The 55234-nt window shown below is 60.0% G+C and carries 55 protein-coding genes and 11 pseudogenes (1 of these 66 only partly in view); 23 read left to right on the top strand and 43 right to left on the bottom strand.

The genetic code is table 11. The annotated features are described in order from the left end of the window. Positions 1-606: 606 nt before the first annotated feature. Together RBRH_RS00670 and RBRH_RS00675 are read right to left on the bottom strand one after the other, a co-directional pair. Positions 607-825 (bottom strand): hypothetical protein, encoded by a 219-nt coding sequence (locus RBRH_RS00670; protein WP_041752948.1) that lies wholly within the window; start codon positions 823-825, stop codon positions 607-609. 74 nt (positions 826-899) lie between these two features. Then, positions 900-1154: an Ogr/Delta-like zinc finger protein gene (locus RBRH_RS00675; RefSeq protein WP_013433939.1), complete on the bottom strand. Its 255-nt coding sequence runs from the start codon at positions 1152-1154 to the stop codon at positions 900-902. Positions 1155-1546: 392 nt separating this feature from the next. Between RBRH_RS00675 and RBRH_RS00680 the strand changes: the two genes are divergently transcribed. Further along, on the top strand, positions 1547-2050 hold the full coding sequence (locus RBRH_RS00680) for a helix-turn-helix domain-containing protein (RefSeq protein WP_157864305.1): 504 nt from the start codon (positions 1547-1549) through the stop codon (positions 2048-2050). Between the two features lie 937 nt (positions 2051-2987). Here RBRH_RS00680 and RBRH_RS00690 read toward each other — a convergent pair. From RBRH_RS00690 to RBRH_RS00755, 13 genes are all read right to left on the bottom strand, one after another. Beyond that, on the bottom strand, positions 2988-4013 hold the full coding sequence (locus tag RBRH_RS00690) for a phage late control D family protein (RefSeq protein ID WP_013433945.1): 1026 nt from the start codon (positions 4011-4013) through the stop codon (positions 2988-2990). Beyond that, positions 4010-4447: a phage tail protein gene (locus RBRH_RS00695; RefSeq protein WP_013433946.1), complete on the bottom strand. Its 438-nt coding sequence runs from the start codon at positions 4445-4447 to the stop codon at positions 4010-4012. Before RBRH_RS00695 ends, RBRH_RS00690 begins: the two co-directional genes overlap by 4 nt. Positions 4448-4465: 18 nt before the next feature. After that, positions 4466-7441: a phage tail tape measure protein gene (locus tag RBRH_RS00700; RefSeq protein ID WP_013433947.1), complete on the bottom strand. Its 2976-nt coding sequence runs from the start codon at positions 7439-7441 to the stop codon at positions 4466-4468. Positions 7442-7443: 2 nt separating this feature from the next. Beyond that, positions 7444-7557, bottom strand: coding sequence for a GpE family phage tail protein (locus RBRH_RS16885; RefSeq protein WP_013433948.1), 114 nt, complete (start codon positions 7555-7557; stop codon positions 7444-7446). 8 nt (positions 7558-7565) lie between these two features. Further along, positions 7566-7889: a phage tail assembly protein gene (locus tag RBRH_RS00710; RefSeq protein WP_049786432.1), complete on the bottom strand. Its 324-nt coding sequence runs from the start codon at positions 7887-7889 to the stop codon at positions 7566-7568. A gap of 113 nt (positions 7890-8002) precedes the next feature. Then, positions 8003-8512: a phage major tail tube protein gene (locus RBRH_RS00715; RefSeq protein ID WP_013433950.1), complete on the bottom strand. Its 510-nt coding sequence runs from the start codon at positions 8510-8512 to the stop codon at positions 8003-8005. Between the two features lie 15 nt (positions 8513-8527). Then, a complete protein-coding gene (locus tag RBRH_RS00720) occupies positions 8528-9700 on the bottom strand; it encodes a phage tail sheath protein (RefSeq protein WP_013433951.1) in 1173 nt (390 codons plus the stop codon). Between the two features lie 57 nt (positions 9701-9757). Further along, a complete protein-coding gene (locus tag RBRH_RS00725) occupies positions 9758-10519 on the bottom strand; it encodes a tail fiber assembly protein (protein ID WP_013433952.1) in 762 nt (253 codons plus the stop codon). 21 nt (positions 10520-10540) lie between these two features. Continuing rightward, positions 10541-12457, bottom strand: coding sequence for a hypothetical protein (locus RBRH_RS16105; RefSeq protein ID WP_013433953.1), 1917 nt, complete (start codon positions 12455-12457; stop codon positions 10541-10543). A gap of 2 nt (positions 12458-12459) precedes the next feature. Beyond that, a complete protein-coding gene (locus RBRH_RS00740; RefSeq protein WP_041752949.1) occupies positions 12460-13002 on the bottom strand; it encodes a phage tail protein I in 543 nt (180 codons plus the stop codon). Beyond that, the gene (locus RBRH_RS00745; protein WP_013433955.1) at positions 12995-13900 is read right to left on the bottom strand and encodes a baseplate J/gp47 family protein; all 906 of its coding nucleotides are present in this window, start codon (positions 13898-13900) and stop codon (positions 12995-12997) included. Before RBRH_RS00745 ends, RBRH_RS00740 begins: the two co-directional genes overlap by 8 nt. Then, positions 13897-14268, bottom strand: coding sequence for a GPW/gp25 family protein (locus RBRH_RS00750; RefSeq protein WP_013433956.1), 372 nt, complete (start codon positions 14266-14268; stop codon positions 13897-13899). The genes RBRH_RS00745 and RBRH_RS00750 overlap by 4 nt, the downstream gene beginning before the upstream one ends. Then, positions 14265-14966, bottom strand: coding sequence for a phage baseplate assembly protein V (locus tag RBRH_RS00755; RefSeq protein WP_041753972.1), 702 nt, complete (start codon positions 14964-14966; stop codon positions 14265-14267). Before RBRH_RS00755 ends, RBRH_RS00750 begins: the two co-directional genes overlap by 4 nt. A gap of 255 nt (positions 14967-15221) precedes the next feature. Here RBRH_RS00755 and RBRH_RS00760 point away from each other — a divergent pair. After that, positions 15222-15881, top strand: a pseudogene (locus tag RBRH_RS00760) (DNA-methyltransferase). A gap of 70 nt (positions 15882-15951) precedes the next feature. Here the strand turns inward: RBRH_RS00760 and RBRH_RS20000 are convergent. From RBRH_RS20000 to RBRH_RS00830, 13 genes and pseudogenes are all read right to left on the bottom strand, one after another. Beyond that, positions 15952-16614, bottom strand: coding sequence for a hypothetical protein (locus RBRH_RS20000; RefSeq protein ID WP_232509313.1), 663 nt, complete (start codon positions 16612-16614; stop codon positions 15952-15954). Positions 16615-17236: 622 nt separating this feature from the next. Continuing rightward, positions 17237-18378, bottom strand: a protein-coding gene (locus RBRH_RS00770) for an IS3 family transposase (RefSeq protein ID WP_157864307.1) whose coding sequence is annotated in 2 segments (ribosomal slippage) — positions 17237-18126 and positions 18126-18378 — 1143 coding nt in all. Because the reading frame shifts where the segments join, the coding sequence is not laid out codon by codon here. 29 nt (positions 18379-18407) lie between these two features. Beyond that, a complete protein-coding gene (locus RBRH_RS00780; protein ID WP_041752954.1) occupies positions 18408-19637 on the bottom strand; it encodes a hypothetical protein in 1230 nt (409 codons plus the stop codon). A gap of 220 nt (positions 19638-19857) precedes the next feature. Next, positions 19858-20326: pseudogene (locus tag RBRH_RS00785) on the bottom strand (phage virion morphogenesis protein). After that, positions 20323-20685 (bottom strand): annotated as a pseudogene (locus tag RBRH_RS00790) (phage tail protein). Before RBRH_RS00790 ends, RBRH_RS00785 begins: the two co-directional pseudogenes overlap by 4 nt. A gap of 72 nt (positions 20686-20757) precedes the next feature. Continuing rightward, positions 20758-21021, bottom strand: a complete 264-nt coding sequence (gene lysC / locus RBRH_RS20005; RefSeq protein WP_232509314.1) for an Rz1-like lysis system protein LysC — start codon at positions 21019-21021, stop codon at positions 20758-20760. Next, positions 20942-21298 (bottom strand): annotated as a pseudogene (locus RBRH_RS00800) (Rz-like lysis system protein LysB); the annotation flags it as partial. The pseudogene RBRH_RS00800 and the gene lysC, both read right to left, overlap by 80 nt. 24 nt (positions 21299-21322) lie before the next feature. Beyond that, the gene (locus RBRH_RS00805) at positions 21323-22129 is read right to left on the bottom strand and encodes an N-acetylmuramidase domain-containing protein (RefSeq protein ID WP_013433967.1); all 807 of its coding nucleotides are present in this window, start codon (positions 22127-22129) and stop codon (positions 21323-21325) included. Next, on the bottom strand, positions 22126-22404 hold the full coding sequence (locus RBRH_RS00810; protein WP_041752956.1) for a phage holin family protein: 279 nt from the start codon (positions 22402-22404) through the stop codon (positions 22126-22128). Before RBRH_RS00810 ends, RBRH_RS00805 begins: the two co-directional genes overlap by 4 nt. A gap of 1 nt (position 22405) precedes the next feature. Next, positions 22406-22750: a putative holin gene (locus RBRH_RS00815; protein ID WP_041752958.1), complete on the bottom strand. Its 345-nt coding sequence runs from the start codon at positions 22748-22750 to the stop codon at positions 22406-22408. A 17-nt stretch (positions 22751-22767) separates the two neighbouring features. Further along, positions 22768-22974, bottom strand: a complete 207-nt coding sequence (locus RBRH_RS00820) for a tail protein X (protein ID WP_041753974.1) — start codon at positions 22972-22974, stop codon at positions 22768-22770. An 844-nt stretch (positions 22975-23818) separates the two neighbouring features. Further along, positions 23819-24227 (bottom strand): annotated as a pseudogene (locus RBRH_RS16110) (tyrosine-type recombinase/integrase); the annotation flags it as partial. 131 nt (positions 24228-24358) lie between these two features. Then, complete coding sequence (locus tag RBRH_RS00830; RefSeq protein ID WP_013433972.1) at positions 24359-24712, bottom strand: hypothetical protein; 354 nt, start codon at positions 24710-24712, stop codon at positions 24359-24361. Between the two features lie 483 nt (positions 24713-25195). Between RBRH_RS00830 and RBRH_RS18510 the strand changes: the two genes are divergently transcribed. Both RBRH_RS18510 and RBRH_RS16115 read left to right on the top strand, forming a co-directional pair. After that, positions 25196-25369, top strand: coding sequence for a hypothetical protein (locus RBRH_RS18510; protein WP_157864308.1), 174 nt, complete (start codon positions 25196-25198; stop codon positions 25367-25369). Continuing rightward, positions 25366-25701: a transposase gene (locus RBRH_RS16115; RefSeq protein WP_049786324.1), complete on the top strand. Its 336-nt coding sequence runs from the start codon at positions 25366-25368 to the stop codon at positions 25699-25701. Before RBRH_RS18510 ends, RBRH_RS16115 begins: the two co-directional genes overlap by 4 nt. Before the next feature lie 400 nt (positions 25702-26101). On the opposite strand, the gene RBRH_RS00840 is transcribed toward RBRH_RS16115, so the two are convergent. Next, positions 26102-26437 carry a type II toxin-antitoxin system HicB family antitoxin gene (locus RBRH_RS00840; protein ID WP_041753975.1) on the bottom strand — a complete coding sequence of 112 codons (336 nt, stop codon included), beginning with the start codon at positions 26435-26437 and terminating at the stop codon, positions 26102-26104. Positions 26438-26485: 48 nt separating this feature from the next. Then, positions 26486-26689: pseudogene (locus RBRH_RS19900) on the bottom strand (type II toxin-antitoxin system HicA family toxin); the annotation flags it as partial. 1669 nt (positions 26690-28358) lie between these two features. Here RBRH_RS19900 and RBRH_RS18515 point away from each other — a divergent pair. Continuing rightward, positions 28359-29108: a hypothetical protein gene (locus RBRH_RS18515; protein WP_013433979.1), complete on the top strand. Its 750-nt coding sequence runs from the start codon at positions 28359-28361 to the stop codon at positions 29106-29108. Positions 29109-29184: 76 nt separating this feature from the next. Here RBRH_RS18515 and RBRH_RS00845 read toward each other — a convergent pair whose 3' ends face one another. The 4 genes and pseudogenes from RBRH_RS00845 to RBRH_RS00865 form a co-directional block, all read right to left on the bottom strand. Then, positions 29185-29625, bottom strand: coding sequence for a DUF29 domain-containing protein (locus tag RBRH_RS00845; RefSeq protein WP_013433980.1), 441 nt, complete (start codon positions 29623-29625; stop codon positions 29185-29187). 208 nt (positions 29626-29833) lie between these two features. Continuing rightward, positions 29834-30330 (bottom strand): annotated as a pseudogene (locus RBRH_RS16665) (transposase); the annotation flags it as partial. 307 nt (positions 30331-30637) lie between these two features. Further along, positions 30638-30901: a DUF378 domain-containing protein gene (locus RBRH_RS00860; RefSeq protein WP_049786325.1), complete on the bottom strand. Its 264-nt coding sequence runs from the start codon at positions 30899-30901 to the stop codon at positions 30638-30640. 1175 nt (positions 30902-32076) lie between these two features. Further along, entirely contained in the window at positions 32077-33456 is a 1380-nt protein-coding gene (locus RBRH_RS00865; protein ID WP_157864309.1) for an F-box domain-containing protein, read from the bottom strand. A gap of 558 nt (positions 33457-34014) precedes the next feature. Here RBRH_RS00865 and RBRH_RS00870 point away from each other — a divergent pair. Further along, complete coding sequence (locus RBRH_RS00870) at positions 34015-35436, top strand: NAD(P)H-dependent flavin oxidoreductase (protein WP_013433990.1); 1422 nt, start codon at positions 34015-34017, stop codon at positions 35434-35436. Here RBRH_RS00870 and nrdD read toward each other — a convergent pair. Further along, positions 35379-35510, bottom strand: a pseudogene (gene nrdD, locus RBRH_RS20010) (anaerobic ribonucleoside-triphosphate reductase); the annotation flags it as partial. The gene RBRH_RS00870 and the pseudogene nrdD overlap by 58 nt on opposite strands. A gap of 97 nt (positions 35511-35607) precedes the next feature. Between nrdD and RBRH_RS16120 the strand changes: the two are divergent. After that, positions 35608-35805 carry a metallophosphoesterase family protein gene (locus RBRH_RS16120; protein ID WP_049786326.1) on the top strand — a complete coding sequence of 66 codons (198 nt, stop codon included), beginning with the start codon at positions 35608-35610 and terminating at the stop codon, positions 35803-35805. 204 nt (positions 35806-36009) lie between these two features. On the opposite strand, the gene RBRH_RS00880 is transcribed toward RBRH_RS16120, so the two are convergent. Continuing rightward, positions 36010-36540, bottom strand: coding sequence for a cytochrome b (locus RBRH_RS00880; protein WP_013433992.1), 531 nt, complete (start codon positions 36538-36540; stop codon positions 36010-36012). A 364-nt stretch (positions 36541-36904) separates the two neighbouring features. On the opposite strand from RBRH_RS00880, the gene RBRH_RS00885 reads away from it, so the two are divergent. The 11 genes and pseudogenes from RBRH_RS00885 to RBRH_RS20015 all read left to right on the top strand — a co-directional run. Continuing rightward, positions 36905-37618, top strand: a complete 714-nt coding sequence (locus RBRH_RS00885; RefSeq protein WP_013433993.1) for a fumarylacetoacetate hydrolase family protein — start codon at positions 36905-36907, stop codon at positions 37616-37618. After that, positions 37615-38382, top strand: coding sequence for a fumarylacetoacetate hydrolase family protein (locus tag RBRH_RS00890; RefSeq protein ID WP_013433994.1), 768 nt, complete (start codon positions 37615-37617; stop codon positions 38380-38382). The genes RBRH_RS00885 and RBRH_RS00890 overlap by 4 nt, the downstream gene beginning before the upstream one ends. 81 nt (positions 38383-38463) lie before the next feature. Beyond that, positions 38464-39927: a 5-carboxymethyl-2-hydroxymuconate semialdehyde dehydrogenase gene (hpaE, locus tag RBRH_RS00895; RefSeq protein ID WP_041753979.1), complete on the top strand. Its 1464-nt coding sequence runs from the start codon at positions 38464-38466 to the stop codon at positions 39925-39927. Position 39928: 1 nt separating this feature from the next. After that, entirely contained in the window at positions 39929-40780 is an 852-nt protein-coding gene (gene hpaD, locus RBRH_RS00900; RefSeq protein WP_013433996.1) for a 3,4-dihydroxyphenylacetate 2,3-dioxygenase, read from the top strand. Between the two features lie 28 nt (positions 40781-40808). Beyond that, positions 40809-41198 carry a 5-carboxymethyl-2-hydroxymuconate Delta-isomerase gene (locus tag RBRH_RS00905; RefSeq protein ID WP_013433997.1) on the top strand — a complete coding sequence of 130 codons (390 nt, stop codon included), beginning with the start codon at positions 40809-40811 and terminating at the stop codon, positions 41196-41198. A gap of 31 nt (positions 41199-41229) precedes the next feature. Next, positions 41230-42030 carry a 2-oxo-hept-4-ene-1,7-dioate hydratase gene (gene hpaH / locus RBRH_RS00910; protein WP_041753980.1) on the top strand — a complete coding sequence of 267 codons (801 nt, stop codon included), beginning with the start codon at positions 41230-41232 and terminating at the stop codon, positions 42028-42030. Between the two features lie 163 nt (positions 42031-42193). Continuing rightward, the gene (locus tag RBRH_RS00915) at positions 42194-42919 is read left to right on the top strand and encodes a hypothetical protein (RefSeq protein WP_013433999.1); all 726 of its coding nucleotides are present in this window, start codon (positions 42194-42196) and stop codon (positions 42917-42919) included. A gap of 414 nt (positions 42920-43333) precedes the next feature. After that, positions 43334-43546 carry a 30S ribosomal protein S21 gene (gene rpsU / locus RBRH_RS00920; RefSeq protein WP_041752963.1) on the top strand — a complete coding sequence of 71 codons (213 nt, stop codon included), beginning with the start codon at positions 43334-43336 and terminating at the stop codon, positions 43544-43546. Between the two features lie 49 nt (positions 43547-43595). Beyond that, positions 43596-43796 (top strand): hypothetical protein, encoded by a 201-nt coding sequence (locus RBRH_RS00925; protein ID WP_013434001.1) that lies wholly within the window; start codon positions 43596-43598, stop codon positions 43794-43796. 108 nt (positions 43797-43904) lie between these two features. Then, positions 43905-44702: pseudogene (locus tag RBRH_RS00930) on the top strand (Cof-type HAD-IIB family hydrolase); the annotation flags it as partial. 30 nt (positions 44703-44732) lie between these two features. Continuing rightward, positions 44733-44810: pseudogene (locus RBRH_RS20015) on the top strand (H-NS family nucleoid-associated regulatory protein); the annotation flags it as partial. Between the two features lie 19 nt (positions 44811-44829). On the opposite strand, the gene RBRH_RS00935 reads toward RBRH_RS20015, so the two are convergent. From RBRH_RS00935 to RBRH_RS00945, 3 genes are all read right to left on the bottom strand, one after another. Continuing rightward, entirely contained in the window at positions 44830-45894 is a 1065-nt protein-coding gene (locus RBRH_RS00935) for a glycosyltransferase family 4 protein (RefSeq protein WP_013434003.1), read from the bottom strand. A gap of 657 nt (positions 45895-46551) precedes the next feature. Further along, entirely contained in the window at positions 46552-47322 is a 771-nt protein-coding gene (locus RBRH_RS00940) for a ferredoxin--NADP reductase (RefSeq protein ID WP_013434004.1), read from the bottom strand. A 191-nt stretch (positions 47323-47513) separates the two neighbouring features. Further along, positions 47514-48041, bottom strand: coding sequence for a phospholipase D family nuclease (locus tag RBRH_RS00945; protein WP_041753982.1), 528 nt, complete (start codon positions 48039-48041; stop codon positions 47514-47516). Positions 48042-48278: 237 nt separating this feature from the next. On the opposite strand from RBRH_RS00945, the gene RBRH_RS00950 reads away from it, so the two are divergent. Further along, the gene (locus RBRH_RS00950; protein ID WP_232509315.1) at positions 48279-49280 is read left to right on the top strand and encodes an AAC(3) family N-acetyltransferase; all 1002 of its coding nucleotides are present in this window, start codon (positions 48279-48281) and stop codon (positions 49278-49280) included. A gap of 70 nt (positions 49281-49350) precedes the next feature. Here the strand turns inward: RBRH_RS00950 and RBRH_RS00955 are convergent, their stop codons facing one another. Further along, on the bottom strand, positions 49351-50172 hold the full coding sequence (locus RBRH_RS00955; protein ID WP_041753984.1) for an endonuclease/exonuclease/phosphatase family protein: 822 nt from the start codon (positions 50170-50172) through the stop codon (positions 49351-49353). A gap of 34 nt (positions 50173-50206) precedes the next feature. After that, a complete protein-coding gene (locus RBRH_RS00960; protein ID WP_041752964.1) occupies positions 50207-50710 on the bottom strand; it encodes a hypothetical protein in 504 nt (167 codons plus the stop codon). A gap of 218 nt (positions 50711-50928) precedes the next feature. On the opposite strand from RBRH_RS00960, the pseudogene RBRH_RS00965 reads away from it, so the two are divergent. Beyond that, a pseudogene (locus RBRH_RS00965) lies at positions 50929-51907 on the top strand (AAA family ATPase). Between the two features lie 29 nt (positions 51908-51936). Here the strand turns inward: RBRH_RS00965 and RBRH_RS00970 are convergent. Both RBRH_RS00970 and RBRH_RS00975 read right to left on the bottom strand, forming a co-directional pair. After that, positions 51937-52131 carry a DUF2905 domain-containing protein gene (locus tag RBRH_RS00970; protein WP_041752965.1) on the bottom strand — a complete coding sequence of 65 codons (195 nt, stop codon included), beginning with the start codon at positions 52129-52131 and terminating at the stop codon, positions 51937-51939. A gap of 20 nt (positions 52132-52151) precedes the next feature. Next, on the bottom strand, positions 52152-53342 hold the full coding sequence (locus RBRH_RS00975; protein ID WP_013434011.1) for a class I SAM-dependent methyltransferase: 1191 nt from the start codon (positions 53340-53342) through the stop codon (positions 52152-52154). A 13-nt stretch (positions 53343-53355) separates the two neighbouring features. Here RBRH_RS00975 and RBRH_RS00980 point away from each other — a divergent pair, with 13 nt between their 5' ends. The 3 genes from RBRH_RS00980 to ttcA all read left to right on the top strand — a co-directional run. Continuing rightward, positions 53356-54189 carry an SDR family oxidoreductase gene (locus RBRH_RS00980; RefSeq protein ID WP_013434012.1) on the top strand — a complete coding sequence of 278 codons (834 nt, stop codon included), beginning with the start codon at positions 53356-53358 and terminating at the stop codon, positions 54187-54189. A 76-nt stretch (positions 54190-54265) separates the two neighbouring features. Continuing rightward, on the top strand, positions 54266-54661 hold the full coding sequence (locus RBRH_RS00985) for a dihydroneopterin aldolase (protein ID WP_041752966.1): 396 nt from the start codon (positions 54266-54268) through the stop codon (positions 54659-54661). 1 nt (position 54662) lies between these two features. Next, positions 54663-55234, top strand: the 5' portion of a protein-coding gene (gene ttcA / locus RBRH_RS00990; protein WP_013434014.1) for a tRNA 2-thiocytidine(32) synthetase TtcA. Its footprint extends 352 nt past the window's final position; 572 of the gene's 924 nt are visible here — the first part of the coding sequence; it begins with the start codon at positions 54663-54665; its stop codon lies beyond the right edge, outside the window.

Below are 55234 nucleotides of genomic sequence, written 5' to 3' on the forward strand. Positions count from 1 at the left end.
TCAGGTTCAGGCAAAGGGGTATCGCGCGCATGGCCAATCGTTGGCGCGCAAAATGACAGCGCTTAGCGCGCAGCTGGCTGGCGATACGCGTGTTGGTCAATGGCCTGGCACGGTGACATATCTCACAAGCGTGCGTTAGCGTGCCAAACTGACCTGATCGCAATCGACGCCAACGGTGCTAGCCGCTACAGCGATCGCGGTGTGCCGTTCGTCCTTTGTCATCCCTTCATGTCGGAGTCTTCCCAAAGTTGTTCTTCACTCAATGGCAGCCGTTGCACGTCCCGCTCCACCGTGACGCGGCCCTTATTGCGTCATTGAATCCGTGACAAGCGTGCATGTGTTGGTGCTCAATGTTCACAGCCGTGCTTGTGATGGCGGTGTTATGTCTTAGGTCGCTCGCCGTGGCACAGCGACGGTGAGCCGGATGACGATGCGTTCCTGTCATCGTGCGCAGGCCTGTTAGTCGTTGACAATTTCGCGAGGCTCAGCAACGCCATTTGAGATGGTTAGCATTACCTTGAAACATCATGGCTGGACAATACTTTTACAATGTTTAGTACTTCTTCATAAATTAGAAGAAAAAAAGCAAATCAGCCATTGACCTCTTTAGTGGAGGATCCTGAGGTCAGGCGCGAGTAACGGCATATCGGCTGTGATATCCCAGTGACAGCACAGCCCGTAGCCGAGCCGGCGGGCAATGCCGACGAACACAAATGGATCGACATCGGCGCTCCAAAGCTTGTGTAGATATTCACAGCGCTTTTCCATTGGCAACGATGCGGGATCAAATGGCATCACAAGTGGGGTAGCAGCCAGGGTCGCCATGCAAACTCCTTTTTTGGGCAAAGAAAGCCCCTCGCACCCTATAGGGGCGATACGAGGGGAACTGGAGACAGTGTTTAAATCGAGACGGGTAGCTTAAGTTGCTGCGCCAGGCGCTCGCGCACGTGTGATGACAGCGGCAAGCTCAGCGACAAGTCCGGCATCGCGGAGGGCGACAAAGTGCGCGCAAACTCCATATTGACGATATACGTGTGGCCGCAATCGGGGTTATCGCACTGGTAGGTCACTTCGCGAAACGTCAGCGACATTTCACGGCTGCTGCGCGCTTTGGCGCGTGTACGGCAATGTGGACAACGGTTCAGTGTTCGCATTTCGTCTCACTCGATACGAGATACAGGGTGCGCTCGTGCCCATGGCTAAAAACATGTTTTAGCTTGGCAGACATGCGTGCGACTCGACTCATGGGCCAGTGTTAGGAACGGAAGACCCAGGGTCGTCTTGAACGTGACGCTTGCCAATGCAAATCAATTCGCGCGCCATGCTGGAGATTGAACGGTGACGTGCTGCTGCGATCTGCTCAAGCTCCGCGCGCTCAAGAGGCGTGAGCCCTACGTACACGGATGTACCCGACAATGCGCCGCGCGGGGAGCGGCGCGGGCCTTTAACGGTAGTCATGATCGGTATACTTTGATGCCTAGTCTTGCATTACGGTTAACCTAGTGTAATGCGACCAAAAAGGCTCGTCAATATATTATGGGTGCAAATGAACACAATAGGCGCGCGTCTCCGGGAAGAGCGTTTACGGCTTGGGCTCAGCCAGGAGGAATTTGCGGCGATCGGGGGAGTCCTGCGGCGTGCTCAATCCCACTATGAATCGGACGAAAGGTCGCCCGATGCCAAGTATTTGAGCGCGGTGGCGGAACTCGGCGTTGACCTGCTCTATGTATTGAGGGGCACAAGACAGGCTTCTGACGAAGCGGGTGAAGCAGCGACAAGCAGCGAATTCGACACCGAAGAACAGGAGTTGATTGAAAACTACAGAGCACTCAATGAAGCAGGCAAGGCAGCATTACACGCGTTTTTGTCCACTTGCTTCAATTCGAGTGCGATGCTTGTGTCTGCCGTTCCGCGTCGCGCGAAACGTCTAGCCGAGCATCGGCGCGCAGCGTTCGATCAGCGCACTGCCGAGAACATCGAGCGGGCCATCGCGCACATCAAGCGATTGCGCGCCGAGCGTGCCGCAAGAGCAAAAAAATCGAATAAGTGATATCGCGCGCGCGACGCGGCCATGCGTTGTCGCTTGGGTTCAGGGCTGGTCACTGCCCTCAGTCGCAAACAGTATTTTCGCTTCCGTATCTATCTGTCGCCTCTAGCCGTTCACCGTGATGAGACTGAATAAGGAGCGTCTACAGTTCCGCTCCGCTGTGCCTGATTCAGCGAGTCGAGGGGCGTCTATTTCGAGGCGTTGCTTCGTGCAAGGCGGCCCTATTTGTAAGCGCTAAATAGGAGTTTGGAAGAATGTATAGAAATCCAAAGCGCAGTCATGGCGCGGATGCAACCGCTACGAATGCTGAGCGCCATGCGGGCGCTTGCGCTCCGATGCTGTCAACGCGATTTTACTTGGATGAGCGCGACGATGTGTGCCGCGACGCTCGCGCCGAAATTGATAACGCGATGAAGTCAGTCGGACTCGTCCTGGAGACCGCGCTCGAAGCGATGGAAAATCTACGTAATGTGCGCGATGCATTGACGCCGCACGACAATGCGCCGGGTGCGACTTGCGTGGGCGGCTGCACGCGACCCGACGCCAGCGGTCAGCTTAAACATCGGCGATGCGCTGGGCTACTGCGATATGCGAAGCGGCTCGCTTTCTCGTGGTGGCATATAGGCCGATAGTCATAAGCCGATAGTGATATAAGCCGATAGTCGTATAGGTCTATAGTCATATAGGCTGATAGTCATATAGACCAATAGTCATATAGACCGATAGGCTAATACCCAAACGATTGATTGCGTCGCCTCGCGGTATCAAGGTGCCCGCACATCACCATCACACATCGCACATCCCATACCGCGGCGTGGCGACGGCGACCGTATCGCATGGATCGTTAGGTGAGTTGGGGGTGGGCCGCTGCAGTCCATTGACGCGGCGCCCATCTTCGTTGCCACGGTTACGGCCGGTCTTTGCGCGCGTGCGCACGAGGCTACGCGGTCGCTGGACCACTGCGCACCTCCAGCTCAAGTGCTGACGTGAATCCCGTCTCACCGATCGTATGCGTCACTTGCTTGATCAGCCACGGCGTCGCGTCGATCTCTGGCTTAAACCCAGCAAGCGTGATGGGCACTTCCACAAAAAGCTCAGCACGACCATGCGCGAGCGTGTAGCTCAGCGTCGCCTGTGAGCGCTGCGCGCGCGCGTGCTCGGCTTGGGCTGCGGCACGGGCCTCGGCTTCACTTGGGTAGTCTTCAGGCAGCACTTTGATGCTGCGACTATTGTCATCGCCGACGAGGACCGACCGGCGCTTGGCCTGACCGTTTGAATGCCAATATGCGCGCACCGCCGTGTACGATTCACGTTGCACGATGCAATATCGGTGTTGATCGCCGCTTGCACGCGTGAGCACAATGTCGCGCAGTGGCTTGCCGCTTGCCGTCGTGCCGCTACCAATGGGCATCAAAAGCAGATGCTGATCCTTGATGTTCATCACCGCGTCGTAGCGCTTGGCCAAGCGCGTGAGAAACGACATGTCTGACTCGTGTGTCTGATCGATGTGTGCGATTGTGATGGGCGCGAGCGCATCGGCGATGGTGGGCTTTAACGCATGGCGCGCTGCGATCGTGTGGACGATCGAGCCCAGCGTCTGGTGATGCCAGCTATGCTCGCGCCGCTCGCGCAGTGCGTTCGTCATCGAGGCCGAACGTGCACGGATCGTGAGCAGGTCCGGTGCGCCGCTATGCTCGATTTCGTCCACCGTGAACGAGTGCTTATCCACCAGCGGCTCACCCGTCCATCCGATCGCGACGTGAATCAGCGCGCCGCGCTTCGGGACCGCAAAGGTATTACAAGAGTCGTCCAGCACGAGTTCAACCGTATCGGCTTCATCGGCGCGCGACTCCGACAGTGTCAGGTTCACCAAATGGGGGGCGATGACGCGCGACAGGTCGCGTCCGTCCAGCGTGATGCGATAGTCCGGCTGCGGTTGCATACGCGTGCCTCGGGGTCCGCTCATTGCTCATTTGTCACGCGTTGGCTCGAGATCGCGTCATGCACGCTCGCCAGTTGCCGCTCGTCCACGCGCTTGATGGTCAGGCTAAATTCGATGCGTCGCGCGATACCAGCCCGGGTGTGATAGCTTGCCGTCTCTCTTAGGCTGTCGATGACGAATGCGCCATACACGTGGCCGATGCCATCGACTAGCACGTACGCGTGGCCGGCGTCGGCCATGCGCACCAGTTGCGCCAACGAGGCGGTGGTACCGATGCCGTTATCCGGCGCAAGCAGACCGTTCAACGTAATCGTATCTTCGCCGATACCGGTGTACTGACTGCCGTCGCGTGCGCCTACGCGCGAGGTCGTGCGATGTTTCCAACTACGCTGGCGCTGTAATTCACGATACGGTACGGTTTTCAGTCCAAACACGAACTGATCGAGCGACATCATCATCGGTGGTGGCTCCTTACCCTAGTCGGACAGCCGCGAGCCAGCGCGTGACAACTTCGCTCGTTGCGCGCGCTCGAATTCCGCACGCACCATGCGCGCGATGTCGGCCGTATCCGCGCCGGCCGGCGGATGAACATGAATGACGATCGATGACGCAATGGGATCAGCGCTGGCCGCGGCAGAGGCGCGTGTGACAGACGCACGGGCATCGATCGGCACGCTGGCGCGCACGAACGGTACGGTCGACTGATTGACAACCGCTGCACCGAAAGCTGACGCGGCAAATGCGCTTGCCCCCACGGCCGGCGCGGCAAACGCGCTGGCGGCCACGCTCGCCAGCGCCAGCGCCGCACGGGCGACGCGCGATTGCTCGCCTTCGATGCCGCGCGCCGCGCCCTGACCGATGAAGCCGCCAAGCTCGCCGAAGATGCGGCTTGGACTATGCATGCCAAGCCGTTCTTTGAACCACATGACGGTACTGTTGGCCACCTCGGTGATCGCGTCTTTCACGGCCCCCAGTTGACTCTTGATACCGCTGGCCAACCCCAACATCACATTCACACCAAATTGAGAAAATTTCTTCGGTAAATCGATGCCGAACCATTGCAGCACGGCCGCGAACGCCCGATAAAACAAGCCAATGGGCGACCCGTCGATGAACCACGTGCCGATTTCCATAAGGCCGCCGTTGCATGCCCAACGCAGGAGAGCGCCAAGCTCGCGAAGCTTGTCCTGGAACCATTCGACCGTCCTGTTGGCGACCTCGGTGATCGTCTCCTTAACGGCGGCAAGTTGGCTTCGGATACCGGTCACCCACTGCGACATCAGCTTTGCGCCGAACTCCCAGAATGTTGCTGGCAGGTCGGAATCGAACCATTGCAGTACCGCTGTGAATGCCTGTTTAAACAGGGATAGCGGCGAGCACTGACCGATCCGTGCGGTGAGGTTAGATAGGGCACCGTCGAATGTTTGCTGAACCCGCTTCCACAAGCCGCTAAAAAAGCCTTGAATGGGTCCCCAATACCGATAAATTTGGAAGGCAGCGAACGCAATGGCAGTGATTGCCAAGCCGATTGGATTCGCCAGCAGCACGCGACCGACGAGCATGATGCCGTGTCCCAGGAGCCGCCACGCTTTGAGCAACGTGCCGAGTAGGCGTGACAGGGTGCCGCCTTGTAGACCGAGCGTCGCGAGGCTGTATTTGATGATGGCTAACGGCGCAAGTATGCCGGCGAGCGCGACGCTCAACGTGCTGATGGCGGCCAGTATCGCGGCGACGCCGGCAAGCGCTTGAACGACCACCTTGCTTTGCGCTGGGTGCTCGCGCATGAAGGTTAGCCACTTCTCAGTCAACGCAGTGGTGTACGCCAGTGCCTCGTTGTACATCGGTAAAATGTGCTGCCCGGTTTCATGCATCAGATCGCGCAACTGGGCGAGCGCGGCCACCTCGCGGCCTCTTGTAATCTGTAGTGCGTTGGTATGCAGCGCGTCGATCCCGTCTATGCCCACGCCTAACTGCGCATTGTGGTGGATTGCCGTACGCAGTCTGTACAGGTTCGAGAAGAATTCTGCGGCGGCACGATCGGGCAGAATCGTCGGAATGACGTTCTTGATCTTGTCATGGTCTGTGATACCGTGGGCCCGCAGCTTCGGTAACAGCACTTGTTCAAGCCATTCAAACGGCGACGCTTTAAGAATCTCACTGCCGGCCAGCGCATCGGGCTGGAACGCTTTGATCGCGCCAAGCTTCGTGTACTCGATCTTCTTTGGGTTAAGTAGGCCCAGCGCAATCATCTGCTTGGCGGCCGCCAGCGTGGTCTTACCCTCGTAGAGATGGTTGTATGCGGCCGTCAGTCCGGCGCCGGCCGCGTGGCCATGCATGGCGTCAATCAGCGGCTCCATTTGAAAGAAGAATGCGTCGTCGCGCAACTGCTTGGCCGCGGCACCGCCGGCTTGTATAAACGCGCGCCACTGGTCAACGCCAACCCGTGCTTGGGTTGCGGTGAGCATCTGCCGCATCGTGCTCGCCTCACGCTCAAAGGTCGCGATGTGCCGCATGCTGCCGCGCTGCTGAATGATCGGCAGCATGGTCATGAAAGTTTGTGTGTTCGCGCGCGCGTCGTCGGCGTCAAACATGACTTCGTTCAAAAACTTCACTTTTGCCAGGGCCGGCAGAGCCATTTGGGCATCGTGCTCGTTGCCAAGAATCGGCAGCGCTTTGCGCATCATCGTCAAGCGTTCGCTGATCGAAACGCCCACCGTCTTCATTTCACGGGCAAATGTCATCGCGTTTGCGCTGACAGGCTGGCCTGCGCCGAGGACATCAATGCGCATGGCCTCGCGCTCAGCGTGTATCGCTTCGCGGAGCCAATGACGGGCACGACCCAACTTGAGGCGCAGATAATCGATGGGGTCCTCGTCCGCGCGCCAACGGGCAGATCCATCAAGCATCCTGCCTGTGTCATGCCGATGCCGGCGGACTTCGGCGAGGCGCTTCTTGCGTGTATTGAGCGCATCAAGCTTGCTGAGCTGCTGGTTCATTGACGCGGTGGTTGACGCAATACTCGCGCGCAACGTGCGTTCGTGGTGCACGAGCTGGCGGGTGTTCACGCCTGCGTGCGCCAGCTGGCTGCGCAACGCCTGCACGCGCGCGACTTGTGCGTCATGCACGGTCGCCAGCTGCGCGGCGCTGCGCTTGGCTTGATGAAACTCGGCCAGCATCTGGCGCGACGGCGGTCCGCCCGCGCGCAGCGCAGCGGCGAGCGCCGTGACGCGCGCGCGGGTGACATCAAGCTGCGACGCGGTAGCGGCCAACGCGCCACGCAACGCGCGAAACTGGGCAATGCACTGCTGCGTTTTGCCCATCTCGGCCAACGCGCGCCGCGTGTCGTTGAGCGAGCGCGCCACGCCGCGGCGACCGGTGAGCGCAGCTTTGAGCGGCCGGGTAAGCTTCTCAACCATGTCGGCCATCACACGCAGGTTTTGGGTAGGGTCCATCGCTATTCGCTCGTGCTGCGTTGGCGCGCTCGCTCACGCCAGTCCATCAATTCCGTGATGCTAAAGTCCTGCATCGTCGTCGGCGTCCAGCCAAACACCGTGGCAATGTCGGCCATCGGGTCTTCTACGCGCTCGGGGAGTCCAGTTTCGATTTGACGGCCTTCGGCATCAAAAAACTCGCAAAAATGCCTCCTAGCATGATGAGGTCCGCTGGATCGAGGTTGGCCACATCGTGCTCGGTGAGCGTCGGTGAGCTAATACGGGGGAGCACCTTTTGCAGCGCGGCCACGTCCAGATTGATTAGGTCGGACAGGGATGCGCCGCGCAATTCGCCGACGGTCGGTTTGCGCAACGTGATCGCGTCAAGGGTTTGTTTGCCGCGTACCAGTGGCGTATCTAACGTATGCGTGTTCGATTGGGTGGAATCGTTGCGCAGTGTGTCCTGAATGGGGGCTGCGCTGCGTTCGTTATCCGATGTGGGGGCGTGTTTCACGTGGGACTCCGTGTGCTGCGTCAAGAGGGAATATGGCCCGCTTTCGATCCACGCGCGGGCCACGCGTGTTACAGGCCCACTGCCATGCGCAGCGGCGCGAGCAGATTACTGCCGTTGATGTTTTCCATCATGTTGATGAGGTCGATTTCGATGATGTCTTCACCATTGATCGACAATTTGTAATAGCTCGCGACGGTGGTGACCTTGAACGCGGTGTCTTCCTTCGCCTTCGCCGTGCCGGGATCGATTTCCGAATGGCGGCCCCGGATCACGATCTCGATCGCATCGACGCTTGGCGCGTCTTCGGCTTGATAGCCGCCGGCAAAGCGTAGCAACACGCCGTCGTGTTGCATGATGCCGTATTGAGCGAGGACGTCACGCATCAAGCCGCCGCAGGTCCATTCGATCTGAATGGGTTCTTGCCCAAAGTCGATCTTGATCGGCCCGCTCATGCCGCCGCCCTGGTAGTCCTCCATTTTGCGGGTGAGCTTGGGTAGCGTGACTTCCGCGACTTGGCCGGCGAAATTCGTGCCGTTGTGAAATAAGTTAAATCCTTTCAGTTTGCGAGGCATGCTCATGATGGGGGACTCCTTTTAGGCGACCACGCGCGACGCGAAGTCGGCAAGATAACGATCGGTGATACGTTGGCGCAGTGTCAGGTTTTCGATGGGCGGAACCGGCGTGTAGTCGTAATCGATGGCCAGCTTGCCCGCCTTCATCGTTTCTGGCGTGTTCACGGTTTCGTCGTACCAAGCCGAGCCGCCAAGCAGATAGCCGTGCGCAATCAGTTCACGAAATTTCGCGTTGATGCCCTCAATCACGTCACGCACGAGCGAAGGATGCAGCGGCTTGTCGACGTACAGCAGATGCGCATCGGCCATCGTATCGGCCAGCACCTGCGACGTGCGCGTGTAGTGTTCGAACGCGAACAGCGGATCATCGGAACAGGTGCGAGAACCCCAGAATCGGTAGCCGGTCTGGTTGATCAACGTGGTCACTTGTTGCTCGTTTAAGTAACCGGCGTCCGTGGCGGGGTCCTGCAGATCCCAGAACACATCGCGGCTAATGCCTGTCACGCCGTTGATGCCGACGTTGGACAGGGTTTTATGCCAGCCGACGGATTCGTCGATTTTGGCGCGTAGCCCAAGCGCCACGGCACTCGCCGCGAGCGTGTCCGGCGCATTCGTGGTCGAGTCCCACGCGAGAAAATCCGGCCAAAGCACCATCATTTCACGCTGGCTGAACCGCCTGCGGTACGCGGTGGCGTCTTCTTTGGTTTGCGCGCCGTGGGTGCCGACGTACGCGAATCCGCGCAGCTTTTGCGCCAGGGTGCCCAGTGCGGTGGCGACTGCTTGGGTATCCAAGCCCGGTGCGCCGAGAATGCGCGGCTTGACGCCGAATTTCGCTTGCGCGGCAAGCAGCGCCTGCATGCCAGTGTACTGGCCGGCTGCGTTGACGCCGCCAATCACATGGGTTTGCGTTTCGTCTTCGTCTTTGCCTTCGGCAACGCGTACGACAACCGTGACCGGTTGGCTTTGCGCGGCGATCGCCTCGAGCGTGCGCGCGAGTGTGCCTTGCGTACCGGCTTGGCCGGCGGCTTGTTGTACGTTGGTCACGAGCACGGGGGTGTCGAGTGGAAACGCGTTCGGGTCGGCATCCGGTGCGGTGGCCACTAGGCCGACAACAGCGGTGGATACGGTGCGAATGGGGCGGGTGCCTGCGTTGATTTCAAGCACGCGTACGCCGTGGTGGTAGTCCTGCGGCATGTCAAATACTCCTGGGGCAAGTTATGGGTTAAGGGAGCCTAGGGGGCAAGTTCTGGATTAATATTCGCGGTCGGAGACATCGGGCGTGGAGGCGTTGTCCGTATCGAGCCCAGGCACCAGCTCGTCGTTGAGCGACGCGTCATCGGCGTGTTGCACGGCGGCATGTTGCGCGGCGTAGTGTGACGCGCGATGTGCTTTTTGTTCGTGCACCTGCGAGAGCACGCGCTCCGATAGCGCTTTGGTGACAATGGCCTGTTCATCCGGGGGCGACGGCCATTGGACGTGGGTCGGAAAGTCGGCGGCATTGACCACGCGGACGAGTTCCATCTGGTACTGGCTCCACGCCTTAAAAAGCGCCACCTGCTCGTCGGATAGCAAGCCCGCTGCATACGCATCGGCTTTGCCCGCGTTGGCCGCCTGCGCTTCGCTCATGCGCCGGTCAAATTCGCGCATTGCCGCGTCGCGCTCGCGCTGCGCGATGATGCGCGGATCGATCTGCCAGCCGTCGTCTGTCCACACGTATTCGTCACCGGGGCGCGGGATGGGCGTGAGTCCCGCGTCGTCGGCGGTGATGCCGGGAGCAAGGATTTCTGCCGCTGCGCCATTGACTTTGCGGAACAAACGCTGGCCGCGAAAGTCGGGCAGCAGCACCCATGCGCCGTTGCGGAAAAATGGCCATTGATTGCGCTGACGCTCGGGCAGGGGCACGTCGGTGCAGCAAGACGGGATGAGCCAACGCGTTGGATTGATCGGGTCCGGGTCAGCCAAGCGGCTGCTGACGTATTGGCCGGTTTGGTGGTCGTATTGGTGGATCAGCATAGGGGGTGACCTTTATCGCAATTAGTAGGCGCGGATCATGGCAAGCAACGCAATGTTGCGCGGGCGCGCTTCTGTGCCACCGTCGTCATTTACTGTGATCGTGTGAGAGTGGTTCCCTGCGTTGCCAATGCCAACGTTGTGGATGTGGTTGCCGTCACCATGGATTGAGATGCCTGTAAGGGTGTGATGCGTGTTGTAGTAACCCTCGATTCCATAAGGGCCGACTACTGACCGGACAGGTGAGTGGCCGCCGCCGTATGGCACTTCTGTTGCGTGATTGTGGCCTGGGTCGTGGACAGCGTGGATGTGCCAGCCTCGCTCATCCATCCAGGCGCCGTGCACATGGTCACCTTCGACCGATGCCGTCGCGGCGTGCGCATGCGCGCGGTTCTGGCTGTCCTGCCACGTGCCGATGCCACGGCCCGAATCAACGCCGCGCCCGTCATCCCAAAAGCGCAGGTGCTCGCCGCGCACCTCGGGGATCCGAAACGTCGTCTTACCGTCGCCGGTCGAAAAGCATCCCGGGTTATCGGGCCATTCGTCTTCGGACACGAGCGCGCCACAGCTCTGCGCGTAGGTCCACAATTGCGGATAGTCGTCCCGCTGGATCAACACGCCCGCCAGTTTCAGGCAGCCTGCCCGTACGCTCGTGCGCGCTTCGATGATGATTTGACCGATGGTCGCCTCGCTGATCGCGTTGGCGACAAACTGCGTCGTGGCGAGTTTGTGCGACACGTCGCCTGTCGGCGGCGTGGCCGCTGTGGCGGTACCGGCCACCTGTAGCGCGCTCGCCCCATCGTCGGTGGCGCCTTCGCCGATCAGCACGCGCCCGCCGTCTGTGGCCAGTCCCACCGTCGAGATGTCGAGGCCGGCGCGGGTGACGATCAGCCAGCGGTTCACGTCGGTCCATCCGTCGTTTACTGCCCGGCATTCGAAAGCGTTCGCGCTAGTTTTAATGTCCCACAGCTTGTGATGGGTCGGTGCCTCGGTGTATTTGAAGACGAGATCGCCCCCCACGTTCGCGCCAAGCACCACGCCGGTGGCCGCTGCGCGTAACGACGTAGCCCCTAAGGCGCCGCAGAATGCACCGATGCCACTTACCACGACGTCCGAGCCATCATCCAGCACTCGGCGCCAAGGGCTCCATGTCCGGTCGTAGCGCACACGCGTATAGCTGATGCCACTGTTGAAGACCGTGTAGGTCTGGTAGACCGTCCAGTAGAGCGCATAGACTTGTAGTTTGCCGGCGAACGCAACTGGATAGTTCAACTCGACGCTCGCACCCCTGGTGTAGGGCTGCAGGTAGATACCCGTTGACGTGACGGTGTTCAGATCGACGTTCTGCTCCAGCGCGTCACGCAGCGGCAACGCATGGCGGAGCACCCATTCACGCGGGGCATACCGCGCGTTCGCCGTGCGCGGCGTCACGGCGCGCGTGTCGTCTTCGCCCGCATCGACTTCGGCTTGCGTCGCGATCTCGATCACGCCTTGGTGCTCGGTGCTGGCCGGTGGGTTCACAAACGACGCGGACTCGAACCCGAGCGTGCCGGCGTCGATCGTCGTGAACTGGATATCGGTCGAAAGCAGCAGCGTCGCAGCCGGCGACTTCTCCATGATCGGCCCGTCGCCCGCCGGCTGGCTGTAGTACGCGGCGAGCGTGCCGTCTTCCAGATACAACCCGAACCCGTACAGCGCGTACTGGTCGGGCGAGTTGTCTTGTATCGTGATGTGGATTGTGGCTGCGTCAACGTGCTGGCCGCCAAACGTGTCGATGCGTTTGAGTTCGTGCGGCAGTTGCTTAAGCGCGGCGCCGGAGGCGTCGAACGCGGCGGTGCACAGACCGATGTGCGTGACCGTGTGTGCGACGGTGCCCTGATGGTTGCCGCTCACGAGCGCGGCCCGGAAAGCCTCAGATACGGTAATCGGGGTGCCTGCCATCGTTAGTTATCGCAAAGAGAAAGACGCCGGTACAGTCCAAGGTGGGTGGCTGCGCGCAGACCGACTGAGCCTGTGCGCACCATGTGCTGCGTAATGGTGTAGTGCGCGCTGCCGCGCTTGACACAATCCACTTCAGCGATGATGTCGGCTACGTACTGTGCCGTGCAGGGGAGGTCGCCACGCTCGCCCACGGTCATGACAATCTCGAACGTGCCGGGCTTGCCCCGCGGTGTCTGCTCGAACCATTCACGCATCGCGACATGGGCGCCAAACGACGCGCATACTTGCCGCACGGCTTCGGCCGTGCCCTTGTGGCGAGCGATGTGAATCGCAGCGCGCACGCGCGCGCGTTTGACCGATTCGGGCCAGTAGTCCTTCCACGTGTCAACGCCCAAGTGCCAAGCCAGCCAGGGCAGCAGCGTGAGCGGCACCGTATCGGCGTTCATCAGCGTGCCCAGCGGTACCGCGATGTCTGACAGGCGCGCATTCATTGTCGCAAGACGCCGCTCAAGTCGCGTCGCGTTCGGTGGCAGCAGCTCACTCATTGGCCACCCCACCGTCGATGAGCTCGATACCGGTGCAATAGGCCGCTTCATCGCGGGCCACGGCTACGCCGTCAGCGGGGGTGTCGAGCAACACCTTTTGGACGCCGGCCACACGCATCGACGCATACAACCCGTCTTTCGTCACCTCTCGGCCGATGCGATGCATTTCACGCGCGAATTGCGTGGTGCACCGATTCGCTTCAGCCAGCGCCACCGCGCGGTCCGGTCCGCTGAAAAACTTCAGCGTGGCACGAATCGTGTAGGGGACAATCTTGGCGCTGCGCACGATTACTTCGTCCGTTTGCGGGCGCTTTTTCTCGAGCGCTTCGCGCACGACGGTAAGTAGCTCATCGCTGGCCGTACCGTCGCCTTCGCGGGATAGGATCGTGACAACCATCACGCACGGCGATGGGCTGTATGCATCGGCTGACAGCACGCGGCCATCGGCCGAGCGCGCGTGGAAAACATACGCATCAAGCGGGCCGGCGACCGAGAAGCCGCGCGGCGCGAGCTGGATACGCTCGCGGTAATCGTCGCAGTCCTCATACACTGGATCGCGTCTAGTTTCCGGGTCACCAGCGCAAATGAGCAGCCGCTTGACATCGAACAGTGCGCCTAGGTGGTCCAACGTGGCACCGCTCGCATACGCGAGCAGCAGCGCGCGCGCCGCATCGTTCACGCGCTGGCGCAGCACCAGTTCGCGGTACGCGCTTTCCTGCAAAAGCTTGACCATCGGCTCGGACTCGAGTGCGAGCGTTGCAGCAATGTCGGCCTGCTCTTCAAGGGGGTACAGTGCGATCAGCTGCGCCTTGCGTTGCGCAAACAGCGTTTCGTAATCGAGTGGCTCGATCACATCGGGCGCGGGCAGCTGCGACAGGTCGATCGGGGTGGTGCTCATGCGCGGCTTCCCGAACCCGAAACGGACATCGGCACACGCACACTGAACGCTTCGTCGGTCTCGGCCGTGATGCCCTCGATGTCGACCGTTTGCATGCCGGCTCGCCTCTCGGCGGGCTCGCTGCTCAGCTGCACGCGCGTGAGGATCAGTCGAGGCTCCCAACGCATCAGCGCGGTGGCGATGGCCGCATACAGCCGCGTGCGCGTCGTGCCGTTGTTGGGCGCGTCAACGTGTTCTAGCATGTCGGAGCCGAACGTACGGCGCTGAATGCACGTGCCCAGCGGCGTGGTGATGATGCGCGCAATCGATTGGTGCAGGTGGGCCAAGCCGGTGACGGTGCGGCCCGTGGTCGCGTGCATGCCTTTCATTGCGGTGCGCTCACCAGTTGCCCGTCGCCCTGATCGCGGTGCGTGTGGCGTGGCAGGCTCACACCTTGTGACGTAACGTCGCCGGTGAAGTGGGCCTGTCCATCAATGGTCATCGTTGCGCCGGCTCCGCTGTCTTGGCCGCTACGTCCAGTCATACCCGATTCGAACGCAAATGGGCCTTGGACGAGCAGGGCGCCTGTGCAGGTGGTTTGCTCGGCGTCGAGCGTGATGCGGTTGGCGACGATCGCGGCCTCGTCGGTGCACACGGTGACGGAAGCGGGCGACACGATTTGCACGCAGGCGCTGTCAGGCAACGTGGCGCTCAGTGTGTGGCTCGCATGGTCGTACGTGAGCTGCGCGCCATCCGGATACACGCGCGTGTGTACGGCCGGATCGCGTGACGGCGTGTCGGCGCAGTCAGAAAACAGCCCGCGCAGCGCGACGCCTTGCGCCGGGTCGCCCATCGGGCACAGCAGTAGCACTTGCTCGCCCTTCGTGGGCGGCAGCCACTCGCGCGTGGTGCCAGCCGCGAGCGTCATCCACGGGATCCAGTTGGTCTGCAAGCCTGCGTCCTGCGCATCGGTCGCGTCACCGACCGCGACACGGCAGGTCGGCGGGCAACTCGCGCAATTGACGTCCAGCACCACGCCCTTGCGGATCAGGTTGACGATTAGGCGACACAGTTCGTTGGCATCCATATCGCCCATGTTGCCGGGCACGAGAGCGCGGTGCACGCATTGGCCTATGTCGTGGCGGCCCACACAGCCAACGCATCGTGCCGCGGCACGTCGCGGCACGTAAACCGATCAGACAATGCGGCCTTGCCGCGTTATCGCTTGATCTGCATAAGTTCTACCTCTATCCCAGTCTGTTCCAATGTGCTGTCCGAGATCGTGAATCAACTGCATTCGAACGATGCACTGCACTTTGCGTGCGAATTGCACGATTAGTCGATCGATAGGGTTCTCACTGAGCCGCCGTACTCATCAGGTGGTCTGCATGCGGGCACGCGTGCACAGTCCCCGATGCAAAAATACATCGGCAGTGACACCAAGACGGTGTATGAGGATTTTGAGTGCGACAACATGAACCCGCGCGCGTGGGCGTTTTGGTGTCGTGCATGGTTGACTGAAAGCCGGCGGGCACTGAAGCCCGGTGGGCTGCTCGTCTGCTTTATCGACTGGCGACAATTGCCCCGGCTCACGGACGTGATGCGGGCCACCGGGTGGGTGCAACGCGGCATCGCCGTATGCGACAAGACGCCATCGCGCGCATGTCCCAGGCGCGGTGGCTTCAAGCAACAAACCGAACTTATCGTGTGGGCGAGCAAAGGGGTGATCCGTCAGCGCGATGTATATACGCCGGGTGTGCGTCCCTGTGCGCTCGGCCTGCCGAAGCGGCACCTGACCGAAAAGCCGCTTGAACTCGCGCGCCAAATTGTGCGGTTGGCCCCTGCGGATGGCGTCGTGTGTGACCTATTCGCCGGCAGTGGCACATTTCTGGTGGCGGCGAAGGAAGCGGGATTAAACTAAATGGGCTGCGGAACCCATGCCCGGTACCGAGACGTGGCGATGCAACGGCTGACGGAGTCAAGCGCAGACGCGCTTCAGTGACGCCTTATTGAAGCGCGCGTTGTCTTAGCAGCTAGGGCGCTTCGTATGCGCGCGGCTGCCGCGGGCCAAATTACTGTATCTGTATCGGATAATCGCGGAACAAATCATAATTCTGAGCGTTCAGCATCGCATTGCGCGTAGCCTCGTCAAACCGGTTACGCTCGAAAAAGGCCTTGATTTCGGTTCTCGCATCCTCCCATTGCTGCTGATTTGATCTCAGCCCAATGATGTGTATACGGTGGATTACTTTCACGATGTCGGGTCCATTGCTGCCATCGAGCAAGCGCATTGCGCGCTGCCAGACCTGTTTTGACAGTGCGTCGTTCAACTGCGGTGTTTCTTCAAGCAGCCCGAGTGTCGCTAATGCGCGCTGCGCAGGCGGCACGCGCTGCAGGGCGGGTTCGAGCAGCGAAAGCTCATACGCATGCTGATTGGGTGGTATCACCCGTACTAAAGCGCCCGGCAGGTAGCGTAACGCGCTGCCTAGTTGATGATCCGGCAGGGACAGCGTCAAATGCCGCAAATGAGCGAAGTACACTGGCCTTTGTGCCTCTGGCAGCATCGATACTCGATTGGCTAGTGCGCCGATCGGCGCGCCCCGATGCGACGCTGGCAGGCGTTGCATCCATTGGAACAGTGTTTCGTACAATTCAAGGATCGTCGCGTTCGCAAGATCATAACGATAAGAAAAATAGTCGAATGACGAGCCAGATAATGAGAATGCGGCTAGCACTTTGGCTAATACCGTTATCAGTTCCGCCTGTTCAGACGTGTTTAACGCAGGGAGCCGGCTTAGAAAAGCCCGATATCTGCTTTCAATCTGTGATGCATCAAGCCACACTGGTGGTATACGACCGTAGAATGGTAGCATCGATGCGATGGCGCCCCAGGTGCTACCTTGTTCGGGGGAGCGTCGTTCGGCGTCTGCATACACGAACTTATACAGAGTGTGTTGGTACTGGAGTGGAGTCCCAAGTATGCTCTGAATCATGTCTTTTTGTACCTGCAAGCCTTGCTTTGGCAAGCGGCCCGCGGCTTGAAAAATCGCTTTGAATACCTCGGGCTTCACTTCGTACTGAATTTTTGCCCGTTGCCATAGCGTCTGAAGCAGCTCAGCGCGCACGGGTTCGGCGCGAATACGCTCAATTTCGGTCAACAACTGTTGTACCGCCGCTCGATTGTGTATCTCCGTCCCCGTGCGATCCAACGGGGCGATATGGGAAATGCGTTTGTGACAAAGCCAGCCTAGTCGCCTTTCTTGCAGTGCGTGATAGGTCTGGCTGTTCACCTGAGGCTACCCCCAAATCAGTGCCGTTCTAAAGTGGAAATTTCCGGCTCTTGAGGCTACCCCCAAATCAGTGCCGTTCTAAAGTGGAAATTTCCGGCTCTTCGGGGTGGGCCGAATCGGCCCGGGGCCTGCACTGGCAGGCGAACTCGGCAGGCGTCATCCACTGCAGTGCAGAGTGGGGACGCGCCTCATTATAGTACTGGCGCCAGGCCTCGATTTTGCGCTTGGCATCCTCGAGCGACAAGAACCAATGCTCGTTTAGGCATTCCTCACGCAAGCGCCCGTTAAACGACTCGTTCTTGGCGTTATCGGTTGGCTTGCCAGGACGAGAGAAGTCAATCTCAACGCCCCTCTCATACGCCCACTTGTCGAGCACCTTGGAGATGAATTCGCTGCCATTGTCTGCCTTGATGAAGCGCGGTAACGGCCGGCTCACAGCAATGCGATCTAGCGCCGCCACAACGTCCTCACCACGTAGCGTGGCGCCTACCTCGATGGCCAAGCATTCGCGCGTATAATTGTCCACAATTGTCAGCGTGCGCAAACGCCGACCATCAAACAGTGCGTCAGCAACAAAGTCCATACTCCAAATCTCGTTGATCGCGGTCACGAGCTGCTTGGGCTGCCGCAGCCGCGCCGCCTTGTTTCGCCGCGGCCTCTTATGCCGCAATGACAGCCCCTGCTCACGATAGAGCCGGTAAACTCTTTTATGATTGTCGCGCCAGCCTTCCCGACGCAGCATCACATGCACCCGGCGATAGCCGTAGTGCACGCGTGTTTGCGTGATCTGCTTGATGCGCAGGGCGATCGCGTTCGAATCTCGTGCGATTGACTGATAGCTGTACACCGAACGCGACAACTTCAGTACCCTGCAGGCCTGGCGCTGGCTCACGCCAAAGCGTTGCATCAAATCCGTCGTGAGTTCACGCAGCCGGGAAGGCTTCAAAGCTTTTTTGATAGCACATCCTGCAACATGGATTTGTCCAGCGACAGCTCCGCCACCAGCCGCTTGAGCTTCGTGTTCTCCTCTTCGAGCTGCTTCAGGCGACGCAGCTCCGACGGGCCCAGGCCCCCATACTTCTGGCGCCAGTTATAGAACGTCGCATCGCTGATGCCCATCTTGCGGCACACCTCAGCTGCCGGCGTGCCCAGCTCTGCCTGTTTCAACGCAAATGTAATCTGTTCTTCAGTGTATCTGCTCTTCTTCACGACATGACCTTCTGCTTGTTAAGGTTGCATCATGCCGGATTTTTTCTACTTTTGAATGGCCCAGTTTTTTGGGGTAGCCTCAATAATGCCGCCTCCCCCCGGCCATTGAACAAACTCAACACTTGTAGCCACACTCGCTGTGACTGCGCCTTATCCAGGTCACGGGTGCTTGACAGCAGTCCGTGCGCCACCCTCGCACGCTGCGCCTCCGGCACACGCGCCAAATGGCGCTCGAATAAGGCCAACTCTTGTATACGTTGCTCGGGCGGCAACATGTTGAGGCCTGCAGGCAGATGGCGCAATGCGAGGCCCCACTGATCGTCCGGTAGCGATAAGGCCAGGTCGCGCATTTGCACGTAACGGATAAGCCGCTCCGCTTCGGGCAAGACCTTTGCGTCGACCGCCAGCGTGCCGACTGCCTCGCCTTGATAAGACGGAGGAAGGCGCAAGGCCTGGTCGCGCAAGAGCGCATGCAGCGCGGACAGACTCGGGTTTGTTCTATCAAAACGCCGCAGTAGACCGGACAAGCTTGGGATCAGCTCTGCTTGCTCGGCTACGCTCAACGACGGCAGCCGCGCCAGAAGTACCTGATAACGCTCGATAAACGCCGGCGAGCTGGATGGGAGAGACCACAGCGCAATCGCCAATTCCCTCCAGACGTTGTCTTGCCCGGGGCCGCGCTGTTCGGCCAACGCGTGAGCGAAGTCGAATGCTTCAGCACGCTGGAGTCCAAGCCATTCATCAAGCGTGCATAACATTGCCTTTTGTATTCGCACGCCGTCCTTCGGAATGCGCTGCGCGGCCATGTACACGCGCTTGAAGGCTTCGCTTTGCTCGTCCCACGGCAGCTCTTTCAACCGCTGGCGCAGCGCCTCAAGCGCTTCGACGTGCTGCGCCGGATCTTTCAGCGCACCGTCCATCTCTTCCAGAATGCGGTTGATCGACTCAAGGCTCTCGACCTGATTGGCTCGTTGCCAGTAACGGTAGACTAGGCGCCGACTTTGTGTCGCATGATACGTACGACGATCGACTGCTGAAAAATTGCCCACCTCTTGCACGGGCACGTAGTCACCGATTCGCTCAATCAGTTCGGGCGGCAGGTCTTGGTATGCTGTTGGCCGGCGGGCCGACGTGTTAATCAACGCACCGCTGGACAACGGCCGTAGTGGCGGTGCTGACGCGGCAGGTTGTGGGCACGACTCCAACGCGCAGATGTAGGCCCGGTAATCGTTCAAAGCGGCATTCAGATCAAAGTCCATCGGCAAGCTGAGCAAAAGGTCAGACACACGCAACGTGAGGCGCTGCTATGCCGTAAGGTAGCTGAAAGCAGGCGGATAAGCGTAGCGATATGCCGCGATCGCTAAATTTCCGGCGGTTACCACCTTGTCGATCAGAACGTCAGAAGCAGCTGTGATGCGGCACAGTTATCGGTGTACGGGGCAGGGGAGACCGATTGACACAGCTAGAAGGCATAGCACGCTATTCGCTCAGTGACTCACATACATAGGCCAGCAGCCGCTCACGAATTAGCCTTCGATCGGTGTCAGTCAAGCCGAGCAGCACGCGCACCGGATATCGGTAGTACGGTCCGCGCGGTGCAACCCGCTCGCGCTCACCGAACTGATGCACGCGGGCAATGCGCGAGGCACGGCCAACGAATCCGATGGTTGATTCGTATTCGCTCACCTCGATGCGCATCAGCCGCGCGGTGCGCAGCTTCGCGAATATCGTACACTTGATTCGTCCGCGCTTGTTACGCAGCCGCTTAGGGCTAGCGCGCGCCTTGCGCGGCGCATACGCGGTGCCATCGGGATTGCGCTGTGCAGCGATACGGGCCTTTTGAGCCTGCCGCAGCGCCCACGCCGTGCAGTGCAGCGCGGCGTGCGGCCGGTGATAGTCGCGCAAGCAGCGCGCCGGCCCAGTGTTCAAGTGCACTGAGCTCGTTCACGGCTGTACGACCCACAGCATCACTGCCTCGGTCGGCGTGTCGTCGACGTGCTCGATTACGCGCTGGCCCATTGCATCGGTGCGCACTACCACGCTTTCCGTCAGCTTCAGTTTGATCGCGATGTCAGCCGCTTCGTGTTTGCGCAAATCGGCTTCGAACGCTATGCCATTTTCCCTAGCTTCGGCATTGGTGACTCAATCGGGCTGGATCGCACGAACCCATTCAATGATCGCCACCATGATCGCGTCCGCGTCGCCTGCATAGTCCAGGATCAGCACGTTAAGCATGTATCGATACTCAAACGATGGAGAGCGCGTGCCGGTAGCCACCAGCGTGCCCTGGTCGATGAATACGCTCAACGTATCGGGTGCCGACTGCAGGGCCGGCAGTATGGCAGCGTGGCCACGAGTGCCGCCCGTAAGCTCGCGGGCTTATTCATCGCGGTGGGCGTTTTGACATTCGACGATCATGTCGATTTGTGCCGCGCACGCGGCCCAGGCAGCACGGGCAGCCGTGAGCGACTCGGCCAGTTCACCATTCGTGCGCGGCGCCATCGCCGGCATCGTGCACGGCCACACGCGCGCGCATTCGTGCCACATAATCGGCGGCGCCGGTAAGGGCGGCACTGGCGTGCACGCGCACCACATCGTCAGGCAGGGCAGTAGCGGCCCAATGGCGAACAGCTTGGTTCTCATCGATCAGCCTCCGAAAGGCCTCTTGGTAAGCTGCGAGCGTTGAGTCGATTGCCGTGCGCATGCGCGCCAGCTGTGCATGCTGCGCGTCCTTCTCGCGCGCATCGCGCAGCAGTTGCTCGATGGTGGCGTCACGCTCGATGCTTGCCTGTACGGCACGCCGTTCAGCGGTGCGCGCCCCCTCCAATTGCGCAAGCAGTGTGCGGATGACGTGCCACTCGGTGACAATCGTCAGCAGTGCGGCGGTGGCCAACGTCCACCCAAAAAGCTTCCCTCTCATGCGGTCTCCGTCATTCGGCCCCCGTCAGGCGGCGAGCGCGGTGGCCTGCGCGTACTTGCGATACGCCTGAGCAAGCTTTGCGTCGTACAGGTTCCGGGCGTAGCCGGGGCCGTTGTAGAGGCGGGCAAACTGCGTCCATTGACGCTCGCGCAACGCGGCCAGCAGCCGGCGGTCCGCTGCCACGAACCGCACGAACGCGTCCAGCTGCTCAGCTTCGTTCGCTTCCATGCAGCCGACGAAGTCGTCAACGCTCGCATAGCCGAGCCGCGCCCAATGCTGACCCAGAACCTGAAACGCGCCCCAACTGGCCGACTCGTGCGCAGCGAGCGAGTCGATCTGAGTGGCGATCGTCAGCCGCGTGTACTCCGCCGCACCGCCGTGGTAGCCGCCGCACGTCGGCGCGACGATGTTCGGGTATTGCGCCGCGAGCGGCGCCGGATCGATATGCCGCACTGTCAGCCGCTGCCAAAATACGTGTCGCTCGAACAGGATCGTGGGCCGACCGTTGCGCAAGAAACCGACGCCGCGCGATTCGACGTCTTTGACCGCGCGAATGCACGCGATCGATACGCCGAGCGTGTCGGCCGCGCGCGTCAGATCTGCATCGGTGCAATGCTTGACATCATGCTCGCCGTTGTTCAACGCGATCAGCGTTTGAGGTCCGGCGATGCCGTCGACGACAAGCCCAGTGTGAATTTGCAGCGCGGTGACGGCGGCTTCGGTGGCCGCGTCGTACCGATGCGTGACTTGCGGCCGGTATCCGGCGCGAATCAGTCGCCGCTGCAGGCGCCCGACTTCATAGCCATGATCACCCAAGCGCAACGGATTCATCGTGCGGGCGCGCTTGCATCCAGCAGCCGTGCGACGTTGCCATGCGCAGCCCACATCCAGGCCGCCAGGAAGACTGCGGTGACGGCCTCGGATAACCCAGCCGGTCGATCGTATAGCACTCGATCAATAATCGCGCTGCCCAACGCGGCAGCCAGTGCCCACGCAAGCCATGCGATGCCCGCGCGATGACGCGCGCCACGGCGGCGATACGCGAGCACGCACAGCAGCGATGCGCAGTGTGCGGCAAGCGTCATGCAGAATAAGAACGATGGCATTTCAGCGTGCCTTTCGCAGAAAAGCAAGGAAGTCAGCCGAGCGGATGCGCTCGATAAGCTGCAGCGTGATGACGATCACCAGCGCCGCGGCAAAGAATGCGGCGACTCCGGTGGAGCGAATCGCCGTCGCGTGCACGATCTCCGGCGCTGCCAGGTAACCCATCACAAGCGAGATCAGCAGGTACGCAACGCGCTTCAGTAAACCGATGTCTTGCGACGACACGACGACAAGCGCTGCGCCGGTAAACGCGCCAATCAGGGCATTGCCGTCGATGCCAGGCATCACGCTGGCTAGGCCAAGGGCGATCGAAAGCACCGCCGCGGTGGTCAGGTTCGGTTCAGTCATATCGGGCGGCCCCCAGGTCAATCAAATAGTTGCACCAGCGGCCTGGTGCTGAAAATCGCGGCGGGCTCGGGCAGCTCAACAACGGTGCCCATCGGCAATACGACGCCGAGATCAGCTAAGCCAGGATTGGCTTGTAGCGCGGCTTCAACGGTGCCGTCGGTGCGGCCATAATGGCGCCAACACAACGCATCGAGCGTGTCGCCTTGTCGTGAAATGATTTTCATCGGATTCGCTTGAATGTTGACCGTGCCATGCCGCTGATCTCGTTGACTGTTTAGCGCACAGTGCATCGTGCTTCGCTATGCGTTTTAACCCGGTCGCTGGCGCGTTGTGTATCGGGTTGGGAGAAAAGTTGCGATGTGGGCAAAGACTGACACAGCGCTGCACCCATGAGCGATGGCGGGTTTGGAATGAATTGTGGTTTGGGTGGGTGGCAAGCCGTACATATGTGTAAGGTTCCTATGCGCGCCTTCGTGCGCCTATCGTTTTTCTCCTCCACGCGGTTTATTTTTTACGTGATCCAATATTGCTAGAGCCTCTATCTGGTCGTGGACTCTGGCCATGGACGTCTCTTTCACGGTGAGGCGAAACCACGTCGACTGGCTCGCGTCCTGTTTCGAGGTGTTCATCAGCCTCTCGCCCCGCGGCATAAAAAAATGGTTAAAAACGTGATGGAAATGGTCACGGTTTGCACTGTCCTGCTCAATCGTTGACATCGGTGTACGCGCCAGACACGCAGCGCTGTGTTGCGTGCGCTCGTGTAAGTGGCTTCGTCGATTGGCCCAGGGGTAGCACCTGCGGCATGGCTTCGTGCGGGGCACGTAGCACGGGCCGGGCATGCCACGTGCCGATAGGGGTCCAGTTCGACCATCCTCTCGCTGGATGCGGGCGCCAGTAGTTCGTTGCCGTCTTTGCTGATCTGCGGGCGTCAGCAGCTCATTGCCGCTTTTGCCGGTCTACGGGCGCCCGCAGCTCGCTACTGCCTTTGCTGATCTGCGAGCGCCAGCAGCTCGTTGCCGTCTTTACCGGTCTACGGGCGCCCGCAGCTCGTTGCTGCCTTTGCCAATCTGCGTGCGTCAGCGGCTCATTGCCGCCTTTATCTATCACCGCAAGCCACCAGCGCTTGTGCCCGTCGGTGTCGCGCTGACAGAAGAACTGTCCCATTGTCTGGGTGAACACTTCCGAGATGCGCAGTCCGCCTAAATAGAGCGGGGCAACAAGCCACCGTGCGCGCCAGTCGTGCGTGCCCTCGCGCTGTGTTTCATGCGGCAGGCGGTCGATAGAGACCTGGACCTGCTGCACAGGCCGCGCTCCAGAAAGCGCGTGATGCGTGGCGCGGCGCGTCGGGCACGCTGGCGAGATAGCGGCAGCGGGTTGCCGGCCAGATAGCTGGGCGTTGACCAGCCAGCTAAACAGCACAAAGGATGACCATCGCCTGGCGCTGGCTAGCGGCGGCCAGCGGCCCATGGAAGGGTCGTTAGCGCAGAGGGTTGTCAGCGCAGATCGTGCTGTGGAAACTTACGCCCGGTCGTAGCCCAACGGATGCGCGGTTATGACTGTAAATTCAACTAACCGACGCTCAACACCATATTTGCTTCACGTACGGGTTCATTTCACGTACGGGCTGGCGTTTTCTGGGAAGATCAGGCGGTAGTTTCTTAAGTCTTCCTGAAATGCATTGCTCTGTTCGAGTTGCTGTCTCAGCGCTTGTCGGGGCTGCGCATAGTCAAATCGCGAGGTCCAGTCTTGAATACGGGCCATCGACTGGATAAAGGCTGCGGCGTCTTTCTGATTCGATAACCGTTTCAGCGGAAGCAAGTAGTCCTCGCGATACACGGTTGGGACAATGATCCGACACAGATTGGCCTCGGAGAGGACACTATTCATCGCGAGGCGCGCCTGTGCCTCATTCTCGCTTGAGAAAAGGATGTCCGCGGTGCTGTTGTCCGAATTGTGTACCATGTTTTACCCGATATCGGCCTACTTGTCCGAAATATGCTGAAATTATAAGCAATATTGTCCGAAATATAAACGATACAATTCGTGCTGATAGACGAACTGGTCCTCATATGTGAACGACGACCGCGGCTTGTCCAGTCAAAATATTCGCTCCAACTGACGCTTAGCCTCTTTGCAGTAGGCCTCAACGGAGTGTTCGCGCCGGCCATACGCGCGATGGGGGGTCAAGGCGCGTCATGAAGCGCATGAAGCGGAACCCGCCTGCGATCGCGCGATGGCCGAGACGGAAGCCGCCAGGCAAGCTGCCGCTTCCACCGAGGTCCAGCTCGAGACACTGCGCGCGCAGCTCGCCGAATGCTAAGATTCCCTGGCCGTCGATCGATGCGGCGCTTCGCGGGTTTGGCACTGAATGAAGACGCCATGCCTTCGAACACAGCGATGTTGCGGTTTCGCCATTTGCTGGAGTGGCACCAATTGGCGTAGGCGATGCGGACCGAGGTCAACGCGATGCTTGGCGAACGCGCACTGCTGCTGCGCGAAGGCATGAGTGTGGACGCGACGCTGATTCATGCCTTAATCTCGACGAAAAATACGCAGGGCAAACGCGATCCCGAGATGAGCCAGATCCAAAAAAATCAAATCAGTGGTACTTTGGCATGAAGGCGCACATCAGTGTGGATGCTGAATCGGGCCTGGTGCATCGCGTCGTGACGACGACGGCTAAGGTCAACGACAAGCGCTGTTTCGATGAGTTGCTGCACGGCGACGAAACGAGTGTGTGGGCCGATCGCGACTACAACTACCCAGATATCCGCAGGCGCTGCGCCGAGCAAAGCATATCGGCGTGCATCGCGCGACGCAAGCGGCCGGGTGAGCCGCGCTGGCGAATTGAGCGCGAGATTAATCACGTGATTGCCAAGGTTCGCTCGCGGGTGGAACATGCGTTTCGCATCCTCAAACAGCCATTCAGCTATGTGAAGACAAGGTATTGAGGCTTGGCAAAGAACACGGCCCAAATCGTCACGCTGTTTGCGCTAGGCAAGCTGTACCTGGCGCGGCGCCGGCCCGCGAGCTAACGCCAAAACGGTGGGCAAACCGGCGTTCGACCGCTTTAATTGCACTCGATTGAATGCCTCGCTCCCCCTTGTGCGGTAGCTTGCAGTCCGGCAAATCGCACTTTCAACGCCGCATTCGATGCTTCGCTTTGGAAAACACTGTTGTGAAGCACCTCCTTAGCAGACCTTGTATCATCTTAGTTTTGCGATTTGCAATTGGCGAGTTGCATCAGGCTTCGATTTAATGCCGGTCTTACTGGTGGGATCTCAGCCGTGACGCTTCTTCCGTTAGCTTAACGAGTTGAACGCTCGTCGGCGCACATTCCCATAGCTTACGTTAGGCGTGCGATGCGCGCTCCAACACTTCATCAACCCACTGATTAATGCTTTTGCCCGCGGCCGCGGCAGCCACGCCAACCGCCGCATGCACTTCGGGACGAATTCGTAGCATCAACTTACCCGATGCCGGCTTTTGTGGGTCACGACCCGCCTTCGCACAATCCTCGAGATAATGATCAATGGCCTCATGAAAAGCAGCGGTTAACTCGTTAACTGCCTCGCCGTGGAAGCTGATGCGGTCTGCGACGCCCAGTACACGTCCCACGAAGATTTCGTCGCGCGGATCAAACTCGACCCGCGCTAAATATCCTTTGTAAGCCATTGTGTTCATCATAGTTTGACTCCCAATTGCGTTAACCCACTGTCGCAGCTCTTCCACCTGATATTTTTTCGCTTCCTTGCCTGGATGCGGCCGATGCAGGTATTGACGGCTGCCGTTCAATTCAAATGCCACCCGCGAGCCAGCACCTTCTCTGACTTCCCCACCCAGCGCAATGACCAGCGATTGGATGTCAACAAATACGATACTGCCAGGCGTTGGCTTTTGGAATATCGCTTCCAGCGTCTTAACGTGCTTGGCCTTCATCGAGATATGATAGCAGAAATTGATAGCATGTGAAATGGCTTGATGGCATCGAAAGCACTGTGTGTAAAACGGCCACTGAGCTGCGCGGCGTGTCAGGCGCTGTGCGTAGCGTTAGCCATGAAACTTATTAGGGGCGGTGTGGGTCTGTCATAGCACTTTGGCTGCCGCGGTCGTGGGGGAGCCACGGCAAGCTGGCGCGGGAGAAAAAGTAGCCTCCGACCGAACCGGCTGCGCTTCCGGCCCGTAGCCGACTCGGACGCTGCGGGAGTGCTGCTGAATGCCGGCGAACCGGCGCAGCCATTATGGCTGAATATTTTTTCGTTATGCCTGGATATTTTCTGGATTAGTAAGCTTGGCGATTAAAAGTCCGCAAGCAGCTTGCAGTTACGTTACCAAAATTTGGACAAGCGTATAATAATTAGCGAACATGTATCGTGGTGTAGCTAAAGTGCACCTTGCAAAGATTGGAACGGCGTTAATCGGACTTGAATAGAGTGGGTTTTGCAGTACGCGAGTTATGCAAAGCGTTGATCTATAAAGATGGACCGGCCGTTGGGGGAACTCCGAAGGCAGGGGTTGCTGGTTCGATCCCAGCCGGGCGCGCCAAAATTCTTATAAAAATCAAATAGTTATCACAGCACTGTGCACAAGTTATGCATCGAAAAAGGTCTGAGATGGCCTAATTTCGGACTCGCAGTGTACCCAAATTTGTACCCACCTGCCCCCGATGCCCGGGCCTAATTTTGCCTTGCTAATTCGTAAGGCCTGCGCCGCCGCGTGCCCGCCCGGTTTCCCCCGTTGGCCTGCCGACGAATGCCCTGGAGAACTCCGAGGGGGTGGTCGGGGGAGTCTGCCGGGCGCGGGTCGCTTCATTTCTGCCTTGGCAGACAGTTGCTAATCTAAAGTTTTTGATTTTAAATCAATGTCTTGCATACGCATGGTGGCAGGTCAATCTTCTTTCGGGTACACAATCGGGCCTAAAACGGGACGGGACACACTCAATATAAGCAAGCAAGTATAGACGAGGGTGCGCTGTGCCCGTGGTGGGGTTATACACAAGCCGTAAAGCTATGTGGAGCGTCGCTGCTGTTTTTAGCGGGCCTAGCTTCTGGCAACGTGCCACGAATGCGTGTGCACGCGTGGGCTATCTGTTTGCCGTTTGCTGTGGTTTGCTTGCTGTTCGCCCGTTTGTAACGCGTTGCGAGCTATGGGTTAATTTCAGTCACCTTATCGACACAACACATCATTTCATCCTTCGATCGCTGCCGGGAGGCTTGCTGACCTTGTCGCAAGTCGCGTATCTGTGCCGCACTCCTGGAGCGAGCGAAGCAACGCGACGAGTGCCAGTGACAATAGCGTACCCTAGGGACTGAAGGAGCGGAGTGCTCCTACAAGATAAGGGTGATAGTGGGCTCTCTACAATGACAGTGCCCCGACTTGTAAGCAGTGGGTGGTGCCTCCGCTTCTAGCCTGTTACTGTCTTTCACCGCCCAAGCCATAAGACTTGCTGATTGTTTATACATAATGTCGGAACGACATCTCCGAGCGAACTTCGAAGAATGCTACCCTTAGCGAAGGCTGAATGTAAGCCGGTATCTGTCCCATTCGAGCAGGATGCGAAGAATGCTATAGAAAGGGCTTTGCTCAATATGTGCAAAGGGGTTAATACTTGAACAAGTACAATAAATTACTTGCCGCTATAGTTCTGGCTTTTACTCAATACGGCTGTGGAGGAGGCGATGGTGATGTATCCAGTTCTGTAACGGATGCTCAAGGGCTTTACAGCGGCATAACAAGCAAGAATCAGACAATAAGTGCTCTGATCCTCGATGACGGCTCATTTTACGCATTATATGTGAATCCAAGCAGTTTGGGAGTAGTCGTGGGCAACGTAAAGGCCTCGGACGGTAAACTATCTTCTTCGGATATTATCGACTACGATTTGACCAACGCAGAAACGCATAAAACGACTATTTCCGCAACGTACGCGCCAAAGGGTTGGCTAAACGGTACATTATCTTATCCAGGCGCGAATGGGAACAGCGTTACTTTTACAACCGACTATGACACAGGCTACGAAAAGACGCCGACACTTGCTGCGATAGCGGGCACTTACGGGGACACGAGCAAGGGATTAAATACAGGCAGTTTTACTGGCGTTTCTATTACAACTGACGGGTATATAGCGTTCGATAGCGGGACGTGCAAGGCGAAAGGAACAATCGCACCCCGTACTTCCGGAAACGTGTATTCGCTGACACTGAATTTTGATGAGTCTCCGTCTTGCACGTACTCTGGCCAAATGTTATCAGGCATTGCGGGACTGGATGGCGACGTGGTAATCATGGTCGCTCGTGCGTCGGATACGTCACATCCGTTGCTATTTCTCGGGACTCAAATAGCAGACCTCGAAGGCTGACCGACTAATTCGAACTTGACCGACGGGCGGTCTTACAATTGCCGCCCGCACTATGCTCTTGTCAGCAGTGTGTTGATTATTGTGATTGGTCTGGGAAAAACGTCGGGCCAAGCACTTGCTCCATCGACCACGGACAGGCGTCGGGAAACACATCCAAGCCGGTCTCCTCAATGGCCTTAGAAACCGCATCGGCCCAAATTTCACGTTGCCAGCTGGCGTCCTGCAACACGGGCTTCAGGCTTGGCGTACGGCCCAATCGTTCAATGATTGCACGGCGCTGCTCCTTGATCGTACGCTGCCAGCTCGAACCCCGGCGGCCCGACTGATACTGCCATTTGAGCAGGTGGGCCAAAAGCACGGCCATCCGGTTCGCCAGTTCGCGTTGTTCGCTCTTACCCACGTCCTCAATTTCCTCCGCGATGTGTTCTATATCGAGGGCGGATAGCTTGCCCGCACGCAGTAGTGCAGCTTGCTCGTTGGCCCACGCTATTACATCTTCATCGTAGCTTGTTCCCATCAGTCATCTCCCTCGGTTAGAGGTTGCTTCTATCAGACTTACCAGTTATCTATTATAGAGCCATCAATTAGCCGTCATCTGACGCCATGGGTTAAATGGTAGCTGGTGATACGAATGCTATGTCTAAGATTGCTCAATCAGCGCCCGTTCATCATATGTGGCCCCCACGTAGTCCGTCCTGAACAATCAACTTTGCTCTGCGGTAAGTTCATGCCGCCGACACCATGTAAGCCTCGCGATTGAGCAAAGCAACCCGGATCAGGGCGTAAAAAAGCCGCAGCTTGCGCAGGATCATCCGCAGGTTGTGGCCGGCGCCGCACAGCACCGCGTGGATGGCATCGCCTAGTGCCCCTTTAAGCCAGTTGCGATTGAGCTTGTCGTCTGACTTCATGTGTCCGATGGCCGGCTCGATTGCGCTGCGACCTCGGATCATTGTGCACAAGCCTCGCGTGACACCGCGTCGCAAGCCTGGGTAATAGATTTTCACGCCATCAATGGCCACACCTTGTAGCCACGGTCCACGACGGCGATCTGCGGTTGCGCCTCGCTCAGGATCGCCGCTTGTTCCAACGCTTGGGCCAGCGTGTGCCCGTCGTACGGATTGCCCGGCATCGAACGAGCGCCGACTACCAGACCTTCCTTGTGCGTGGTCGTAATCGACACCTTCACGCCGAATTCGTACGGCTTGTGCACTTTACCCTTATTCGATCGTCTCCAGGTCCTGCTCATGCAGGAACCGCAGTACAGTCATACCGGTTCCGCCCACGCGGCGCGCACATCCAGCCTCCATCTGGCTTGTTTGGCAACTGCGTGCTCTGCGCGACGTACGTGTTTGCCCTATTCCGGCAAAAAAATGACATAACTTTATAATTGTATTTTCATAGAGTACTGGCGCGCTAGCATATTAAATGTGCACCCATTTGAATGGGTGCACTGCACTCCAATACAGACGGCTGAGCGGTGCATTTGCCACTTTTGTGTAGCTCAAAATCAAAAGCAGCGAGCATGCGCGTCATTTTGGATCGCGTATATCCGCGCTATCGGACACTGTCACCTTGGGCATGATGAAAGCCCTAATCAGACAATAAATCCCCGCCAACCCCACTAGTACGTAAATAATACGGGTCATCATCGATCCGGCGCCCAGTATCGCCGCGACAAGGTCAAACTGAAACAGCCCGACCAGCCCCCAGTTTAGAGCGCCAATGATGACAAGCACGCCGGCAATCCAGTCGAATAGGTTGGAACGTGCGCCACAGGTGGTCACAATAGTCATAGTGATCTCCTCAAAAAAGGCAATGAAAGGGGATGTACCTTCTATCGCGCAACGAGCGTGCCTGCACGAACTCCTATGCTGTCGCGTCGGTTTCTTGGCGGCCTTGCGGTCCTGTTGGGGTATCAGTCGATATGGTGCCATAGCGATGTCCACGCTGGGTGAGTGCAGTGGTCACTTTTAAGCATCGAGCAAATCAATGTCTATGACCGACCGTACCAGATCAGCGACAAACGCTTTCAGCAGTCTAACAAAACGACGTTGATGCGTCGCGAACTTATCTGCTGTATAGCAAGCGGGGTTTGCCTCAAAGTCGATCCGTAGTGTATTGACACTTGAAAAGGTCACAACGATCATTCAATCGTTGACCGGTCCGTTTGACAAATTGTGATTTGTCGCCGTGTATGGGCCAAAAGACAGTCTGCTGTCAAATGGCATCACATTGACCGTCGATTTGAACGGGGATTGATCGGGCATCAGTTCAAGTTTGCGCCGTAACACTTCACTGGGGTAGCGCTGCCTCAGCACAACGCGCTATACACGTGCTTGACGCGTTGTGCGAGCAGGTAGCGGCTGAATCCGTCCATCACAATAGGATGACTGCGCTGAAATTCTGCACCGCATTGACCACGCTGGTGAGCCGACAGTCTGTCGAAGACTCGTATCGCTTTCGACAAAATGCAGTCGCGGATTGTTCGCTTCGTCGATCACCTGTCGCAACGCCGCTTCAGATCGCTACGCACTGAACTCAGAAAGACCTGCTGCTGCGGTCGAGTCACTGCTTGAGGTCAGATGCACTATAAAACACCATGTTGGGAACAACGCAGAAATCGGGCACCGTTGCCCGAAAAGCAATGAAAACAGGTGGTCCCAATAAGCACTGGTCGGAATTTTGATGCTAATCGCCCCGTTCAGGTTTTTAGTTTTTCATAATTTGCGCCATACCGCGTGCTGCGCGTGCAGCGTCGTTTGGCCGAACAACCACGGCCCCAACGAAAAGACACCCTGCCTCACGACGCTGACCCGTGCCATGGCGCAAAAATCAGAAACCTTGATGTCCTTGAGCGACGAAGTGGCCACCTGTTAAACGATCCGAAAGCAGCAAACGAAGTCCACTAAAACAGTGTAGCTACGTCCCCACGTCAGACCGAAATAAGGTCAAGCAGCTGGATACGGGCTCATTCGCTCAGTCGGTTGCGCTCGATAAAGACTAAAATTTCGGCTTTTGCCTCTTCCCATTGCTGTTCAGACAGGTGGGGGGCTACCCGGGCGCCGGCTTCATCTAGTACGTGCAGCACTTCTACTTCATAGGCACCGTCGAGCAGACGCAGCGCGCGTTGCCATATCTGCGTTGACAGCGCAGTATTGAACGGCACCATACTGAGCAATCCGAGTGCCACCTGTGTGCGCTGCGCGGGCGGCATACGCTGAAGGAGAGGTTCGAGCTGCGATAGTTCATACGCGTGGTAAGCCGGCGGCAGCAGTGCCAACGCGTGCGGCAAATAGCGTAGCACGCGACCCAACTGGTGGTCTGGCAGTGACAGCGTCCAGCGCCACAGGTTGGCATAGTAACCAGGCCTTTGCTCGCCTGGCACCAGCCATATCGCGTTGGCCAACGCGATAATCGGCTCGTTGCGGTGCGACGCTGGTAGACGCTCTACCCATTGAAGCAATATCTCCCAATACTCAGCGCGTGTCCCGTTCACGTCATTGCTGTAGCGGCGCATGCTAGGCAGCAGCCTTGCCAATTCCACAATTACGTCAGCTTGATCGACGGCGTCCAATACGGGAAGCCGGCCCAAAAAATCCCGGTACTCGCGCAAAAATCGCGGCGGGTCGCCCCGCAAACTTTTGAGCAGTGATGCAACGGCAGGCCACAGGCTGCCTTGCTCGACACCCCAGCGCTGCGCGGCAGCATACGCAAAATCGTACAAAGCGCATTGCTGCTCGGGCGAGAAATCGCACAAAGATTCGAACATGTATTTTTGTATCTGTGCACCTCGCTCCGGCACACGGCCTGCAGCCTCATAAACTTGTTGAAACGCCGTTGGCTGTTGTTCTTTCGGTAAATCCAGTATCCATGGCCACAGCATGCTGAGCGGTTCGGCGCGCAGCACTGGCTCGGCGCGAATACGCTCGATTTCACCGAGCAATTGGTGCATCGACGTCAGATCCCGCGCAAGATGAACTCGTTTGCAGCAGAGCCAACTGAGCCGCTTTTCTTGCAGCGTGTTATAGGTCCACCTATCCGTGCTCGAAAATTGGCCCATGTCGCAAAGCGGCACGTGTTCGGCCACCTGCTGAAGGATTTCAGGCGGCAGGTCATAGTACGTCGTCGGGCAGCTCGTCTGGTTCGACGCCAAGCTGTTTGCTGAGCAATCCGTTGCGTCAGTCAGTGAATCTGTCGTCGAGCGTTGCCGCACACGCGGGCTGCTCAGGACCGTCAAGCGCGAAGCATCGGGCGGGGCGCCGGCTGCAAAGCGGCCTGCTTGCTGGCCGTGCATCGCATACAAGGCTACCTGAGGACTGTCGGAAGCGGGGGGCAAATTAAAGTCCATTGACAAGCCTATTCGATTGTAGATTTTGACCAGCGCGGACGCGATGATCAGCTCCAGCACTCACGGGCATAGTCCTCGTTATCCTGCGCTCCAGTGTCCGAGTGTCCCTCCCGGTATTCATAACCTCGGTGGCGCAAGGCTTGAAGTCATCGCACATGCGATCTGCAAACTAAACGAAAACGTACGGTGTAGCATGGCGGTGAATCGTGACCGTAAAATTTTCGGCGGATAACGCATTGTTGGTGCACCGCGCACGCTCGAGCAGTACACCAAAGCAGTACTATCGTCAATATGCGGGTTCGATGTCGCCGACATAGCACGGCTAAGGCAGGCGGGTGTAATTGGATACAACGCAGACCACGTGCGACGGCATTGGCCGAGAATAGATCCTGTAAGAAAACATCCACAACTCGAACTTCGACGTGGAAGCTTCCGACTGCATCGCCGATCTGATGGACGGATGATTCGCGCTCTAAGTCACCGAAGACCCGGCCAACGACAGCTTCATGTTCGAGCCCTGGCTGTGCGCGCAGTGCTACATCGCATTCACGTGACCTGGTGGTGCAGCCCGGCCTTGGAGCAATGCCGCCGCGTGCAATGTGTCATGGTGTTTTCTTGACGAAGATTAAAGTGTGCCACCCGCGTTTGCCGCACACTGCCATTTTGGGCGCGCTGCCGCCATCGTCAAGAGGTTCAACCGTGCTTGTGCAAAATGTCGTATGCAAACGCCTCAGGATCAAGGGCCGGACACTGTTGCCGATCGTACAGGGCGGCATGGGCGTGGGCGTGTCTGCGCATCGTCTGGCGGGAACCGTCGCGTCGCTCGGTGCGGTAGGCACGATTTCGAGTGTAGATTTGCGCCGCCATCATCCGGATCTGATGGAGCAAAGCCGGCGCTCGCGCGACCGGCAACTGATCGATTCGCTGAATCTGGAGGCACTGCGTCGGGAAGTGGTGGCCGCATTGCAGCTAGCCTCGGGCAATGGCCTGGTTGCGGTCAACGTGATGCGCGCGGTGTCCTCATATGCATCGTACGTCACGCAGGCATGTGAAAGCGGCGCGGGCGCGGTCGTGGTTGGCGCGGGCCTACCGTTGGACCTGCCGGAGTTGACCGCTGACTTTCCGAACGTGGCGTTGATCCCAATCCTGTCGGATGCGCGCGGTATCGGCCTGGTGCTGAAGAAGTGGATGCGCAGGAACCGCCTGCCGGACGCCATTGTGATCGAGAACCCTCGTTATGCGGCCGGGCATCTCGGCGCGCCAACGCTCGACGGGCTGGACCATCCGAACTATGCGTCCCAGCAGGTGCTAGAAGGCGCACGCGAGTTATTTAAGACGCTTGGGCTGGAAGCGGAGAACATCCCGTTGATTGTCGCGGGGGGAATTCACCGCCACGAGCAGGTCCGGCATCTGCTCGACCTCGGCGCCAGCGCCGTGCAACTGGGAACCGCATTCGCGGTGACGGAAGAAGGCGACGCGCATCCGAATTTCAAAAAGGTGCTGGCCGAGGCAAAGCCAGAGGACATCGTGACGTTCATGAGCGTGGCCGGCTTACCTGCGCGCGCCGTGCGCACGCCGTGGCTGGCCAGCTATCTTGAGAAGGAACAGAAGCTGCAGCGGGCCGCCAAGCCGCGGCGATGCACGGTCGGATTCGACTGTCTGCAGCAGTGCGGGCTGCGCGATGGCATTGGCAAGCATGGGCAGTTTTGCATTGATATGAGGCTGGCCCATGCGCTCTCGGGTAACATCGAGCGCGGGTTGTTCTTTCGCGGCTCGGAAACCTTGCCGTTTGGCCACGCAATCCGTCCGGTACGCGAGCTGCTTGACTATCTGCTGGGCGGCGCGACGCAGGCGCGCGCCGGCGACCGAGGATGCCATCTTTTCGGCGCCGGCACGACGGTTCACCCGAACGGATGCCCAACGGGCACACCATTGAGGCCTTCATTGAGCAGCGTACGCAAGGACCAGTCGGCGCAGTAGCTGGAGAGCATGTCCAGGTCGGGGATATGCAAGTCCGCGTTGCGGTGCACGTGCCCGATGGCCTGCGAATAGACAGGGGTACGCCTGCCGTTCGCTGGAACAACGTCCCGCACCAGCGTGGGTTGACGACGGAAACGCTTATTCGCGAGCACCCGATCCGAGCCTACGACCATGCGCTTGCAAATCGCCTCAGATCTTCACCTCGAATGGCTGCAGCAGGCATTGCTCGAACCGTTCGACGGCAAGACGGTCGTCGTCACGCATCATGGTCCGCACCGGCAGTCAATCCATCCGCGCTACGATGGCAACCTGGCGAATGCGGCTTTTATTCCAGACCTCACGCCGCTGCTCGATCGGGTGGACCTGTGAATACACGGACACGTGCACGATTCGTTTGACTATAGCGTTGGCCGGTGCCGCGTGCTCACGCCCTCCCGTGGCTATGCGCTGAACCGTCGACAAGCTCGGGTGCCGGCCGAACGGCAATGGGAAAATTCGCCGTTCGACGCGCGTTGCGTCGTCGCCGTCTAAACTGACGGCCGGTGCGCCGCGCCGGCCGCGCGCGGCTATGGGCTACAGCATCCGACGCAGCGTTCGGTCTCGCAACAACACGTGACGACCGATCGCGGCCAACGCATGCAGTCCAATCACCCAGTAGAACAGATTGCCGATGAACACATGCATTGCCTTAAGCAGTGGTCGCGCGATGGGATCCGCGCCGATCAGCCGGATATCCAGCCCGATGACCGGCAGCGAGACCGGGTTGCCGCCGGCGTTGACCATCAGGATGCCGAGCAGTGGCTGCGTGAAGATGAACAGGTACAGCGCCAAGTGTACGACGCGCGCAAGGAACATCAGTATGCGCGTCGACTCGACCTCCGCGGGCACCCCATGCCACAGGCGCCAGAGCAACCGCAGCGATGCGAGGGCCAGCACCAGCGAGCCGGAATAGAAATGAATCGTATTCCAAAACGCGCGGCTGTCGCTGCCCTTCGGGCCGCGTACCTCGATCGCGACATAGGCGAGGGCAACAAGCAAGAAAATCGCCCAATGCAAGAGAATAGCGGGTTTGGAATAACGATCCGTCGCGGGGGTGGCGGGCATCTCGATGTCCTCATGTCGTTGTGATAGTGGGCCGGGCGTCCGGCGGGCGGGACGTCATTGCACGTCGTTTTGCTCGAGTTGCAATGGCGCATCGTCATTATCCTGTGCCCGCGCGAATGTGTAATCGCCGAGCCTCGGTGCGCCCCGCCAAGCCGCGCTTAAAGCGCTCGTTCTGCTTGTACCCGCTTGCGGAAGAAGGGTTGTTGCTTTCATCGCAGCGCTCCGGTTCATTGACTGCGTTAGGATCGGCTCGTGACTTATGATGCAGTGGTAGCCGCCGAGCGTAGCAGGCTCGGATTGACTTTCCAAGTTCTATTCTATTTAATATATTAATCATATAGAACGATGTGACAAGGATTGCCACGTGGAGCTGAATGTCGCAGTCGGCGCTAGGATACCCGGATCGGTCAAGGTCGGGACGGTCTATGGCGTGTTATTGAATTTCCGCGGCGTGCTGCAGGCGCTGGGCGACGCGGTGAACCAGCCGCCGTACCAGCGGCCGCCACAAGCCCCGGTCCTCTATATCAAGCCGGCCAATACGCTGGCCGGCGATGGTGACAGGGTGCAAGTGCCGCATGACGATGCCGGCGCTTGTGCGGCCGCGGTCGACTCGCTGGAAATTGGTGCGTCGCTGGGCATCGTGTTCGCGCGCCGCACCACGCGCGTGAAAGAACGCGATGCGCTCGATGCGGTGCTCGGCTTCACCGTCGTCAACGATGTCAGCGTGCCACACTCAAGCCTGTACCGGCCGGCCGTGCGGTTCAACGCTCGCGACGGGTTCTGCCCGCTGGGTCCGGTCATCGTGCCCACCGGGCATGTTGGCACGCCCAACGCCTTGGACATCACGGTGCGGATCAATGGGCAAGTTCGCCAGCAGGCCAATACACGCGATGCGATCCGCGGCGTGGCGCGCCTGATTGAAGAGGTCAGTGCGTTCATGTCGTTTGAGCGCGGCGACGTGCTGCTGCTCGGCGTGCCGCCGCATGCGCCGCGTGCTCAGCCGGGCGATGCTGTGGAGATCGAGATCGAGCGCATCGGCGTGCTGCATAACGGGTTCGTGAGGGAAGCTACAACATGAAGACTGCCCGCGTTGCCGTTGACGGCAATATTCATTTTGCCACGCCGGGCGCTGGTGACACCGTGATCCTGGCCACCGGACGCACCGTCGCGGCCGACGACGTGGTATGGCTGCCGCCGATCGAGCCGCGCACGACGTTCGCGCTCGGGCTTAACTACGCGGACCATGCACGGGAACTTGCGTTCAAGGCGCCGGACGAGCCGCTGGTGTTCCTGAAAAGCGCCAATACATTCGTCGGCCATCGTGCCTACACGGTGCGTCCCGCCGATGTGCAATACATGCACTATGAGTGCGAGCTTGCCGTGGTGATCGGGCGACGCGCGCGCCACGTGCCGAAGGAGCAGGCGTACGACTATGTGCGCGGCTATATGGTCGCCAACGACTATGCGGTCCGCGACTACCTCGAAAACTACTATCGTCCAAATCTGCGTGTGAAGAACCGTGACACGTGCACGCCGCTTGGACCGTGGCTGGTAGACCGTGACGACGTGCCCGACCCGATGAACCTGACCCTGCGTACATTTGTGAACGGTCAGCAGACGCAGCAAGGCAACACGCGGGACATGATCTTCGATATCCCGACGTTGATTGCGTACTTGAGCGGCTTCATGACGCTGGATGCCGGCGATATGATCCTGACCGGTACGCCGCAAGGGTTGGCCGACACGCAGCCGGGCGATGAGGTGGTGACGCAGATCGATGGTATCGGCCGGTTGGCCAACACGATTGTCGCCGAGCGGCACTATTACGGATGCGACCAATAGCGGCCGAATGCCGCGGCATAAAGTGCGGCGGAAACGATGCGGCGCCGCATGGTCGCAGCCGCCGCGCTGCAGGGAGGACAGATGACGATCAAGCATTGGATTGGCGGCAAACAGGTGGAGAGCGCGCAAACGTTCGTCACAAGTAACCCGGCCACCGGCGAGCCGATTGATGTGGTCTGCGGAGGTGGCGAGCGCGAGGTCGCGCTGGCGGTGGCCGCGGCCAAGGCCGCGTTTCCGAAGTGGGCCAATACGCCCGCCAAGGAGCGGGCGCGACTGATGCGCAGGCTGGGCGAGTTAATCGAGCAGAACGTGCCGCAGTTGGCGCAACTGGAAACCTGCGACACGGGCTTGCCCATCGCGCAGACCCGCAAACAGCTGATTCCACGCGCGTCGGAAAATTTCAATTTTTTTGCCGAGGTCTGCGTGCAGATGAACGGGCGCACGTACCCGGTCGATGATCAGATGCTGAACTACACGCTGTACCAACCGGTCGGCGTTTGTGCGTTGATCTCGCCGTGGAACGTGCCGTTCATGACCGCAACGTGGAAAAGCGCACCGTGTTTGGCGCTAGGCAATACCGCGGTGCTGAAAATGTCGGAACTCTCGCCGCTAACCGCGGACCAGCTCGGTTTGCTGGCTCGCGAGGCTGGCATCCCGGCTGGCGTGTTCAATGTGGTGCAGGGCTACGGCGCGAGCGCGGGCGATGCGCTGGTGCGTCACCCCGACGTGCGCGCGGTGTCGTTCACTGGCGGTACCGCAACTGGCAAGCAAATCATCGAGCGCGCCGGACTGAAGAAGTTTTCGATGGAGTTGGGCGGCAAGTCGCCGGTGCTGATATTCGACGATGCCGATCTGGATCGTGCACTGGACGCGGCGCTGTTTACGATTTTTTCGATCAATGGCGAGCGCTGTACGGCCGGCTCTCGGATCTTCGTGCAGCGCACGGTGTACAATGATTTCGTGCATAAGTTTGCGCAGCGTGCAAATAATTTGATCGTGGGTGATCCGATGGATGAACAAACCCATCTCGGTGCGATGATTAGTCAGGCGCACTGGGAAAAAGTCACCGGCTATATCCGGCTGGGTGAGCAGGAAGGCGCCACGGTGCTCGCCGGCGGCGCGGACAAGCCGCAGGGGTTGCCCGCGCACCTGCGCAACGGCAACTTTGTCCGTCCGACGGTGCTGGCTCATGTCGAGAACCGGATGCGGATCGCGCAGGAGGAGATTTTTGGACCGGTCGCGTGTTTGATCCCGTTTGACAATGAGGACGACGGGCTGGCGATGGCCAACGACGTGAAGTATGGCCTGGCGTCATATATCTGGACGCAGGACGTGGGCAAGGTCCATCGGCTTGCGCGCGGCATTGAAGCCGGCATGGTGTTCGTCAACAGCCAGAATGTGCGTGATCTGCGCCAACCGTTCGGCGGCACGAAGGAATCTGGAACAGGCCGCGAAGGCGGCGATTACAGCTTCGAAGTATTCGCCGAGGTCAAGAACGTCTGCATCTCGATGGGTTCGCATCACATTCCGAAATGGGGCGTGTGACATGGGCAAGCTCTCGCTCGCAGCCAAGATCACCCACGTGCCATCGATGTACCTGTCCGAGTTGCCCGGCAAGCATCACGGTTGCCGGCAGGCGGCCATCGACGGCCATCGCATCATCGGCGAGCGCTGCCGTGCGCTGAACGTCGATACCCTTATCGTTTCCGATGTGCACTGGCTGGTCAATGCCGGCTACCACGTCAACTGCAACGCCCGTTTTCAGGGAACGTATACGAGCAACGAATTGCCGCACTTTATCAAGGACATGACGTATGCGTATCCGGGCAATCCCACGTTGGGACGGTTGATCGCCCAGACCGCGACCGAGTACGGCGTGCACACACGCGCGCACGAGGTTGATAGCTTGGGGCTCGAATACGGCACGCTGGTGCCGATGCGGTACATGAACAGCGACCAGCACTTCAAGGTCGTGTCGATCGCCGGTGGATGCGCATGGCATACCTTAGATGAGAGCCGGCGCTTCGGCCAAGCGTTGAAGGAGGCGATCGCGCGCAGCGACGCCAATGTCGCGTTTCTGGCGAGCGGCTCGCTGTCGCACCGCTTCAACGACAACGGTTCGCCGGAGGAGTCGATTCACGATATCAGCCGGGAGTTTTTCCGTCAGGTAGACCTGCGCGTGGTCCAGTTGTGGAAACAGGGCGATTTCGCCACCTTCTGCAAGATGCTCCCCGAGTACAACACCCATTGCCGTGGCGAGGGCGGCATGCATGACACCGCGATGCTGTTGGGGCTACTCGGCTGGGACCGCTACGACCAGCCGGTCGAGATTGTGACCGATTACTTCGCCAGTTCCGGCACCGGCCAGATCAATGCGATCTTTCCGCTGCCGTGGTGACCCGGACTGTTGACCCAGGAGTGGATCGATGCCTCATGTCATTGTCGAATATACGGCCAATCTGCGCGCCGATGCCCGCATTGGCGAGCTTCTCGCCACGATCAACAACACGCTGATTGCGCAAAGCGGGGTGTTCCCAATCGGCGGGATCCGTTCGCGGGCGATCGCGCTGGACGACTATCGGATTGCCGACGGCAGCGGCGACGATGCGTTCGTCCATGTGACACTGAAGATCGGCGCGGGTCGCGACGAGGCGACGAAGAAAAAAGCATGCGATGCGCTGTTCGCGGCGATCGACGCCCATTTTGCTGCGCTGTTCGCCACGCGCTATCTGGCGTTGTCGCTGGAGGTGGTCGAATTCAGCGAAGCCGGCACCTATAAGCATAACAACGTCCATGCGCGGTACCGCCGTGCGTGAGCTTGACCTCCTTCTGAATCCTGGACGCCGCATGGAAGAGACCCTCATTGAGCACATTGCGACGCAGTTGGACGAGGCCGAGCGTTCGCGCACGCCAATCCGGCAAATTTCGCTCGAATATCCGCAGATCACCGTCGAGGACGCCTATGCGATTCAGCGCACATGGGTCGCCAAGAAGCTGGCGCGCGGACGCATGGTCAAGGGGCACAAGATCGGCCTGACATCCAAGGCCATGCAGTACTCGTCGCAGATCGACGAACCGGACTATGGAACGCTGCTCGACGACATGTTCTTCGGCGAAGGCTCGAGCGTGCCGATCGATCGGTTCATCGTGCCACGCGTGGAAGTTGAACTTGCGTTCGTGCTGGGTAAGCGACTCAGCGGTCCGGCATGCACACTGTTCGACGTCTACGACGCGGTCGACTACGTGATTCCGGCGCTGGAGATCATCGACGCGCGCAGTCACGCGATCGACCCGGACACGAAGCGCCCGCGCAAGGTGTACGACACGATCGCGGACAATGCCGCGAATGCCGGCGTGGTGCTCGGCGGCCGGCCGGTCAAGCCATGCGACGTCGACCTGCGCTGGGTTGCTGCGATCATGTCGCGCAACGGTACGATCGAGGAAACCGGCGTGGCCGCAGGTGTGCTGAACCATCCCGCTAACGGCGTCGCGTGGTTGGCGAACAAGCTGCATCCGTTCGACGTCGCGCTGGAGCCAGGCCACGTGGTACTCGCCGGCTCGTTCACGCGGCCGTGCCTGGCTTGCAAGGGCGATACATTCAACGTCGACTATGGACCGCTTGGCGCGATCTCGTGCTACTTCGGTTGACCGAATTGGCCGGCAATGTCTTCGCGCCGCGTACCGTAGCGCGAGCATGACTACGCTGGACAGCCGCACGTAAAGCCAATTCAGCCATTTTCTAGAGTCGACTTCTTTCAATTCTTGCAATTATCGGTCGCAAACACGTGGACGCTCGACAAGTGAGGAAAAAATGAGAGCAAGTATGGCGGTGGTAGGGGCATTGAGTGTGGCGGTGGCGGCGTGCGACGGTAGCCAGGTGTCGCCCACGGTTATCGCGGGTCCGTATTCGGGAACCTGGAACGAACAGTCCGCCCGGATCCTGGTGCTGGACGACGGTCGTTTCTATGTGCGATACATGAAGGCTGACATACCGAGTGCGCTGGCCGGCGTGGTCGCGGGCACGATCGCATCGATCGACGGGAAAGTCGCCCAGGGCAGCGGCATCGACTACAACTACGGCGAGCCGGGCGTGACGGCGCTGACCTGGAGCGGCATGTACGCGGCTGGCCAAACGATCGCGGCTAAGGCGTCCTATGCGGACGGCAGAACGGCGCAACTGAATGCGCGCTACGATTCGCACTGGGCCCGGGCGACGTTGGTGGCCGCGACCGGCAGCTTTTGCGGCGTGGGGATGACTCACCGGGGAACACAAGTCGATTTCGATGCCGTGCGCTTCACCGTGGACGCCAAGGGGGAAATCGCCGGCCTGGCACAGCAGTGTCAGTTTTCTGGTACGCTCGCGCCGCGCGTGTCCAGTAACGTCTATGACGCGACGCTGAATTTTGATGGCGGTGCCGGTTGCGCCTACCCGAATACTCCGGCAAGCGGGTTCGCCATGATGCGCGATACGCAACTGGAAATATTTGTCCAGACTCCCGATAAATCCAGCATTCTGCTCGTCATGGAAAAGCAATAGTGGGGTCACGTGCCCGCCTGTACCCGATCCAGACGTGGCGGCCCGACGTACACCGACAGCGGCGCCGATTGTTGCGACGATGATTCACACTGCGTGTCATCTGGGACGCTGGAAAAACGCGGCGGTTTATGCTATTCTCCCTCGCTTTAAAGTGAGAAGGGTGTCCCGGTTGACCTGTTCCGGTGTTCCACCGCTTCTCATCGCGCCCGCCTGCGCGTTTGCTTCCCCCCGTATTCCCTGAGGGCCCGCCATCGTGCGGCCAGCGCAGTTGTAGTCCGGTTTTCCGGGCGCGTCAATACGGCTGTGGTGTCCATTGGGCCTCTCCGTGTCGACGCGTCGTTGCGTAAGCGGGGGGTGGGAAGTGGCGATGCAAGGCGACAGGGCGATGAACGTATTGAACTAGCCAGGGACAACATGACCACGATTGTTATCAAGGAAAACGAGCCGTTCGAAGTGGCGATCCGCCGCTTTCGCCGGACCATCGAGCGCAATGGCCTGATCGCTGAGTTGCGCGAGCGCCAGTCGTACGAAAAGCCGACGGCTGTGCGCAAGCGCAAGAAGGCCGCCGCGGTCAAGCGCCTGCAGCGTCGCCTGCGTAGCCAGCAACTGCCGAAGAAGCTCCACTAAACGGCTTGCCGGTCCGCCCCCAGGCGCATCGCATCGATTCAAACGGCCCATGTCCACCGGACATGGGCCGTTTGTCGTCTGGGCGTCGATGATGTGGGGTCCGAGGTGTGGCGGTCTGGCGTTGCCGATGGCGAAATATGTCGGAGCCGAGGTGAGGGCGCGCCTCGTACCGCCGGCCGGAGATTCGGTCGATGGCGCGTTGCACCTGGCGTCGATGGCCGTTGCACAATCGTCGAGCGTGCCGCGTTGAAGTGACGTTAAAGTGGTATGCTTTAGCGCGTTTCGCGCGCGGCTCGCCCGCGCGCCATGCGTGCATGGCCGTATCGCGCCGGCGTGCTTTGCTCTCAGTGACCTATCTATGTACCAAGTCATTGCCACTGATCTGGACGGCACGCTACTCGATAGCGATCACCAGGTCGATCCGTTTACTGTCGCCACGCTGCAAGAGTTGCAAGCGCATGGCCTGCATTTCGTGATCGCAACCGGGCGGCATTTCCGCGACGTGGCAGGGATCCGCGACCGGCTCGGCATCCGGCCGTATCTGGTCACTTCCAACGGCGCGCGTGTGCACGATGCGCGGGACAACCGCCTCCACGCGCACGACCTACCCCCGGATATCGTCAAGCAACTGGTGGCGCCCCATATCGCCGGCACGCACGGCCGTGTCATCGTCAACTTGTTTGTCGACGATGCATGGCTGATCGATCGCGAAGCGCCTCAGCTGTTGGCGTTCCATCAGGATTCCGGATTTCGCTACGAGGTGGCCAACCTCGCGACACATGATGGTCAAGGAGTGGCGAAGGTACTGTACATCGGGGATGCCGCTGACCTGGGCGTGGTCGAGCGTAACCTGGCTTGGCATTTCGGTGATGCGTTGTACGTGACGTATTCGCTGCCCGATTGCCTCGAGGTGATGGCCGCCAGCGTGTCGAAGGGACGTGCGCTGGCATTCGTGCTCGAGCAGCTTGGCCTACCCGCCGAACGGTGCATTGCGTTCGGCGACAACATGAATGACATCGACATGCTGGAGTCGGTCGGACACCCGTTCATGATGGGCAACGCCAATCCCGGATTGATCGCGCGGCTACCCCATGTCCCGCGCATCGGCAACAATTTCGAGGCCGGTGTCGCCCACCATTTGCGCGCATTGTTCGCGCCGCAGCGCGAGTATCAGGGCCTGCGCACCGGCAAAACATGGAGCGACTGCGGCAAGCCGCCCAAATGGATCGCGGGCAAGAACCGTGAGCGTTTCTTAATCCCGTGACGCCACGCGGGCGCCTCTGTCAGCCGGTCGCGACCTTGCGCAGCATCGGCTGGCGCGCGCCGCGTGCCAGCGACGCATACGCGTCGACGTAATGCTGTGCCATGATCCGCGCCGTGAAGCGCTGCTCGAAGCGCGCGCGGATTTGTTTGCGAGACAGCGCCTCTACCTGCGACAACGCGGTTACCGCGCCGTCGACATCTTCGCAAATGAAGCCGGTTACGCCGTGCTCGACCACCTCGGGCACTGAGCCGCGGTTGAAAGCGATCACCGGCGTGCCACATGCCATCGATTCGATCATGACCAGCCCGAACGGCTCGCACCAGTCGATTGGGAACAACAACGCCTTCGCACCGGACAAGAAAGCCGGCTTTTGTGCTTCGTTGATTTCGCCAATGAACTCGACATCGCCGAGTGAGAGCAGGGGCTCGATTTCGCTCTTGAAGTATTCGCGATCGACCTTGTCGACCTTGGCGGCGATTTTCAGCGGCAGACCGGCCTGTGCGGCGATGCGGATCGCGTGATCGACGCGCTTTTCCGGGCAGATGCGGCCCAGGAACGCCAAGTACGTCGGCTTGATGTCGGTTTGCGGCACGAGCAGGCTTTCCGGTAGCCCGTGATGGATGGTATCGACCCACCCAGCACGCGGTAGCGGCCCGCGCTGCGAATCCGAGATCGAAATGACGTGTGCCTGCGGGAAGCTGTCGAAGATCGGTTGCAGCTCCGGCAGGTCTAGGCGTCCGTGAAGCGTGGTGACGAACGGGGTGTCGATCTGCGAGAACAGGGGAAACGGCAAATAATCGAGGTGAAAATGCAAGATGTCGAACTCGTGGGCCACGCGGCGCACCTGTTCAAGCATCAATATATGCGGCGCCATCCAGTCGCGAATGGACGGGTCCAAGCGCAATGCGCGGGGCCATGCCGCTTCAAGGCGTGCCGAAGTACGCGAATCGCCGCTCGCGAACAGTGTCACATCGTGCCCCAGCTCCACCAGCCCTTCCGTCAGGTATGACACCACGCGCTCGGTGCCTCCATAGAGTTTGGGCGGCACGGCTTCGTGCAGCGGTGCGATTTGTGCGATACGCATTGCGTGCTCTCCTTACGAAAAATCGCCCTGCGCCTCGTTAAAGGCGCTGCGTGTGGGCAACGCGGAAAAAATCGGCGAATCGGGCCGCCGGCGTGCCGCAGTCGCGGTCAGCCCGACGGATCGCGACATCGCGATCGGAAGTTTCATTATCGAGGCGAGAGCGAGGAATTCGAGCAATTTTTCAAACCCTTAATATTGTTACAGCACGAAACATCGGCATAACATTGCATTCCGATTTGCACCGCGCTCGTGTAGGAAATTTGTACGTTGTCACCATGACGGACCGATGCCCCGCTACTTCGACCTAGGCAGGCCGTTTTTCTATGGGCGGCATGTGGCGGTGCACCCGCACGGTCACCGGTCTTACTGCTTGCCGTTACCGGCTATCGGCACGTTTCGTCATATGGGCGGTTGGACGGCCAGCAGTTCGGCTTGTTGCGGGGGCGGCGGCATCATCTGCCGTGACGCGCGTGCGGGGCAAATTTCGGGCTTTGACTTTTTACGCTGTCTCACCCAATGCGTTGCCTCGTATCCGCTTCCTGTTCGTCAGGCCAGCGCTTTGCCGGGCGCACGAAAAAAACCAGAACGGCAAAGCCGCTCCGGTGATTTCCTCAATAGAGAGGCAAGGATGGCGACGATTTGCCGCGGGCCGGTGTGTCAGCCGACAAAGGCTTTCTCGACCACATAGTGGCCCGGAGCCGAATTGCTGCCTTCGGTGAAGCCCATGCCATCGAGCAGTTGCCGTGTGTCGCGCAGCATGTGCGGGCTGCCACACAGCATGATGCGGTCGTTGTTGACCGAGAACGCCGGTACGCCGAGCCGCTCGAACAATTCGCCCGTTTCAATCAGCGCCGTGATGCGGCCGCGATTCTGGAACGGCTCGCGCGTCACGGTCGGGAAATACATCAGTTTGTCGCGGATCAGCTCACCAATGTGCTCATGCTGCGGCAAGTGCTCGGTGATGTACTCCTTATACGCAAGTTCGTCGACGAAACGGCAGGTATGCGTGAGCACGATCTTCTCGTAGCGATCGTAGACGTCCGGATCCTTGATAACCGACATGAACGGAGCCAGGCCGGTGCCGGTGGATAGCAGCCACAGCGTCTTGCCAGGCAACAAGTTGTCGACTACCAGCGTGCCGGTCGGCTTCTTGCCGATGTAGATTGAGTCGCCCACCTTCAGGTGCTGCAGCCGCGACGTGAGCGGGCCGTCCTGCACCTTGATACTCAAGAACTCGAGGTTTTCCTCGTAGTTCGCGCTCGCCAGGCTGTACGCGCGCAGCAGCGGTTTGCCATCCACCTCCAGACCGACCATCGTGAACTGACCATTATCGAACCGAAAGCCCGGGTCGCGCGTGCAAGTGAAGCTGAACAGCGTGTCAGTCCAGTGATGCACGCTGAGAACGGTTTGTTGAGTCAGGTTGCTCATGGTGTCTCGATCGGATCGATGGCCGTCGGGCCCGGCACGCGCGACGGTCCGGCCAAAATATTGAATAAGAGGCTATTTTACCGCGTTACGGCAAATTTATTCGATATTCGGACAAGGGCGCGCCGATAGCGGCGGTGACGCACGCCGCGCGATGGGTCCCTGTCTCCATAGCAACCACGCGGCTGCGCCGCTTAACGCCGATACGGCTTAGATTCCGCGTACAGCCGATCGAACTCGGCAGCATAGGCGCTGGTTAGGGCGGGCGCGCCACGGAACACGTTAAAGTTCTCGGCGTTCTTGCGATCACCTGCTCGCGTGAAGTTCATCGAACCGAACGCAACCAAGTCATCCACGACGATGAACTTGTGGTGCATGATTGGATACTGGGAGTCGATTCGCACGTCGATACCTGCATTAGACAGGTACGTTGCCCCGCTGTATTTTCCGGTTTCGTTAGATTTGTCCAGCACCACTCGCACTTGCACGCCACGCACCCGCGCATTGCGCAGCGCCTTGGCAATCTCGGGCGACGTGAACGCGTAGCCGGCCAGCCATACGCGGCGCTTTGCGCCGCCGATCAGCGCTGCGACCGCTTCGCCGGCCCCGCCGTTGGGCGAGAAATACGTGTCAACAGTCGCCTTGTCGAGACGCACCGGCGCTGCATCAACAAACGATGTGGCGCACACGAGCACCACGAAGGCATAAAACAACTTTTTCATGGGCGGCAATTTTAGCCGGATATCGGTCGGCATATATCGTTTTTGCGAAATAGCCTAAGTCGGCGCGATGCAGAAGTGGAGTCCCGGACGTCGATGGCGCAGTGGAACTGGCACGGCTCCGCGCGCCGGCATGAGCCAAAAACAGATCTTGCAATGGCTCGCGCGATATCTGATGCTCAGGTATCGCGACAAGATAAAATTGTCGTGCTGTTGGACGGTCAACCACAGGAGCCGAGCATGAAACGACCTTTCTTTCGCGGTTGCCGCCGCGCGTTCACGTCATCCGTCTTCAAGGGCGCACTCGCGTTGCCGTTGGGCGCGCTGATGTCTCAAGCCCGTGCGCAGTCCAGGCCGAACGCGCATGAATACCTTAGTCAGCAGCCTGTGCTCCAGGACGCACCTCGATTGACGGATGCGGTGATGACCGAACATAACCTCATCCTAAAAACCCCTGCACCGCGAACCCGATCGAGTCTCGCTCGGCAGCTCGCAGAAGGGGGCGTAACGGCAGGCAGTACGATTCTCGTGCACTCGTCCCTCAGCTCGCTTGGGTGGGTCGCAGGCGCAGCCGTGGCCGTCATTCAAGCGCTGATGGACTGCATCGGGCCTAACGGGACGCTGGTCATGCCAACACACACTGCCCATCTGACCGATCCTGCAGAATGGGAAGCGCCGCCCGTGCCCTCCAATTGGGTGGAGACCCTGCGCGAGGAAATGCCGGCGTACGATCCGGCGACAACGCCAACTCGCAATATGGGTGCCGTGGCTGAGCTGTTTCGTACTTGGCCCGGCGCCCGCCGCAGCTTGCACCCCACCTGCTCGTTTGCTGCAATCGGGCCGCGAGCCGATCAGATCACAGCCGACCATGCACTCGAGAGCCCGCTGGGTGAAAGGTCACCCTTGGCCAAGCTTTATGACGCAGACGCCTGTGTTCTCCTTCTGGGCGTAGACTTCGACGTTTGTACGCTGCTCCACCTAGCGGAGCAACGGGCGTGGCCGAACAGACCGAAAACGCGGGAAGGCTCGCCGATCCTCGAGAACGGTGTCAGGCGGTGGGCAGTCTACGAGGCTCCTGCCCTTCTCGACTCCGAACATTTCCTGCCAGTGGGCCGGGCAATGAAAGACCGCGGGGCAGTCAAGACATTCAGCGTGGGTAATGCGCGCAGCATGCTCTTTTCTGGTCGTGAGGCGGTTGACTTTGCGATCCACACTTGGAAGGGCCAACTCCCTCCTGGCTAATCGGCCACGGTGGACTCGGGCGCCGCCACCATGGACCGGCTGCTGCGTGACGTGCGCGAACAATAATCCGCTACCCGGCTGCCTCTAGGTAGTCCAGCCGCAGCCGCGCCATGTACGGCAAGTGGTCCGATAACCACGCGGTGCGGGGCGCGGGCTCGAGCCATTGCACTGGCGTGACGCCCCGCACGAACATCTTGTCCAGCGCCAGCGCGGGCGAGAATGCAGGAAACGTCTTGCCGGCCTCGCCCAGCGTCGAGGCCACCTCACGCAAACCGATCTCGGCAAATAACGGCTCTGAGTCGTTCTTCCAGTCGTTGAAATCGCCGGCGAGCACCAATGGGCCGGTTGCGGCTTCGCGGGCAATCCAATGCGCGATCCAGTGCATCTGGCGCAATCGCGACTGGCGGGTGAGCGCCAGATGGACGCATAGCAGCGTGACCGGCGTGTTGTAAAGCGTGGCGCGCGCCACCAGCAAACCCCGCTTTTCGAAGCGGTGCGCGGAAATGTCCCAGCGCCCGCCCAGGTCGAGCGGATGCGGCGACAGGATTGCATTGCCGTGTCGCCACGATGGCTTGAACACGTTTGGCCCGAGCGTCAGCTGCAAGCGCAATGCTTGCGCTATTTCGGTAGCCTGGCATTGCCATACGTCAGTGAGCGCGCCCTGCAGTGGCTCGCCGAAGCCATTACTGGCCAGCACGGGCGCAGGCATCCGGCGCGCCATGGCCTCCTGCAGGAAGTACACGTCGGCCGGCGTTGCCTGCATCCAGCGTTGCATCGATTGCCATGCTTGCAGGCCGAGCGGCGAGCGGCCCTTGTGCAAATTCCAACTGACGGCAATGAATTCCTTGTCGCCGGTGCACGGCACGCTAGGCAAGGTATCGTCGGGTCGCATCGCTCGACCATCTTCACGCGAGTTCATCACCCGCTCACTGGTCCACGATGCTCGCCTGTACGCGATAGATGAGTTGCGGGCCATGGTCCACCAGCTTCCACGATACCGTTTGCCCGGGCGGCACGACCAGGCCGGGATGGACAGCGGTGACTCGGCGCGGCTGCGGTGGCAGCGCACAACCGTCGGCGCTCTGCGCGGCACGCGGATCCTCGAAGATCTCCTGCACGTCCAGCGACAGGACTGCCTTGTCGCCGTCGACGTGGGTCGGCGACACGGTCAGCGTGCGCGATAACTTGATGTTGGTCACCAGTTGGTTCTGGCAGCCGCTCTCATGCACGACGCTGCGCTTGTGCGTCTGCGACTTCGCTTGGCCGACCGTGGTCGTTGCGCCAAAATGGTCGACGCTGCGCCCATCCTGCACGACTTCAACATCCCAGCGCACCTTCGGCGGGCCATCCTGCGCGTATGCCATGGCGGCGGCCGAGGCCAGCAGCACGCCTGTGGCAAGGGGACGAAGAGCATTCAACAGACTTGTCATAAGGGATTCCGACCTGGATCGCCACGATGGGTTCATGCTCCGCACGGCGCCCAAGTTCTGCATGCGCGAAACAGTCATGATAGCGGGGTTTGGCCACGCGCGCGGGCACGACGCGGCGTTGGCAGCAGCGCCGCGCGACTGCTAGCTTGCACAACTTATTGACGCCGATACACTGAATTGGCGCCGCGCGGGGCGGCATGGCAGCAGAGGAGGTGAATATGACTACCGCTATGGTCAGGCAGGAAATCGCGGTGGCGGCATTCAAGCCGATCGTATGACTTAACCCAGGTCGAGACGGCCTTGCATGACTTGTCCGATGGCGCCAGCGAGGCGCTGCGAAGCACCTACGAGAAAATGCTGAAAGTTGGCGCATTGCGCTTTTGCGTCAAGCCCAACCGGTTGCCGTCAATCGATGCGCTCCTTGACGAGTCCCCGAACTTTAACGAGCCGCTGGAGGACGTGCGCAAGCAGATTGCGCTGGTGGCCGAGACCGACGACAGGCTCGAACTGATGCCCATGCTCCTGCTGGGCGAACCCGGCATCGGCAAGACGCACTTTGCCCGGCAACTCGCGCGCCTGGTCGGCACTGGCTATCACTATGTCGCGATGAGCTCGCTCACGGCGGGCTGGATCCTGTCCGGGGCGTCATCGCAGTGGAAAAACGCCAAGCCAGGCAAGGTCTTCGATGCGCTGGTCAACGGCGCTTATGCGAACCCGCTGGTGCTGGTCGACGAAATCGACAAGGCCGGCGGCGATGCACAGTACGATCCACTCGGCGCGCTGTATGCGCTGCTCGAGCACGACACCGCGCAGTCGTTCATCGACGAGTTTGCCGAAGTGCCCATCGATGCATCCAGTGTTCTTTGGGTGGCCACGGCCAACGACGTGCATCGCATTCCGGAGCCGATCCTAAACCGGATGAACGTCTATGAGATCCCGGCGCCGGATCGCGATGGCGCGCGCCGTATTGCCCAGTCGATCTACTCGGAGATCCGCGAATCGCACGCATGGGGCGCGCGTTTTCCGCCAGCGCTCGAAGAGGCGCCGCTGGACGTGCTGTCCACCTTGTCGCCGCGCGCGATGCGGCGCGCCATCGTACACGGCTTCGGCAATGCGCGGCTGGCGGGGCGCAATGCGGTGAGCGCACACGACGTGGTACTCGATCGCCACGCACACAGACGCTCGATCGGTTTCTGACGCTGCCCGGGCCGCGCGCCGCGCGGCGGCTAGAGCAGCCGCACGAGCAGCGAGCCCAGCAGCGTCAACAGCAGCGTTGACATGAATGGCAACGGCAGGCGGCGGTCGCGCCAGCTGAGCGTGAAGTCCCCGGGCAAGCGACCGATGCCCAGGCGGGCGAGCCAGGGCCAACTCGCGCTGAGGATCGCGGTTGCAATGAAGGTGGTGAGCAGCCAGCGGAACATGGATAGGCCAGCCTCAGGGGTCACAGCATGTGCGAACGGTCGCCGCGCTCAAACGCGTCCAGTGCGCCATCAAAGCCACGGCAAAACGCAATTACTTTGAACAGCTCGCCCATCTCCGCCTCGGACAGCAGCTTCTGTACCGCATTGGCCGCAGGCAGGAAGCGGGCTGGGTCAGCCGGATCCAGTTGCGCAAGCGAGTCCGTAATGCCCGCGTTCATCAGAAAGCGCGCTTGCGACGTGTATCCGAGCAAATGCGCGCCCGCGTCGCGGGCTGCCTGCCCGATGGCGCTGAACTGCACATGCGCGGTGATGTCCTGCAAGCCGGGGTAGAGGAACGGATCGCCGTGTGCGCGGTGCCGGTAGTGGCACATCAGCGTGCCCTCCGTGCGCTGCGGATGGTAATACTCAGCGGCCGGGAAACCATAGTCGACGAACAGCGCGGCGCCGCGGCCGAGCGCCGAGCACACGGTGTGCACAAACGCGGCTGCCGCTTCGTGTGTCTCGGTCACGTAGTCGTGCCGGCCAGGGACGCACGCCAGTGTGGCCGGCACAGCGGTGGCGGCCAGTGGCCGGTCGGCGAACACAAAGCGACTCGCATCCGCCAAAGTGACGCCGCGTTCATGCCAGCAGCCATCCTGCCGCGCGAACAGTCGCACCGGCATGGCGTCCAGCACCTCGTTGCCGACGATCACGCCATCCACGCGCTCGGGCAGCGCATCGATCCATTCGACGCAGGAGGCGAACTGCGGTGCCGTCTGCGCAATGCACTCGCGCTGACGCGCGCGCAGCTCGCCGGACAATTCCACGATCGTGTAGCGCGTGCACCCGACACCGAGCGCATGCAACGTGCGCAGCAGGCCGGCGGCGAACTTACCGGTTCCCGCCCCGAATTCGACGACATGACGCGTGCCGGTGGCGCCGAGCACGTCGGCCACCGGCTTGGCGAACGTCTGCGCAAACAGCGGCGAGAGTTCCGGTGCCGTGATGAAGTCGCTACCGTCGTCGGGGCCGCGGCCGAACTTGACCGAGCCGCCGCTGTAGTAACCCAGGCCCGGTGTATAGAGCGCGAGTTCCATGTACCGATCGAATGGCAGCCAGCCTCCGGCCGCGCAGATTTGCTTGGCGATGTGCTGCACTAACGCGCGCAAATGGGCGAGCGCGGTATCGCCAGGAACAGGTAAACTATTAGGTTGCGTCGTATTCGGCTTCATTCCGGCATTGTAAATGAGCGACCCGTCGTGCGCCGGTCAGCATCCGGCTTCCCCCTCTTGTGCGCCGCCCGCGCGCCGTGCCGCACTGGTAACCGGCGCGGCACGGCGCATCGGCCGTGCGCTGGCGCTCGGCATGGCCGCGCGAGGCTGGGACATTGCACTCCACTACCATACGTCCGAGGCCGACGCGCAGTCGCTGGTCGCCGACATCCAGGCGCTGGGCCGGCGTGCTGTCGCGTTGCGCGCCGATCTGGCCGACGAGGCGCAGGTGCGGCGCCTGGTGCCTGATAGCATCGCCGCGCTCGGGCGCATCGAATGCGTGGTGAACAACGCGTCGCTGTTTGACGAGGATACGGCAGCCACGTTCGGATACGGCAAATTGCTGAACATGACGGCGATCAATGTCGGCGCGCCGCTAACGCTTGCGCGGGCACTGCACGAATCGATGCCGGAGGCGGCGCGCGACGACGAGACGTTGCGCGGCTCGGTCATCAACGTGCTCGACCAGAAGCTGTACAACATGAATCCGGACTATCTGTCGTATACGTTGACGAAAGCCGCGCTGCAGGCGGCCACCGTGGCGCTGGCCCAGGCGCTCGCGCCGAAGCTGCGGGTCGTGGCCGTCGCGCCCGGACTTACGCTGCGCTCCGGTAGTCAGACCGATGAAAGCTTTGTCGACGCGCATCGGCGCACGCCGCTTGGACGCGCATCGACGCCGGCCGACGTGGTCGAGGCGGTGTGCTACCTGGCCGACGCGCGCGGTGTGACGGGTGCGACGCTGCTGGTCGATGGCGGCCAGCACCTCGTGCCGTCGCCGCGCGACGTGATGTTTATGACGGGTGCGTGAGCGCGATGCGTGCGTGCCTACTGCCGGGCCGAGCCGTGTCGCGCGGCCACTGCCCCCACTTTTGACTGGATCGCCCATGCTCTCCGCCCTTTCGCACCCGAGCCTCGCAGACTGTCGACGCCTGTTCCTGCGCAACTACGAGCTTTACATCAACATTGGCGTGCATGATTTCGAGAAACGCGCCGAGCAGCGCGTCATCGTCAACATCGACCTGTTCGTGCCGCTGGCCGAATCGACGCCGCGCGCCGACAAGCTGGCCGAAGTCGTGGACTACGATTTCATGCGCTCGACCATTGCCCAACGGGTCTCGCGCGGGCACGTCCATTTACAAGAAACGTTTTGCGATGACGTTGCCGCCGCGATGCTGGCGCATCCGAAAGTGCGAGCGGTGCGCGTATCGACCGAGAAGCCGGACGTCTACTCCGATTGCGAGTCGGTGGGCGTCGAAGTCATCCGTATCAAGGAAGCCTGACATGCATGCACCCGAGACCGGCGTGCGGGTCTTGACCCGTCGCGAGCAGAAACAGGCCTACGAAAACAACAAGCTGTTCAAGCGGCTGGCCCGGCAGACCGGCCAGGCCATTGCTGACTACAACATGATCGAGGCCGGCGACAAGGTGATGGTCTGCGTGTCCGGCGGCAAGGACAGCTATGCGTTGCTGGACATCCTGCTGCGGCTGCGCGAGCGAGCGCCGATCGATTTCGACATTGTCGCGGTCAATTTAGATCAGAAGCAGCCCGGGTTTCCCGCGCATGTGCTGCCCGAGTATCTCGCGGCACGCGGCGTGCCGTTTCATGTCGAGAATCAGGACACGTACAGCATCGTCAAGCGCCTCGTGCCCGAGGGTAAGACGACGTGCTCGCTGTGCTCGCGGCTGCGGCGCGGCATCCTATACCGCGTCGCGGGTGAGTTGGGTGCGACCAAGATCGCGCTTGGCCACCACCGCGACGATATTCTGCAGACCGTGCTGCTAAACATGTTTTACGGCGGCAAGCTCAAGGGCATGCCACCGAAGCTGCAGTCCGACGATGGCAAGCACATCGT

Origin of the sequence: Mycetohabitans rhizoxinica HKI 454 (assembly GCF_000198775.1) — a bacterium.
GTDB lineage: Bacteria > Pseudomonadota > Gammaproteobacteria > Burkholderiales > Burkholderiaceae > Mycetohabitans > Mycetohabitans rhizoxinica.

What these genes read in the sequence shown, in the direction of transcription:
- RBRH_RS00670 (WP_041752948.1), bottom strand. Translation starts at nt 825, where the DNA reads ATGGCGACCCTGGCTGCTACCCCACTTGTGATGCCATTTGATCCCGCA.
- RBRH_RS00675 (WP_013433939.1), bottom strand. Translation starts at nt 1,154, where the DNA reads ATGCGAACACTGAACCGTTGTCCACATTGCCGTACACGCGCCAAAGCG.
- RBRH_RS00680 (WP_157864305.1), top strand. Translation starts at nt 1,547, where the DNA reads ATGAACACAATAGGCGCGCGTCTCCGGGAAGAGCGTTTACGGCTTGGG.
- RBRH_RS00690 (WP_013433945.1), bottom strand. Translation starts at nt 4,013, where the DNA reads ATGAGCGGACCCCGAGGCACGCGTATGCAACCGCAGCCGGACTATCGC.
- RBRH_RS00695 (WP_013433946.1), bottom strand. Translation starts at nt 4,447, where the DNA reads ATGATGATGTCGCTCGATCAGTTCGTGTTTGGACTGAAAACCGTACCG.
- RBRH_RS00700 (WP_013433947.1), bottom strand. Translation starts at nt 7,441, where the DNA reads ATGGACCCTACCCAAAACCTGCGTGTGATGGCCGACATGGTTGAGAAG.
- RBRH_RS16885 (WP_013433948.1), bottom strand. Translation starts at nt 7,557, where the DNA reads ATGGCCGACATTGCCACGGTGTTTGGCTGGACGCCGACGACGATGCAG.
- RBRH_RS00715 (WP_013433950.1), bottom strand. Translation starts at nt 8,512, where the DNA reads ATGAGCATGCCTCGCAAACTGAAAGGATTTAACTTATTTCACAACGGC.
- RBRH_RS00720 (WP_013433951.1), bottom strand. Translation starts at nt 9,700, where the DNA reads ATGCCGCAGGACTACCACCACGGCGTACGCGTGCTTGAAATCAACGCA.
- RBRH_RS00725 (WP_013433952.1), bottom strand. Translation starts at nt 10,519, where the DNA reads ATGCTGATCCACCAATACGACCACCAAACCGGCCAATACGTCAGCAGC.
- RBRH_RS16105 (WP_013433953.1), bottom strand. Translation starts at nt 12,457, where the DNA reads ATGGCAGGCACCCCGATTACCGTATCTGAGGCTTTCCGGGCCGCGCTC.
- RBRH_RS00740 (WP_041752949.1), bottom strand. Translation starts at nt 13,002, where the DNA reads ATGAGTGAGCTGCTGCCACCGAACGCGACGCGACTTGAGCGGCGTCTT.
- RBRH_RS00745 (WP_013433955.1), bottom strand. Translation starts at nt 13,900, where the DNA reads ATGAGCACCACCCCGATCGACCTGTCGCAGCTGCCCGCGCCCGATGTG.
- RBRH_RS00750 (WP_013433956.1), bottom strand. Translation starts at nt 14,268, where the DNA reads ATGAAAGGCATGCACGCGACCACGGGCCGCACCGTCACCGGCTTGGCC.
- RBRH_RS00755 (WP_041753972.1), bottom strand. Translation starts at nt 14,966, where the DNA reads ATGGATGCCAACGAACTGTGTCGCCTAATCGTCAACCTGATCCGCAAG.
- RBRH_RS00780 (WP_041752954.1), bottom strand. Translation starts at nt 19,637, where the DNA reads ATGGACTTTGATCTGAATGCCGCTTTGAACGATTACCGGGCCTACATC.
- lysC (WP_232509314.1), bottom strand. Translation starts at nt 21,021, where the DNA reads ATGAGAACCAAGCTGTTCGCCATTGGGCCGCTACTGCCCTGCCTGACG.
- RBRH_RS00805 (WP_013433967.1), bottom strand. Translation starts at nt 22,129, where the DNA reads ATGAATCCGTTGCGCTTGGGTGATCATGGCTATGAAGTCGGGCGCCTG.
- RBRH_RS00810 (WP_041752956.1), bottom strand. Translation starts at nt 22,404, where the DNA reads ATGCCATCGTTCTTATTCTGCATGACGCTTGCCGCACACTGCGCATCG.
- RBRH_RS00815 (WP_041752958.1), bottom strand. Translation starts at nt 22,750, where the DNA reads ATGACTGAACCGAACCTGACCACCGCGGCGGTGCTTTCGATCGCCCTT.
- RBRH_RS00820 (WP_041753974.1), bottom strand. Translation starts at nt 22,974, where the DNA reads ATGAAAATCATTTCACGACAAGGCGACACGCTCGATGCGTTGTGTTGG.
- RBRH_RS00830 (WP_013433972.1), bottom strand. Translation starts at nt 24,712, where the DNA reads ATGGTACACAATTCGGACAACAGCACCGCGGACATCCTTTTCTCAAGC.
- RBRH_RS18510 (WP_157864308.1), top strand. Translation starts at nt 25,196, where the DNA reads ATGCGGACCGAGGTCAACGCGATGCTTGGCGAACGCGCACTGCTGCTG.
- RBRH_RS16115 (WP_049786324.1), top strand. Translation starts at nt 25,366, where the DNA reads ATGAAGGCGCACATCAGTGTGGATGCTGAATCGGGCCTGGTGCATCGC.
- RBRH_RS00840 (WP_041753975.1), bottom strand. Translation starts at nt 26,437, where the DNA reads ATGATGAACACAATGGCTTACAAAGGATATTTAGCGCGGGTCGAGTTT.
- RBRH_RS00845 (WP_013433980.1), bottom strand. Translation starts at nt 29,625, where the DNA reads ATGGGAACAAGCTACGATGAAGATGTAATAGCGTGGGCCAACGAGCAA.
- RBRH_RS00860 (WP_049786325.1), bottom strand. Translation starts at nt 30,901, where the DNA reads ATGACTATTGTGACCACCTGTGGCGCACGTTCCAACCTATTCGACTGG.
- RBRH_RS00865 (WP_157864309.1), bottom strand. Translation starts at nt 33,456, where the DNA reads ATGGACTTTAATTTGCCCCCCGCTTCCGACAGTCCTCAGGTAGCCTTG.
- RBRH_RS16120 (WP_049786326.1), top strand. Translation starts at nt 35,608, where the DNA reads ATGCGCTTGCAAATCGCCTCAGATCTTCACCTCGAATGGCTGCAGCAG.
- RBRH_RS00880 (WP_013433992.1), bottom strand. Translation starts at nt 36,540, where the DNA reads ATGCCCGCCACCCCCGCGACGGATCGTTATTCCAAACCCGCTATTCTC.
- RBRH_RS00890 (WP_013433994.1), top strand. Translation starts at nt 37,615, where the DNA reads ATGAAGACTGCCCGCGTTGCCGTTGACGGCAATATTCATTTTGCCACG.
- hpaE (WP_041753979.1), top strand. Translation starts at nt 38,464, where the DNA reads ATGACGATCAAGCATTGGATTGGCGGCAAACAGGTGGAGAGCGCGCAA.
- hpaD (WP_013433996.1), top strand. Translation starts at nt 39,929, where the DNA reads ATGGGCAAGCTCTCGCTCGCAGCCAAGATCACCCACGTGCCATCGATG.
- RBRH_RS00905 (WP_013433997.1), top strand. Translation starts at nt 40,809, where the DNA reads ATGCCTCATGTCATTGTCGAATATACGGCCAATCTGCGCGCCGATGCC.
- hpaH (WP_041753980.1), top strand. Translation starts at nt 41,230, where the DNA reads ATGGAAGAGACCCTCATTGAGCACATTGCGACGCAGTTGGACGAGGCC.
- RBRH_RS00915 (WP_013433999.1), top strand. Translation starts at nt 42,194, where the DNA reads ATGAGAGCAAGTATGGCGGTGGTAGGGGCATTGAGTGTGGCGGTGGCG.
- rpsU (WP_041752963.1), top strand. Translation starts at nt 43,334, where the DNA reads ATGACCACGATTGTTATCAAGGAAAACGAGCCGTTCGAAGTGGCGATC.
- RBRH_RS00925 (WP_013434001.1), top strand. Translation starts at nt 43,596, where the DNA reads ATGTCCACCGGACATGGGCCGTTTGTCGTCTGGGCGTCGATGATGTGG.
- RBRH_RS00935 (WP_013434003.1), bottom strand. Translation starts at nt 45,894, where the DNA reads ATGCGTATCGCACAAATCGCACCGCTGCACGAAGCCGTGCCGCCCAAA.
- RBRH_RS00940 (WP_013434004.1), bottom strand. Translation starts at nt 47,322, where the DNA reads ATGAGCAACCTGACTCAACAAACCGTTCTCAGCGTGCATCACTGGACT.
- RBRH_RS00945 (WP_041753982.1), bottom strand. Translation starts at nt 48,041, where the DNA reads ATGAAAAAGTTGTTTTATGCCTTCGTGGTGCTCGTGTGCGCCACATCG.
- RBRH_RS00950 (WP_232509315.1), top strand. Translation starts at nt 48,279, where the DNA reads ATGAAACGACCTTTCTTTCGCGGTTGCCGCCGCGCGTTCACGTCATCC.
- RBRH_RS00955 (WP_041753984.1), bottom strand. Translation starts at nt 50,172, where the DNA reads ATGCGACCCGACGATACCTTGCCTAGCGTGCCGTGCACCGGCGACAAG.
- RBRH_RS00960 (WP_041752964.1), bottom strand. Translation starts at nt 50,710, where the DNA reads ATGACAAGTCTGTTGAATGCTCTTCGTCCCCTTGCCACAGGCGTGCTG.
- RBRH_RS00970 (WP_041752965.1), bottom strand. Translation starts at nt 52,131, where the DNA reads ATGTTCCGCTGGCTGCTCACCACCTTCATTGCAACCGCGATCCTCAGC.
- RBRH_RS00975 (WP_013434011.1), bottom strand. Translation starts at nt 53,342, where the DNA reads ATGAAGCCGAATACGACGCAACCTAATAGTTTACCTGTTCCTGGCGAT.
- RBRH_RS00980 (WP_013434012.1), top strand. Translation starts at nt 53,356, where the DNA reads ATGAGCGACCCGTCGTGCGCCGGTCAGCATCCGGCTTCCCCCTCTTGT.
- RBRH_RS00985 (WP_041752966.1), top strand. Translation starts at nt 54,266, where the DNA reads ATGCTCTCCGCCCTTTCGCACCCGAGCCTCGCAGACTGTCGACGCCTG.